We start from the raw sequence: 57,671 nt of genomic DNA on the forward strand, positions 1-57,671 counted from the left end.
GGTCATGAGCGGCTCCACGTCAGTCGGCCGAGTGCGGGGGCGAGAGCGTCGGGGCCGGCCGGGGTGGGCCGGGCTCTTGGGTCGATTGTCGCCATGCTTCGGGCGTTGTGGCTACGCGAGGAACGCGGTGTCCCGGTGAGGCGCCCCGGGATCACGCGGCGACACGACACCTTTGACCGTTTACCGGGGCAACCTTCCCCAGCCAAGGGCGCCGCTACGAAGAGGGCCGGTCAGTCAGCCCCACCAGCGAACCGGCCTGCGCCGCACCGGACTCCGCGACCACCTCGGCCACCGTCTGCGCCGGCCTGACCGGAGCGAACGTCACCACTCCCGCATCGGACACGGCGTATCCGTACACGGCAGGACGCGGCAGGCTGTTGTAGTGGAAATGGGTCGAGAAGTAGTAGGCCCCGGTGTCGTACAGCGCGACCAGATCACCGGGCGCCAGCTCGGGCAGCTCCCGCTCCCGCGCCACCAGGTCCCCGGCGAAGCAGCACGGCCCGGCGACGTCCTGTACCAGCGGCTCGGTCGCCCTGGGCCGGCCGTCGGCGTCGTACGCACCCACGCGCAGCGGCCACGACTCGGGCACGAACACGGTGCGGGTGGCCACCTGCGCGCCGGCGTGTGTGACGGCGATCCGCCGGCCGCCGGAGGTCTTGGTGTACTCGACGAGTGCCAAGATCAGCCCCTGCTTGGCCAGCAGCGAACGGCCGAACTCGGTGACGAGCGTGTAGCGCCCGTCGAACAGGCCGGGCACGGTCTCCCGCAGCAGCCGCGCGTACTGCGCGTAGGCAGGGCTCACCTCGTACGAGGTGAAGTTCACCGGCAGGCCGCCGCCGATGTCCAGGGTGTCGATCTGCTGCCGGCCGACGTGCGCGTTGATCTTCTCCGCCAGCTCGTACGCGGCCCGCACCCCTTCGGCCATCAGGTCCAGGGCGACACCCTGGGAGCCGGTGTGGGTGTGCAGCCGGGTCATCCACGGACGCAGCCGGTAGGCGTCGAGCACCCACTGTTCCGCGCCCTCGTCGCGCAGCGCCACGCCGAACTTGGACGTGGCCGTCGCCGTGCTCATCGCCCCGATCGAACCGCTTCCGACCTGCGGGTTGACCCGCAGCCCCACGGGCGCGCAGCCGATGCCGAGATCGGCGACGACGGCGTCGACACGGTCCAGCTCCTGCGGGTTGTCCGCGTTGACCGCGATGCCGTGGGCGAGCGCGTCGCGCAGCTCGGCCATCGTCTTGGCCGGGGAGTCGAAGACGATGCGCTCAGCGGGGACGCCCGCGGCGCGGGCCAGCTCCAGCTCACCCGCGCTGGCCACTTCCGCGCCCACGCCCGCCGAGTTCAGCAGCGCGAGGACCGGCACCAGCGAGGCGGCCTTCACCGCGAACGTGTGCTGCACCGGGACCCCGTCGAAGGTGAAGGCCTCGCGCAGCTCGCGCGCGGCGTCACGGATCCCGTCCACGTCGAGCAGCCCGACGACCGGTGCCTGCGCGCCGACCAGGCCCTGCTCTGCGGCCGCGCGCACGGCCGCCTCCCTGCGGAGGACGGAATCCGGGACCATGGTCATGGTGTTCCTGCCTTCTCACTGCACACTGCCGGCTACGTGCCCGGCGGATCGCCCGCCGGGCGGGCCGCCGACTGCGGCGGCCGCGGGCGGTGTCTACGCCACCGGTTCGTGACCCGTGCGCCCCGCCCCGGTTCACTGTGCGCCCCCGAGTCCCGCACTGTCTGCGTGCTGCGGCACGAAGTCCGCACCGTTCCCGTTGTGGCCGCGCACCAGCACCCGGCCCCGTCCACATCTCCATGGTGCGCCCGCACGAAGGAGAGGCGCTCGACGTGGTGCGCCCGCACCGCACCGGTTCAGGGCAGCGGGATCAGCCCCGCCCGCCGTAGCCCCAGCTCCACCAGCAGCCGTACGTCGGGATCCGTGAGGTCGATGCCGCACAGCTCCGCGGCGCGGCGCAGCCGGTACCGCAGCGTGTTGGTGTGGACCCCCACATAGCGGGCGGTGGCCGCCGCGTCGCCGAAGAACACCAGGTGCGCGGCGACGGTGCGCGGCAGGTCCGTGCCGTGCCGCTCGTCGTGCGCGAGCAGCGCCGCCACCGCGTCGGCGGCCGAAGGCACGTGCTCGGCGACCGCATCGGTCACCCGGAGCGCGTCCATGGCGAACCGGACGTCCTCGGCCCCGGCCGTCTCGGGCCCACCACGCTCGCGCAGCACCCGCAACACCTGGGCGGCCCCCGCCCGGGAGGCGGGCGCGTCGCCGAGCCCCCCGACGGCGGGCCCGACCGCGACGAGCGGCCGCACCCCGGCGCCGCGAAGGACGGCGGCCAGGTCGCGTGCCAGCCGGTCCGCGCCGGCCCCGGCCCCCGTACTGGCCAGCAGGACGTCGAGCCGGTCGCCGTCGCGGTGGGCGAAAGCCGGAGTGTGGTGCGCGGCGAGGCGCAGGGAGGCCAGATGGAAGGCCCGCTCCAGTACGTCCGCTGCGACCGGCTCCGCGGCCGCGGCGGTGAGTACGGTGCACGGTTGTCCGGCCTCGACCCCGAGTACGGCCGCCGCCGCGGGCACGTCCGGCGGGCGCTCCTCGAACAGGGCCCGCACCGCGTACCGGCGGCGGCCGGCGGCGGACCGCGACCGCAGCCGGTGGTGCAGCAGATGAGGTACGGCGACGGCGGCCGCGTGCCGCAGCGCGTCCCGGGCCGTGGGCGGCAGCGGTTCACCGTCGGCGGCAGCCCACAGAGACCCGAGGATCTCGTCGCCGGCCCGCACGGCGACGGCGAGGCGTTCGGGGAACCGCCCGTCCGCGGGCCGGTGCACCACGTCGCCGCTCGCCCACAGCATGGTGAGGAACCCGCTCTCGGCGAGTTCGGCCACTCGCCAGCTCGGTACCCGCCGGCCCAGGATCGTCAGTCTGCGCAGCGGGTCGGCGGTGTCGGCGGTCGGCGAGTACGCCAGCACGTTCGACTCGGGGTCCTCGACGGTGATCGCGCCGCCCACCAGCGCGGCCAGTGTCAGGGCGAGCCCCGGCAGATCACCGAGCGGAACATCGGCCGACGCCTCGGGCGCCGCCGTACCGGTACGGACGATGGCCGCCCGCAGCAGCCCCATCAGCTCGCCCCACTCGATCCACGGGGCCCGCGCGAGCAGGGCGGTCGACACCTCGTCGGCCGCCTCGGCGAGCGACGGCGCGGTCCCCTGGGCGCCGCGCCGCAGCACCACTGCCGCCGCCCCGGCGCGGTCCGCCGCGCGCAGCACGCCCGCGGCGCCCGGCGCGGACGTGTCGACGCCGGGCGCGATGAGAATCCGCCCCCGTGCCTGCAGCGTCTCGCCCTCGTCGAACACCCCGGCCCCGCTCACCGGCACGTCCGTGCCGCACGGCGCCCGAAGCACCTCGACCACGTCCGGCCCGACGACACCGACGGCCTGCCCCAGCGTGGGCGTACCACCTCCGTGCGCGGCGGCGGCATCGGGCGATGGCGGAGGGCCGGGCGGGGACAGCTGCATGCCCCAAGTGTCACCGATGCCGCCGGTCGGCAAATGCCACCGGTGCCGCCGGTCAGCGGCTGCCCGGCTGCTTTCCCTCGGCGCCCTGGCTGTCCCCCCCGGCCTCGTTCGGCCCTCTGGTGAGCCCGCACCTGAACGAGCGGGTCGAGGACGAGACCCTCATGCGGCCCGGCAAGATCGTCTGCAGCGTGGAGTTCTTGCGGGGTAGTGGTGACCGTCATGGCCCCGAAACCGGCCTGACTCGGTCGGCGGCGCACGGTGCCCGCCATCGCGGCGGGCCTGGCCTTCGCCCTCGGTAGACGCCACTACGACAAGGGCCTCGCCCCGGTCACGGCCGGGCCCCTCAGGAAGACGGTGTCCCGACACGACCCCACCCCGGCGCCCACCGCCGCGGAATTCGCGCACCGTGCCGGTCGCGGCCCCACGGAGGGGGTCATGCACCTGCGTCTCTCGGGTCTGCCGAAGGAGCCGTCCGGCGGGCGTAAGGGGTGAAGTGGGCCGGTGGGTGATCGATGGGCAGGTCGGGGCGCCAGGCGGCGAGAATCTGAGCGCTGCACTCGAACAGCTCGTCGGGCAGGGCGTCGAGCGGCCACCAGTTCCAGTCACCGACGCTCTCGTCCGGCTGAGTGGTGGGTGAGCCCTGCCAGGCAGTGACGACGGCGCCCACAGTGACGCGGACGACGTCGCCGACGTGATCGACGAGCGTGCCAAGGAGGGTGACGTCTTCGGGTCGGGCGGTCAGCCCGGTCTCCTCGGAGAGTTCGCGTACCACGGTCTCCTCCAGGGATTCGCCGGCCTCGACGGTTCCGCCGGGCAGCTCGACGGTGCCGCGGCGGTGGCGCCCCAGGAGCAGACCCTCGTCGCCGAGGACGATGGCGCCCACACCGATCGCCGCGTGCGGGACCGGAGGTTGTCGGCTGCGCGGCCGGCTGGAGATCCGGGTACGCCGCTCCGGCAGGCGTCGCGCACGGACGAGTTGTTGGACGGCCGGGGTGTCCGCCGCGGGCGCGGTCAGCAGGTTCACCGCTTCGACCTGGAAGCCGTATTCGGTGAGCAGGTCTTCCCACAGGCGCGGGGTGAGGACCCACATGTCCACGGGGATCGGCGGTTCCTTGCGCAGCAGGACCTGTTGCTCGCGCGGCACGACGCCGGTGGACGGGCCGCGGCCGTGCAGGTCGGTGTGGAGGACGGAGAAGACCAGCGGCGCGCCCCTCGTCAGACCGTCGCGGAGGGCGGGAAGCGAAACGTGCGGATCGAGGTACGCGAGACTGCCGATCGCGTACGCGGCCTCATACGGCTCGGCCGCGCGCAGGTGCTCGATGACGTCCCCGTGTACCCAGTCGACGCCGGGCTCGGTGCCGAAGTGGCCGGTGGCGCGGGCGTGCTGGGTGGCGGACAGCTCGATCGCGGTGACGCGCGCACCGTGGTCGCGCGCCAGGTGCACGGCATAGTGGCCGGGCCCGGAACCGATGTCCAGCACTCGCCTGCCGGTGAGGTCGCCGAGGATGTCGGTGCCGGGACCGACATCCTTCCACGGGCCCCACATGATCGTCTCGGGCATGGTCGGCATGAAGCCGTGGTCGAGCTGGCGCTGACCGTAGACGGTCCAGGCTTCCTTGTTGCGTGACTCCTCAACGGACATGAGAACTCCTGGGGTTGTCGGCGGCATTCATGCAGGACCGGTGACGAGATGCTGCGGGTCGTTCAGCTTGATTCGGCGGTGGCCGGCCGGGTGGGCCGGGGCACGGTGCGAGCGGGTTCGTGTTCGTACTGTTCGGCTTGGAGCCGGTACATCCGCGCGTACCGGCTGGGGGGCTCGGCGGCGAACAGCTCGGCGTGGCTGCCCTGTTCGACCAGTCGGCCCTCGTCCATGACGAAGATGCGGTCGACGTGCCGGACCGCGGCCATGCGGTGCGTGACGAGGACGATGATGCGGTCGGGCCCGGCGAGGCCGAGGATCTGGTCGAAGGCCCGCTGCTCGGCGTCCGGGTCGAGGGCGGACGTCGGTTCGTCCACGATGACCACGCAGGCGTCGCGGAAATGTGCGCGAGCCAGTCCGATCTTCTGCCACTGGCCACCACTGAGATCGCTGCCGCCTCTGAATTGCTTGCCCAGCAGCGTGTTCATGCCGCGGGGCAGCGCCGTGATGTCGTGGTCCGCGCCGGCGTACACGGCGGAGGCCTGCAACTCCTCGTCGGTAGCCTCGCGTTCGGGCTGACCGATTCGAATGTTCGCCGCCGCGGTGAAGGGCCAGCGCTCGAAGGTCTGCGTGAGAAGGCTGACGTGGCCGAAGAGCTCCTGACGGTCGGCCTGGGCGACATCGACGTCATCCCAGTGGATGTGACCGTCGCCGGGCAGATGCAGCCCGGACAGCAGTCGGACCAGCGTCGACTTGCCGGAGCCGTTGGGCCCCACCAAGGCGATCACGCTGCCGAGGCCGATGCTGAACGAGACGTCCTTCACTGCCGGTTCATCGCGCCCGGGGTAGCGGAAGCCGACCTTCTCCAGGCGGATGGACCGAGGCCGTTCGGGTAAGGGAAGGCCGTTTTCCGGGATGGCCCACTTCTTGGCCTTCGCGAGGAAGTCGGTGAGGTCGTGCACGTACAGGGATTGCTCGTGGAGCTGGCTCATCGTGCTCACGAGGGCGCCGATGCCGGCGGAGCCGGAGTTGATGGCCATGGTGGCGGTGCCGAAGACGGCGACGCTCATGTGCCCGGTGAGGCACAGACCGATCATCAACGTGAACGTCAGCAGATAGCCGACTCCCTGCAGAGCGGACGCGGCCAGTTCGGTGCGGGCCTTGTCCTTCGCCAGACGCTCCTGCTCGCTCTCGGAGGTATGCGACATGATCTTGAAGTGGTGCAGCAGGAACGTGCCCACGCCGTGGACCCGTACCTCCAGCGCTGCGGTGACCGAGGTGAGAAGGCTGGACAGCACCCGGCTGCCGCGCAGGTGCTCGATCCAGGTCATGGTCGAGAGATATCGCTGTTGGGCCACGCGCAGCACGCCCCAGCCGCGAGGTGCCACGATCAGGAGCAGCATCGGCAGCAGCACCGGATTCAGGACGAACAGCACACCACCGGAGGCGATCAGCGACAGCACGCTGTTGATCGCGGAGACCGTGGAGCCGATCATGTGCCGTGCCTCGGTGGCTCCGTACTGTGCCCGGTCGATCAGCTCACGGAACGCACCGTCCTCGATCGCCGCCATCTCGACGCGCTGGCAGGCGGCCAGATACTGCTCGGACGCGGCCCGTTCCACCTTCGGCTCCAGGCTGCCGGCTGCCGCGGTGGACAGGGACGCGAGGACTGCGTTGACGCACAGCACCACGGCCATCAGGAGCACTGCCGGCAGCGCATCACGCAGGCCGCGCACATCCGTGCCGGCGGCGACGACGGCATGTAGGGCGGCGTTGACCGCGAGCAGCTTCACGGCGGCGGCCACGCCCTGACCGACTTCCGTGACGCCGACCGTGATCAATGAACGCCGGTCGGTACGCCACGCCAGGGCCAGGGTCTGCCGGACCAGGCCGGGCAGGGACTTCACACCCTCCCAAAGCGTGAGCTCCAGTCGGGCATACTCGTGCTTGCTCCAGCCGGAGTCGTACCGTAAGGGCCCGCCGAACAGCTCCAGTTCGGAGACCGAGACCTTGGGCTCCGCAAGCCGCGGGCGGCGCAGCACCCTCATACGACATCACCCGCCGCTGTGGAGTTGCCGAGTTGGCCGTGATGACTCCGTACATCGTTTCTTCGACGAAGTGCCGCAGCACGCCCTGGGTGTACGGGCACAGGGCGTTCGAGCGCGGTGTGCGCGCCAGGTGCGATCTTGTGGCGGGGCATACGGCCTCCTCGGTGTGCGTGCTTCTCGGACGGGTGCTCGGAACAACGGACTGTGGGGCCAGCCGTTCGGGGCACGGAGGGGGTATTTCCTGGAACTTATGTCCTGTTCCGGTGATTTGACCAGGTGGCACCGAATCCGCCGGCACCGCTGGTTTCCCGTCCGCGCTCCTGGCGCACCGTGACGCGGCGCGCCTGATCGCGGGACTCTCGACGACAGAGGCCAACACCGACCGGTTCGCCGACGCGATGATCCAGGCGCTCCTCGACGCGGGCTTCCCGCCACGCACCGCGGCCTGGGCCAACTGGACCGTGTTCCATCTGATCCTGGGCATCACGCAGGAGCAGCAGGCGGAGTCGACGGAGACGGTCGGCCTCGCGGCGGCGTTCGACGACGCGGAGTTCCCGGCGTTGCGCGCAGCCTCCGCGTACATCACCGCCGGGACGTTCGATGAACGCTTCGAGTTCGCGCTGGGCATGCAAATGACGGTGTCGAAGGCGGAGTTGGTCCGAACTGTTCACGCCTCGGGCGACGGCGGCTGCGTGCTGGACGAGCTCAGGGTGAACGGCACGAACAGCTACGAATGGCTGTGAACGGCGCAGAGGCCCCGCACCTCTGCCGCGTACGGGGTCCCTCGTCGGCGCCGACACCGACTACGGAGCGCGCTGTAATCGGCGTCGGCGTCGGCGTCGGCGTCGGCGTCGAGCCGGTCCGTGCCCTTACCGCGTGCCCCTACCGCGTGGCGAGTTCGCGTACGGTCGCCATGTCGCTGAACGGGAGCAGTTCTTCGTTGACGATCTGGTAGGGCTCGCTGCCCTTGCCCGCGATCAGGACGATGTCGCCGCGCCCGGCGGAGGACAGGGCGAAGGAGATCGCGCGGCGGCGGTCGGCGAACCGCTCGAAGGTGGTGCCGCTCGCCATCAGGCCCGGGACGATCTGGTCCATGATCTTTCGGGGGTCTTCGTTCCTGGGGTTGTCCGAGGTCAGGACGCACAGATCGGAGTAGGTGCCGGCGATCTCGCCCATCGGGGCGCGCTTGGTGACGTCCCGGTCCCCGCCGCAGCCGAAGACGGTGATGACCCGGCCCGATGCGAAGCCGCGGATGGTGGTCAGCACCTTCTCCAGCGAGTCCGGGGAGTGCGCGTAGTCCACGATGACGGAGGTGCCGTCCGGGGTCTCGAAACGTTCGAACCTTCCCGGGATCGGGGGCATCTGCTCGAGTGCGTCGACCAGTCCGGCCAGATTGTGTCCGATGAGGTGGCAGGCGGCGACAGTGGCCAGCGCGTTGGAGACGGAGAACCGTCCGGGAACGGGGATCGCGGCCGGATACTTGTGGCCGGCGTGGTGCAGGGTGAAGCGGGTGCCGACGGCGTCCATGGTGAGGTCGGTCGCCCAGTAGTCCGCCTCCGTGTCGATGCCGTACGTGACGACCGCGCCGGGCATCATCGCCGCGATGTCCGCTCCGAGCGGATCGTCGGCGTTGACCACCGCACGCCGGCAAAGCCCCTGGAACAGACGCAGCTTGGCGTCCCGGTAGTTCTCCATGGTGCCGTGGTCGTCCAGGTGATCCTGCGTCAGGTTGGTGAACACCCCCACGTCGAGGAACGAGTGGTCCAGGCGGTGCGTCAGCAGACCCATCGACGTGGCTTCCAGCACGACGGTGGCGACACCGCGGTCGCGCATGCACCCGAGCAGATACTGGAAGTCCGGCGACTCCGGCGTGGTCAGTACCGACCTCGGCATCGGAATCAGCTCGTCGCCGATCCGGCTGCCCGCCGTCCCGATGACCCCCACCCTGGCGCGCTCGGCGATCCTCAGCACCGACTCGACCATGTACGAAACCGACGTCTTCCCGTTGGTTCCGGTGACGGCCACCATGTCCATCTGCCGTCCGGGCTCGCCGTGGTACCGGGAGGCGACGACCGCAGCCGCCTTGCGCGTATCCGGCACCGCCACGACGCACACGGCCGCGTCCGAGGCCCAGGCCGCGGCGGGAAGTCGCGGTGCTGCGGCGTCGACGAGGATCGCCACCGCGCCGCGTGCGACAGCCGGTCCGACGGACTCGAGGCCGCCCTCGCGGTGACCGGGCACCGCGATGAAGAGGGATCCCGGAGCGGCGCGGTGAGCGTCGAAGCACGCGCCCGCGGTGATCCTCGTCTCCGGATCGCCCGCAAGGACTTCATGGTCGTGCCCGGCGAGCAGCTCGCTCAACTTCACAGGGGTCCTCTCGGAGATGCACCGGCTGCCGGTCGTCCGGCGGTCGGCGCGCAGGTGGCGCCCAAGGCGCCAAGGAATGACAGAGCTGGAGATTGTGGCGAGGACAGCCACAGCGCGGTTGCGGAGGAGAACACGGCAACGGCACGAAAAGGGCCCCGCCGACAGAAAGGTCGGAAGATCAGGGCCGGGAACTGCCCGGAATCGCTAACCGTGACCGTGCAGCGCGCGGCAGCAGGCCGCCGGCATGTTCACCAGGTTGACGGCTGTCGCACGTGCGGCGGACGGACACAGGGCATGAGCGGCCTGGAACCGGCACTCCCTCACTGCACATGTGCGACCCATGTGTGGAGTGTACGTCCGGCCGCGGAAGCGATCTCCCGAAGTTCCGCCATGACCTTGGATGGTGAGTGTTCCGTCTCGGCGGAACCAGGAGTCGCGACCGGTGGCCGGTCGCGCGCATGACCTGCAAGCCTTCCGAGCCCGAGGGGGCACCGGCCCGCCCGAAGGGACACCGGCCCCGTATGCCGGACGGTGCGGGACTCCGGCTCGTAGCACTCAGGAAGCCCTGTCCTGGCCGTGCTGCGCGAGGGGCTCGTGGAGCGCATCGTCAAGCGCGCACGCACTCCTCGATGATCGTGGTCACCTGCTGCACGGCGGGTGAGTGGCCGTGGGTGCGGCGGCCCAGGACGAGATCGATGGTCTCCGGCTCGCTGAGCGGCACGTAGGTGACACCGTCGAGCCGCAGGCTCTGAACCGACTCCGGCACGAGGGCGACGCCGTGTCCGGCTGCCACGAGCACGACGAGGGTGGCGGTCTCACCGACTTCGACGAGGGACGTGGGCCGGAAACCCGCTCGGTCGCAGGCGGACAGGACGCGGTCGTACATGGCGGACCGTGACTGTGCGGGGTGGACGACGAAGGCTTCGCCCGCCAGCGAACCAAGCGAGATCCGCGGGTCGGCTGCCAGGGGATGGTGAGCCGGCAGCACGGCCACCAGGGGCTCTGTGCGCAGCGGTGAGCTGATCACTCCCTCGGTCTCGGGGCCGGAACGGAAGACGGCGAGGTCGTACGTGCCGTCGAGCAGGCCTTCCATGAGCTGCGGGGTGAGCAGCTCGCCGCGCAGCTCCAAGGTGATGTGGGGCAGCCGGGCGCGCACGGTGCGGGCGACGCGCGGCAGGACGTCGTAGGTGGCGGTGCCGATGAAGCCGACGGAGACCCGCCCCGCGTGGCCGGTGGCGAGCTCCGTCATGTGGGCGCGTGCGCGTTCGGCCTCGGCGAGCAGTGTGCGGGCGTATCCGATCAACTGCCGTCCCGCCTCGGTGGGTTCCACGTGCCGGGTGGAGCGGTGGAAGAGGGGAACCCCCAGTTCGCGTTCCAGTTGCTTGATCTGCTGTGACAGGGCGGGCTGGGCGATGTGCAGGCGGGCTGCCGCGCGCCCGAAGTGGCACTCTTCCGCGAGCGTGAGGAAATAGCGGACCTGGCGGAGCTCCATACCCGCCATTCTATAAAGATGGCTTATCAATGGAGAAGAACTGAGTCTTGGACGTGATGAAGCCCTCGCTCCTAGCGTGAATACGTGACCGAAAGCTATGTGTACGCAGCAGTCAGGACTCCCTTCGGGCGATTCTCCGGCGCCCTCGCCGGTATCCGGCCGGACGACCTCGCGGCGCTCGCCGTGCGGGGCGTCCTGGCCAAGGCGCCGGCGCTCGATCCGGGCGGCATCGGGGATGTCGTGTGGGGGAACGCCAACGGCGCCGGCGAGGACAACCGCAACGTCGGCCGCATGGCCGTGCTGCTGGCCGGACTGCCGACTTCCGTTCCGGCCACGACCGTGAACCGGCTGTGCGGGTCCTCCCTGGACGCGGCGATCATCGGCTCGCGAGCCATTGAGACCGGGGACGCGGACATCGTGCTGACCGGTGGTGTGGAGTCGATGAGCCGGGCTCCCTGGGTGCTGCCCAAGCCTGATCGCGCCTATCCCGCCCAGGACTTGACCGCCGTCTCCACCACGTTGGGGTGGCGGCTGGTCAACGCGCGGATGCCCCAGGAGTGGACGGTCGCTCTGGGCGAGGCCAATGAGCAGCTCGCCGAGCGGTTCTCCGTCCCGCGCGAGCGTCAGGACGAGTTCGCCGTCCGGTCCCACACCCTGGCGGACGCGGCCTGGACGGCCGGCTTCTACGACGGCCTGGTCGTGCCGGTCGAGGTGGACGGCACGGGGAACGCGCTCACGCGGGACGAGGGCATCAGGCCGGGGTCCACGGTGGACAAGCTCGCCGCGCTGAAGCCGTCGTTCCGCCCCGACGGTGTGATCACGGCAGGCAATGCCTCGCCGCTGAGCGATGGAGCCTCGGCCGTGCTGCTCGGCTCACAGGCCGCCGCCGCACGCATCGGCGCGGACCCGCTGGCCCGTGTCGCCGGGCGCGGGGTGTTCGCGCTGGATCCGCAGATGTTCGGCTTCGCGCCCGTGGAGGCGGCGAACCGGGCCCTGAAGAGCGCGGGCATCAGCTGGTCGGACGTCTCCGCGGTCGAACTGAACGAAGCCTTCGCCGTGCAGGCGCTGGCCTGTGTGGACGCCTGGAAGGCCGACCCTTCGATCGTCAACGCCAAGGGCGGCGCCATCGCTCTCGGCCACCCGCTCGGCGCCTCCGGCGGCAGGCTGCTCGGCACGCTGGCCCACCGCCTGAAGGAGTCCGGCGAACGCTGGGGCCTCGCCGCGATCTGTATCGGGGTCGGCCAGGCGCTCGCCGTGGTCCTGGAGAACGTGACGGGGAACGTCACGGAGACGGGGCGATGACCATGAAGGTGTGCTCCCATGCCGACGAGGCCGTCGCCGGAGTCCAGGACGGTTCCACCGTGCTCGTCGGCGGGTTCGGGATGGCCGGTATGCCCGTGGCCCTGATCGACGCGCTCATCCGCCAGGGCGCCACGGACCTGACCGTCGTGTCCAACAACGCCGGTAACGGCGACACCGGCCTTGCGGCGCTGCTGGCGAAGGGACGGGTCCGCAAGGTCGTCTGTTCCTTCCCCCGGCAGGCCGACTCCTACGTCTTCGACGAGCTGTACCGCGCCGGCAGGATCGAGCTGGAAGTCGTACCGCAGGGCAACCTCGCCGAACGGATGCGGGCGGCCGGGGCCGGAATCGGAGCGTTCTACTGCCCCACGGGAGCCGGGACCCTGCTGGCCGAGGGCAAGGAGACCCGCGTCATCGACGGCCGTACCTACGTCCTCGAGTACCCCATCAAGGGCGATGTCGCGCTGATCGGAGCCCACCGGGCCGACCGCATGGGCAACCTCGTCTACCGCAGGACCGCGCGCAACTTCGGACCGGTCATGGCCACCGCTGCGACCCTCGTCGTCGCACAGGTCCGCGAAGTCGTCGGCACCGGGGAGATCGACCCGGAATCCGTGGTGACACCGAGCATCTATGTCGACCGCGTGGTGCAGGAGGCAGCCGAATGAATCCCGACAGCCCTTCCGTGGACGCCGAGCGCAGCCCCCTGGGCCCCCTGGGCAAGCACGACATCGCCGCCCTCATAGCCCGGGACATCCCTCAGGGCGCCTTCGTCAACCTCGGCATCGGCCAGCCGACGCTGGTCGCCGACCATCTGCCGGCCGACTCCGGTGTGGTGCTCCACACCGAGAACGGCATGCTCAACATGGGACCCGCCGCCCAGGGCGACGCGATCGACCCCGATCTCACCAACGCCGGCAAGATCCCCGTGACCGAGCTGCCCGGAGCGGCGTACTTCCATCACGCCGACTCCTTCGCCATGATGCGCGGCGGGCACCTGGACGTCTGCGTCCTCGGAGCCTTCCAGGTGTCCGCGGCAGGTGACCTCGCCAACTGGCACACCGGCGCACCGGAGGCCATCCCCGCTGTCGGCGGAGCCATGGACCTGGCGATCGGTGCCAAGAAGGTCTTCGTCATGATGACGCTGTTCACCAGGACCGGCGTGCCCAAGCTCGTACCGCGGTGCAGCTGTCCGCTGACGGGAGCGGGCTGCGTCGACCGTGTCTACACCGACCACGCCGTTTTCGACATCACCCCGCGAGGAGTGGCGGTTCGAGAGACTTTCGGTTGCACTGCCGACGAGTTGGCGGGCCGTCTGGACCTGCCGCTCCTGCCCGCCCGGTCCTGACGTCAGAAGGCGCTCCATGACTCCAAGCAACAGCAACAACGCCAGCAACAGCAACGCCAGCAACGGCAACGCCACCAACGCCGCCGTTGCCGACGTCGAGTCGACGATCCGCGCCCTGGAAGACACCCGCTACGAAGCGGTGATCGCGGGTGACGTCGAGGCATTCGCCGCGCTCGCCCATCCCGAACTCGCCTACACCCATTCGAACGCGGCCGTGGACACCCTGGACTCGTACCTGGAGAAACTCCGGTCGGGCTTCTACGTGTACCACCGCATCGAACACCCGGTGGACCGGATCCTCGTGTCCGGGAACACCGCCGTGGTCGTCGGCGAGATGCATGCCGACCTCACCGCGCGAGGGGTGCGCAAGACGCTGGCGAACCGGTCCTTGGCCGTGTGGGTGCGAGAGGGTGACCATTGGCTGCTGCTGGCCTACCAGCCCACCGTCCTGCCCAAGGAGGCCTGATGCGTACGTTCACCTATGACGCGCTGCCCGTGCGCGTGGTGTTCGGGTCCGGCGCCGCGCGCCGCCAACTGCGGGACGAGGTCGACGCGTTCGGCGCGCGGCGGATCCTGCTCATCGCGCACGGTTCCGGGGCCGGTCCGGCACGTGACCTGTGCGCCCCGTTCGCGGACCGGGTCGCGGCCACGTTCACCGACGTCCGCCCGCACGTCCCGGTCGGGGTCGCCGAGCGCGCCCGTGAAGCAGCGGCCGGTGCCGACCTGGTGCTGTGCGTGGGCGGCGGGTCGACGACGGGCACCGCCAAAGCGGTCGCGCTGACCACCGGGCTGCCCATCGTGGCCGTGCCCACCACCTACGCGGGCTCGGAGGTCACCCCCGTGTGGGGCCTGACGGAGGGCACTCGCAAGACCACCGGCACGGATCCCCGGGTGCTCCCGCGAACCGTCGTCTACGACCCCGACCTGACCCTGACGCTTCCTGCCGCACTGTCGGTGGCCAGCGGCCTCAACGCCATGGCCCACTGCGTCGAGGCGTTCTGGGCGCCCCGGCGCAACCCGGTCTCCAGCGCCGTCGCCGAGGACGGTGTCCGGCGCCTCGCGGCCGGCCTGCCCGCCGTCGTCGCCGACCCCGCCGACGCCGAAGCCCGGACGGATCTGCTCCTCGGCGCCTATCTCGCGGGCTCGGCGTTCGCCGTCGCCGGATCCGGGCTCCATCACAAGATCTGCCACGTACTGGGCGGGGCGTTCGACCTGCCCCACGCCGAGACCCACGCGATCGTGCTGCCCCACGTGCTGGCCTTCAACGCACCGGACGCGCCCGAGGCCGCCGCCCGCATCGCGGCCGCGCTCGGCCGGCCCGACCCGGCCCGGGGGCTCCATGAAATCGGCACGAAGCTCGGCGTGCCGACCGGGCTGCGCGAACTCGGCCTGCGGGAAAGCGACATCGACACCGTCCTCGACGACATCCTCGCGCTCGCGCCCGCCGACAATCCGCGCGCCGTCACGCGTGACGGCCTGAGACAGCTGGTGCACGCGGCATGGGCAGGCGGCGAACCTGCAAGGGGGAACGCATGAATCCCGAGCATTCCGATGCCGCCGACCGCGAGCGGGCGGTCACCGACGAGGTACTCGCCAGCTTCGACCGAACCGCCGACCCGCGCCTTCGCGAGGTGATGCGGAGCCTGGTCGGGCACCTGCACGCCTTCGCCCGAGAGGTCCGGCTCACCGAGCGGGAGTGGGAGACGGCGATCGCGTTCCTCACCCGCGCCGGGCACATCACTGACGACCGCCGCCAGGAGTTCGTACTGCTGTCCGACGTCCTCGGACTGTCCATGCTCGCCGTCGCCATCAACGAGCCGAAGACGCCCGGGGCGACCCAGGCGACGGTGTTCGGACCGTTCTTCGTCGACGGCGCCCCTGAGATCGCGCTCGGCGGTGACATCGCGGACGGGGCGGCCGGCACGCCGTGCTACGTGTCAGGGCAGGTGAGATCCGCGGACGGACTCCCGATCGGCGGCGTGCGACTCGACATCTGGGGCGCGGACGAGGACGGCTTCTACGACGTCCAGTACCCGGACGACCGCACCGCCGGACGCGGCTGGCTGCGTACTGCTCCCGACGGCACCTACCGGTTCTGGACGGTCCTGCCGACGCCGTACCCGATCCCGCACGACGGCCCGGTGGGGGATCTGCTCACGGCCGCAGCCCGCGGCCCGATGCGGCCTGCGCACCTGCACTTCAAGGCCACCACGCCAGGCCACCGCACCCTGATCACCCACATCTTCGTGGCAGGCGACCCCTACCTCGGCTGCGACGCCGTGTTCGGCGTCAAGGACAGCCTTGTCGTCGAAGCCGACCACCACAGCGCCGGCCCGGCACCTGACGGATCACAGCCGCAGGGTGCCTGGACGAGCATGACCTTCGACCTCGTACTCGTTCCCGACAACGACAGCTGACGCCTCCGGCGTTTCCGTGAGCCCAAGCCGTGACGCGTGTAGCGGGCTTGGCAGATGAAGCAGTAGTACATTTCCCGTTCGCGCAGAAGCCGGGACTTCCGGGACTTGAGCAGGACCTCGGCTGCGGCCTGGAGATGCAGGACGGCGTACTTGCGCACGCGATATTCCCGGTGACGTGGACGGTCATCGGGGATATTGGTCGCCATGGATGAGGTCAAAGTCGTCGTCGCCCATTCCGAGCGGGCGACTCTTCGCGTCGGCGACGTGTTCCTGAAGGTGGACCCCGATCAGGCGCGCATGGACGTCGAGGTCGAGGCGATGGCCCTGGCACCCGTCCCGACCCCGGAGGTCCTGTGGCGCAAGCCGCCCGTGCTCGCGATCGCCGCGGTTTCGGGGACGGCGCTCGGCCGCCTCGGCGAGCCGTCGACCGCGTCACCGGCGGCGTGGGCCGCGGCGGGTGCCGCCCTCAGGAAGTTGCACGACGCACCGTTGCCGCCCCGGTCCGGACGGGCCGGCCGGAGCCTCGACGAGTTGGTGGCGGAACTCGACGGAGAGTGCGAATCGCTCGTGACGAACGGCCTTCTGCCCGCCGATCTGGTCACCCGCAACCGCCAGGTCGCGGAGGCCGCGCTGCGGCCGTGGACTCCGGCGTTCACGCACGGCGACCTGCAGATCGCTCACGTATTCGTCGACGGTGACGAGATCACGGGCATCATCGACTGGTCCGAGGCGGGCCAGGGCGATGCTCTGTACGACCTCGCCACCTTGACGCTCGGACACGAGGTGCACCTCGACGACGTCGTCGCCGGCTACGGCACCGACGTCGACCTCGACGTGATCCGCGCGTGGTGGTCGCTGCGCAGCCTGCTGGCGGTTCGCTGGCTGATCGAGCACGGCTTCGACCCGTCCGCGCCAGGCTGTGAGGTCGACGTGCTGAAGGCCCGGATGTGAGGAGCGGGGCCCAACTGCTATGAGCGCGCTGACCAGTTCAGTAGCGCGATGCCTCCCTCCACGGCCCAGCGGTACGAGACCGAGCGCGGGCTGTTCGCCCAGCATCACCCCTGAGGCCTCAGGGGCGATGTCCGTGGAAACCGACGATCTTTCTGAGGGAGCCGCGCCGGCAACGAATTAAGTTCGCCCAAAGACAACTTTGATCCCGAACTGGCGAACTAAGTTCGACGCTTCACTGAAAGTTCTGTTCGTCCCCTAGCATGACGCGCAAGCAGTCCGGCCATTTGGCCATTTTTGGCCAGCCAGCAATGCCTCGAACCACGTGAATCACTGGGGGGTGACACGTACTTGGCCAACCGGGATCCCAAGTTCGTTGCGGCCGTCGGTCGCTGATGAATTCTTCCCATCTCCTGAAAGGCGAGCGAAGTGAAGAAGGTCCTGCTCGTTGAGCTGTCCGTTTTTGAGCGCATGACACCGCTGGCCTCCGGTTACCTTCAGGCGTACGCCGTGACGGATTCGGTGGTAAGCAGCGAGTATCAGTTCGAGCGGTATACGACCGTCGCCAAAACACCTCGGGACGATATCGCCCGAGACCTGCTCAGGTCAGACGCTGATGTGTTCGGATTCAGCTGCTACGTATGGAACATGGGCCTGGTGCGGTCCCTGGTGGAAACCATCAGGCAAGCAAAACCGCGTGCACACATCATCCTTGGCGGCCCTCAGGTGATGTCGCAGGCCCTGCGATACCTGAACAGCGCCGATGAGCGGACCGTCATCTGTAACGGTGAAGGCGAAATAACCTTCACCCAGTACCTCCGTGCGCTGACCGAATCCAGTCCGCGGTTCGATGAAGTCGATGGGCTCAGCTTCTACCGTGAACGAGAATTGGTGACGACCGCGAAACAATCCAGGATCAGCAACCTGGATGACGTTCCCTCACCCTTTCTGACGGGAGTCTTCGACTCCGCCTACAGCATCGCTATCCTGGAGACGAATCGCGGTTGTCCCTATCACTGCGGGTTCTGCTTCTGGGGTGCAGCGACAAATGACAGGGTGCACCGCTTCGATGAGGATCGGGTCCGCGAAGAAATAAAGTGGATAGCCAAGAACGAGATACTTTTCCTCTTCATCGCCGACGCGAACTGGGGGATGCTGAGTCGGGATGTCGACTTCTCTCGCCACATCACGGACTGCGCACTCGAACACGGGGCGCCGAACGTCGTCTACTTCTCTGCGGCGAAGAACAAACCGCACGCGGTCACAAACATCACCAGCATCTTCCAGAACGCCAACCTCATCGCGTCACAGCCCGTTTCGCTGCAGACCCTTGAGCCGAAGAGCCTTGATCTGATCGCACGCTCCAACATCAAGCTGAGCGCCTTCGCCGAGATCCAGGAAGATCTGCGCAAAAAGCAGATCAGCTCCTACATCGAACTCATCTGGCCGTTGCCGGGTGAAACCCTCGAATCTTTCAAGCGCGGTATCGGAACACTGTGCGAGAACGAGGCGCAGACCGTGATCGCGTATCCTCACCTACTTCTCAACAACACCCCCATTTTTCACAGTGCAGAGAAAATGGGGATCGTGAGTCGGGCAGCCGGAGGGGGTGCCGCAGAGGCCGAGGTCGTCATCGGCACGAAAGAAGTTTCCGCACCGGAATTCGTCGAAGGTATGTATTACTTCTACGCCTTCCATGCTTTGCATAATACGCGCAGCCTCCGGGCGGTGAGCCGCTACCTGGTGAAGCAGTTGGGGATGCAGTATCAGGATATATTCGCCGCCTTCGCAGAATACCTGCGCAGGCAAGGAGAAGACGACCCCATCTTCGCGTACGCGGAACACTCGATTCGTGATGCGGATTACTATGACGTGAACAACTACGGCTTCTACATCCATTCCGTGCTGCACGATCACCGGGAGGTTTTCACCGAACACGTGCGGCGCTTCGCGCAGAGTCAGGAATGGTGGGCCGACCGCAAGGTGCGCGCCCTGTTTGAGATCGACATGCTGAACCGTCCGTACATGTACAGCAATACGCCCATGGACGTGCGCGCCGAAGACTTCCAGGAGCTCCGTTTTCTGGAGAGCGGCCCCCGTAGCCATACCGTGCAGGTCCCAACGGAGCACTTGGCGGATCTGGCCGATTCAGTCCAGATTCAGGGGATGCCGGAACATGGAATATTCAAGGTCGAGCACAAGCGGCTGCAGTATCCCTTCATGCCGACGCAGAGCCGTGACCACAGCGGATCCTACTGCCACGGGATGATCGAGAAGGTCGGGAACGTCATGCCGTTCTGGCTTCCGGCCGACGGTGACCAGTTGAGTGATGCATCATCTGGCGAGAAAGGAATCCACGCCCATGCCGAAATCTGACATAGGGACAGAGGAGATCGACGCGGCGCCTCTCGATCCGTCGCGGCACACCGATGTGCCCCGGAACAGTTCGCTGGGCGATCTCTTCGCAGAGTACGTCGTACGCAGCCCCGACGCGCCCGCCGTGACATACGGTCCTGTCACCCTGACCTACCAGCAGCTTGACCGGGTGACCAATTCTCTGGCCGCCCGACTTCGGGAACTCGGCGTGCAGACCGACCGACTGGTCGCTGTCCAAGCCGACCGGAGCGTGAGCGCCGTCGTAGGCATGCTGGCCACCGTCAAGGCAGGTGGCGCCTATCTGGCACTGGATCCGGATCATCCGGCCGCCCGGTTGCGTACGGTCCTTGAGGAGTCCAAGCCGGTGGCGCTGCTGGCAGAGGTCGGCGGGGACGATCCCAGCGGTCTCGGAATCCCGCTGATCACGGTGGCCGAGCACCTCGGTGAAGCGGTGCGGGACAGCGCCGCTCACGATGGCCGAGTAGACGGCGGCGCCGCGCCGGAAGACCTGGCCTACGTGGTGTACACGTCGGGATCGTCCGGTACGCCGAAGGGCATTTGTGTAACTCACCGCAACGTCGCCCAGCGCACGCGGGACGTCGATTACCTCAAGTTCAAGCCGGGCGACCGCGTAGCGCAGATCTCGAACGCAGCCTTTGACGCCGCCACGATCGAGGTGTGGGGGGCGTTGCTGAACGGGGGCGAACTCATCGGATTCGACCGCGACACCATTCTCTCGCCCGGTCGTCTGGCAACCGCTCTGCGTGATCGGCGCATCGACACCATGGTGGTGGCAACACCGCTCTTCAACCAGCTCGCGGCGGATGACCCTTCGACGTTTGCCACGGTCTCTCAAGTCCTCGTCGGCGGTGACGTCATGGCAGTCAGCCAGGCGAACTCCGTCGCGGCGCTGCCGGGTTGCACCCTGCTCAATGGTTACGGCCCCGCCGAATGCACAACGCTAGCCACCGCGCATCACGTCACGCCCATGCCCGCGGGGCAATTGCGCGTGCCGATCGGTCGCCCCATCTCGAACGCGACCTGTTACGTGCTCGACGACGCGCTGCAACCTCAGCCGGCCGGGGTGCCGGGCCAGCTCTACATCGGCGGTGACGGCGTCGCGCGCGGTTACCTCGGCCGGTCGGACCTGACGGCCGAGCGGTTTCTTCCCGACCCCTTCGCGGCAGAGCCAGGCATGCGGATGTACGCGACAGGAGATCAAGTCTGCCAACTGCCGGACGGCTCACTGGATTTCCTTGGCCGGAGCGACTTCCAAGTGAAGATCCGGGGCTTCCGGGTCGAAACGAATGAAGTCGATGCCACGCTGCTGCAGCATCCTGAGGTCGGGGAAGCGGTGACGGTCGCCGATGCTGACGCCCGAACCGGAGACAAAACACTTGTCAGTTACTACGTGGCGGCAGCCGGGGTGTCGCCGCAAACAGATGACCTGCTGGACTTCCTGCGGGGCCGGCTACCCGGCTACATGGTCCCGGCAAGGCTGATCTGCCTCCCCGAACTGCCGAAGAACGCCAACATGAAGATCGACCGAGCGCAGCTGCCGGCGCTGGAGAAGTCGTCGCCTTCGGTAGATGACGGCGTACGCCAGCTCGGTGCCGTCGAGGTCGTCGAGGTCGACGACGAGATCACCGCGCTCATCGGACGGCTCCTGAACGTGCCGAGCTTCGGCCGTGAGGAGAACTTCTTCGACGCCGGCGGACAGTCGATGCTTGCGATCCGGCTGCTCACCCAGGTGGGAAGGCGCTTCGACGTGAACATGACGCTGGCGGAGTTCTTCGAGGACCCGACGGCGCGCGGCATCGCCAACTACATACGGGAGCGGACGGGTTGAGCCGCCCAGATCAAGGAGGGGAGTCCATGACGGGGGTGACCGAGGAGGCGTGGTTTCCTCCGTGCAGGCCGGCATCCGCTCCTGCGCCGACACTTGACGCGAACCCGATCCAGTTGTTCTGCCTGCCTCACGCGGGTGCAGGTGCGTCGGCCTACCGGGACTGGCCGGAATCGCTGGCTCCGGGTATCGAGGCGATACCCGTGCAGTTGCCAGGACGGGAGAGTCGCCACAGGGAACCGGCACGCCTTTCGGCCGCAGAGCTCGTCACCGAGCTGACCGGTCCCTTGGCGAGGCGCGCGGGGCGAGACTTCGCGTTGTTCGGGCACAGCATGGGAGCCCTGCTCTGCTATGAACTGGCCCATGTGCTGTCCGAGCTCGGCAAGCCTCCGCGCCACGTGTTCGTCTCGGGCCTCGGTGGGCCACATCTGCCCTTTGCGGGGCCGTTGCTGCACGAAAAGACGGACGTCGACCTGCTCGCGGCTGTCGCGGAACTGGAAGGGACCTCCCCGGAGGTTCTCGCCCAGCCGGAGCTGGTGGAGCTGCTGCTTCCCTTGCTCCGCGCGGACCTGACGGTCTGGGAAACCTATGTCCCGCGCCAGAGTTCGTCACTGCGGGTGCCGGTCCCGGTCACAGCACTGGGCGGTCGCCGTGACCCCGGCGTCAGTCTGGAAAGGCTCAGTGCGTGGGAGAGCCTGACGTCGGCCGACTTCCAACTCGAGGTTTTCGACGGCGGGCACTTCTACCATCACGTCGCACCTGACGGTGTGGCCGCGGTCATCAGGAAGACGCTGCTGGAGTCCAGCCGGGTGCAGTAGTCGCGGAGAAACAGGATCACGGAGCGTTTTCAGCGTTGCCTCTCCAGAGTGAGGACGGCTTTGGTGATGACGGTCATGCGGTTGGGGCTGATGCGGGATCTGCAGAAGATCTGCCAGGACTTCAGCCGTGCCATGCCGCGTTCGACCGGTGCCCTCGCCGCGGCCAGGGCCCGGTTGACGGTGCGTTGGGTGGGGGTGAGTGCACCACCCGGTGGGCGTTTGAGTCCGGTGGTGACGCAGAGGCCGGCGCCCTGGTAGGCGCGGTCGGCGAGGATCGGGACGCCCTGGCGTTCGCAGATCCGGATGATGCGGTGGGTGCGGGCTGCGGTGAGGTCGTGGGTGCGGCCCGGCAGCGCGGGCGAGATCCACAGGACCTCACCGGTGGGGTCGGTGACGACCTGGACGTTCACGCCGTGTCGGCGGTGCTTGGCCGAGTAGTCGGCCAGACTGTCGCCGACGCGGTCGCACTCGGCGAGTGTCCCGTCCAGGAGGACGAACTCCGGGTCACTCTCGCGCAGAGTCTTGAGCAGGCCCGGGGCCCGTTCGGCGAGCAGGCTGGTCACGGCGGTGATGTACGGCGTGGGCGGTGCCGACGGATATCCCGAAACCGGACGCGATCCGGGTGAGGGTGTCGTGGCGGCGTAAGTACACGAGAGCGACGAGTGCCCGCTGGTGCGGCGGGAGCTTGCACCTGCGGTCACCCTCACGGTTGACGATGAGCATCGTGACCCACTCGACGAGGGCATGAGGGAGGTCGAGTGCGGCAGGATAGGGAACCAACTGGGCTCCTGTGCCGACGGATTGAGACTTCGAACACCTCTCCCAACGGCACGGGAGCCTTGTGCGTTGCGGCCCTCAACTCGGCCTCTCCGGCGTCACCCGATCGGTGGCCTCGTTGACAAAGCTCAGTTATTCATGTGATGACGGCGCCGGCAGGATGCGTCCGCGCTACCCTCGCGACAGGTGTGACGACAGCCGTCGGTGAGGGCCGACGGTGTGTGGGGGGACGGGGCAGAAGTCGATGACATGGGTGGCGCGAGCCGGGCGGGATACGTCCGGCGCAGATGAGTTGGCCCGTAGCGTGGTCCTGCGCATCGCCAAAGACGAGATACCGCAATTTTCTTCTGTGGCACGGTCGTTCCACGCCGCGTCAGGGCGCCAAGTGCGCCGGGCTGCACGACGGAACGAGCCGCTCGGCATCGGCACTGATGGTGTGACCACCATGCTCAGCTTGGCGGTGCTGTACGTCGTCTCCAAGCTGGCCGACTCCGTCCTCCAGCGCTGCGCCGACGCAGCTGCCACTACTCTGACCGGCCGCGTACGGGGATGGCTAGGCCGGCTATTCCGGCGAGGTCGCCCGTCCCCGGCAGAAGTAGCGGCGTGGGTGCCAAGTCCTGAAGAGTTGGCCACGGTCCGGACGATCGCGGGCCGTAGGGCCCGCCGGCTGGGGCTTACGGAGGAACAGTCGGACTTGATCGCCGACGGCATCGTCGCCGAACTCGTTACCCGCGCTGCCACGACACAGGCACCAGAGGCTGCGGACCGTACCGCTGGCGGAGCCGACGAGCGTGGCGTTGGGTAAAACTGACCAGCCGGTGGAATCACGGCGACGTTTCACTCTAGCGATGACCTCGGGCACGGGCCTTCGGTTCATCCTCCTCTGTGCCGCTGCCTCGATGATCGTGATGATCATCGCCAATAACGTGGGGCTAGCACTGGAACGCGTAGACCGAACGGCTATCGGGGCCTACATGGACTGCACAAGTCGGCGGATGCACGACCTGGTTGAGACGCGACGCGTAACCGGACAGTGGCCAGCTCACAGAAGACAGTGCGCGAGCCCGTACGGCTCCAAGAGTCTCGAGGCGTGGCCGCCCTGGATCGGGCTCTTGGTGTTCTGGAGCGCGGTGGTCACCATCACCTGGTGCCTACCCACCTGGCGTATCCGGCGTCGCCGATACGAGGAAATCGGGCTGGTTGCCCCCAGAAGCACACCAACAACAGATAGGGACCACCCGGAAAGTTCAGTATCTCTCTCACACGGAGCAGAATTACTTACGGCGCTGACAGAATGCCAGCACAGTACAGACCTCGACGCTCACGTGACCTATCTACTCGATCCGCTGGATGCACGCTGCTCGGCCCTCGCCTTCGGGCGGCCGGGGCGCCGGTACGTCGCGCTCTCCCAAGGCCTTGTGTTGCTGGCGAATCGCAATCCTGGAGACTTCCGTTCGGTGGTCACGCACGAACTGGCGCACATCCGCAATCGGGATCTTGACATCGGTTTTCTCACCATCGTTGCGTGGCGAATCACCTTGCCTCTGCTGGCGGTGATGGTCCCGAGCGCCGCCCTCCAACCGCTGAATTGGAGCGCGACAAGCCCCGCCGTCTATGCCCTCGGGCTTGTCTCTGCCGCTATGCTGCTTACCCTTGCTGTCAGCGTGCCACTACTTCGTAATTCTGTACTACGAAGCCGCGAACTGTTCGCGGACGCACGAGCCAAGCAATGGGCTGGGAATGCATCATCCATCGACGCCATGCTTGCCGCGTATTTTCCGAAAAGGCGCAGACGGTACCCGGAGGCACTACGCATCCATCCGTCACCGATCCGACGCCAAGCCGTACTGCTCAATGACCGACTGCTGGCAGTGACGAGCGCATGGGAGTGGATTGCAGTTGGCCTGATGGCCATGATGGTGCGCTACGAACTGCGCCAATTCGTCGGCAGTTCACCATTCATATCCGACCTAGTCGGGATCGCCGTGGCGGCGGTCCTTGTCACCCTTGCCCTAGGGTTGGCGGCATGGGCGAATATCGACGGCAGTGAAGATCCTTTGTCACGGGAGAGAGTCAGCAGGACGGCTGGCCTCTGCCTGGGGATGGGCCTGGCCCTGAGCGCAAGTTTGCTGCAACCCGACGTTGCCACAGCGGTCTTTTTTGTCGGCGTCTCGGCTTTGGGCTCATTCCTCCTCTGGATTCCTTTCATGTGCCTGGCGGCATGGGTGGCACGGCGCTGGCTCAGCACGGTCACCTCCTCATGGGCCGAGGTGATGGCCACGCAGGCCGGACGCTCGGCGAAGACAGTGTTCTGGGCAGTGCTGAGCGTAGCGACCATCCCGGTTTCCCTTGGCCTGTATACCCTCCTGAAGGCACTGCAGTTCTCGCTGTATGCGCCGGTTTCCAATAAGGGTGGATTACTGGGCGGCACGGAACTCTTCTTCAACCTACTGGCCTTTTTCCTGACCCCTTCTCCCGCGACCATTTCGCTGCTGTTGATCGCTGTCGCCCTGCCTCTCACAGGGCAGGTAATTAGACAGAAAAGGAGGGGTTGGAAGCAGGTCCCCCGCAGTCAAGTCGAGTTGTTCAGGCCGGTATCTTTCGGTATATTTTTCGGAATAGGGCTGGGGTGGCTTGCTGGCTTCCTGGTGATGCCCCTTGTTTTTATTGCCGCAGACGTCAATCCCATCGATGCCCCAGTGGGCTTCGGCATCCTGGTACTGGCCCAGATGGTCGCGGCAGTTGCTATGACGAACGAGACGCGCGACCCCTATAGTGACTACACTTGTTCGCGCTGGCATCAATCTCTGGCTGTTGCCACCTCAAGTTCCTTGAGCCTCGGCATCACCCCCCCTCATGGAGTTCAAGATTTGCGAATGGGGTTTTGGGTGGCCCGTCCAGGACGAGGCGAGGGCGGCTGTCTTCTATGGTGCCGTCATGCCCCTCGGAGTCGTACTTGGCGGCCTAGCCTCGGCCGTCACGCTCACCCTCCGCCACTTTCGGTCACGGTGACCAACAGGCGCGTGCTCGGATCTTGAGGGACACCGGCGTACGCCCCCGGCAGTGCCAGCGGCGCCCCGGGCCTGTCGTCTTTGCCGCCCGAACTGCCGTAGGCCGACCGAGAGACGGGCGGCCGACCTAGAGGCTTGTTGGTGGTTGTGAAGGCTCCTCGGACCAGGGCGCCGGCCTCTGCGTCACCACCGGACTCAAACGCCACCGGGTGGTGCACTCACCCCCACCCAACGCGCCGTCAACCGGGCCCTGGCCGCGGCGAGGGCACCGGTCGAACGCGGCATGGCACGGCTGAAGTCCTGGTAGATCTTCTGCAGATCCCGCATCAGCCCCAACCGCATGACCGTCATCACCAAAGCCGTCCTCACCCTGGAGAGGCAACGCTGAAAACGCTCACGGAACAAAGGCGCTTCGACGGCTGATACGCCGGATATCGGGAGCATCAGCCGTAGAAGCGCGGCACAAGATGCGGGGGCCGGCCTAACTCAGCCGGATGCGGAGGCCCTCCAGCCCATGGATGAGGCTGGAGGGCCTCCACCGCAGTGAGGTCTCGGGGGTCGCCAGCTTCAGCTCGGGGAATCGGGACAGCAGCGACCCGAACGCGATCTCGCCCTCCAGCCGCGCCAGTGGCGCACCGAGGCAGTAGTGGATCCCATGCCCGAACCCCATGTGACCCGATATGTCCCGCCCCAAGTCCAGCCGGTCGGCGTCGGGGAACCGGGACGGATCCCAGTTCGCCGACGCCGATGCGAGCATGACCCATTCTTTGGCGGGGATGGTGACGTCGCCGATGGTCACCGGCTCGAGCGTGAACCGCTCGGTCGCGTGGTTCAGCGGGTTCGCGTACCGCAGCAGTTCCTCTACTGCTGAAGGCAGCAGCGAGGGATCGTCGCGCAGCCGTTTCAGTTCGGCCGGATGGGTCAGCAGCGCCAGCACTCCGTTGGTGATCAGGTTCAGCATCGTCTCGTGCCCGGCGACGAGCAGCAGGAACATCATCGAGAGCAACTCGTGCTCCGACAGCGAGTCGCCCGAGTCGCGGGCCGCGATGAGAGCCGAGAGCAGGTCGTCCGCCGGTTCCCGGCGGCGCTCCGCGACCAGGCGCGTGAAGTATTCGTACATGGCGACGGCGGCCGCGCGAGATTCCTTGCGCGTCCCCTGGGAGGAAAGCAGCGTCTCCGACCATGTGCGGAACGACTCCCGGTCGCCGACCGGGATGCCGATCAGCTCGCAGATCACGGTCACCGAGAGCGGGAACGCGAACGCCTCGATCAGTTCCGTCTCGGTGGGGCCATCAGTCATCGCGTCCAGCAACTCGTCGGTGACGGCCGAGATCCGCGGCCGTAGGGCGGCCACCCGGCGCGGAGTGAACGCCTTCACCACCAGGCGGCGCAGCCGGGTGTGGTCCGGCGGATCGAGGTTGAGCATGTGCTGGTCGAGATATGCCTGAACGGGGTCCACGTTGATGTCGAAGTCTTCGGGAGTCATGTGTGTCACCCAGTCCTTGGCCACCCGTGGGTCGGCCAAGGCGGCGCGCACGTCCTCGTACCGGGTGACGAGCCATACCCGGACGCCCTCGGACGTGATGACCGGGGTCACCGGCGCGGAGGAGCGCAGCCGCGCAAACAAGCCCTGAGGATCCTGGAAAAAGGAATCGTCCAGCCGCTCGGTCGCGGTTGTCGTTTCCCCTCTTGCATTCATCATTGCGACGACCTCACTAGTAGCACCTCGGTCACAGTTGCCGACCCGTGTCCGGTTGATAACCGCCCTTGCCTCAATGGCAGTTCGGCGCTCGACCGATCCAAGCGGCGCCACACCGGTGATGATGGACACGCCGACGAAGACCTGCGGGAGCGATGATGGCGACCGCGACGCTCGACGTAATTCCACTCCTTGACTCCGCTCGGAGTACGCGGCAGGGGAAGCGAATCACCAGCGGATCAGCGGGTTTGCTGCGGTCAGGCTAGCAATATCGTCAGAGCTGGGGCGCTATTACCGAATATAATTTGGCAGTTGTGAGGTTTGAAGGAATATAGGCGAACATGATTCGGCGTTGCTGCGGCTTCTGCGGCAGGACGGTCGGTGTACGAATCGGTATCTGGCCCAGAAGTTGGGGATCGCACCCAGTGGTGCCGCCCGATCGGGCCCGTGGACCGCGGCATCTGGGACATACGCGAGCGCACTGACCGGCACAAGGCGTGCGGTTATGGTCCGGCGGACGGTCGGCGGTTCCGTAACCGGGCCTGATCTGAGTGGGTCGAGTAAAAGGCGCCTGACGGGTAAGAACCCAGTTCAGGCGCCTCTTCTCGGGCCTCTAGAAGAAGCCGAGCTTCTGCGCCGAGTAGCTCACCAGCAGGTTCTTCGTCTCCTTGCGGTACAGGGCCTCTTTGGCGCCTGACCTGCGGTAACGGGCGATATCGCTTGATGGGAAGTCTAGTTGGTCCACGCCCGGTCCGGATCTTGGCTGGATTGCCTGTCCGCCGAGGACCAGATGGGCTGACGGCTCCATGGGGAGCAGGCCGGCCCGGCAGGCCCGGCCGAGGACATCGCCCGGGATGACGAGAATGTCGCGGGAGGCGCAGGCGGTCATCTCCTCTAAGGTCCAGCTCATAGGGGACAGTGGCAGCGACTGGACCGCTCACCAGGGTTCGTCGGCCGATACGCTCCTGCGATGCGTCTGATACCCGACGACCCGTTCCCCGAGATCGGCCACCCTTTCACGACCGACGTGAGTGCGGACGGCCGCTGGATCGCCGTCAGTTGTTACGCGAGCGGACGCGGCGACGGTGGCCGGATCGCGGTCTACCGGACGAGCGATCTCGCTTTGTGGGACCAGATTGTGCTGGAGCAGGGCATCGAAGGGCTCGCCTTCCATCCGGCCTTGCCCGTGCTCGCCGTGGGGACGGAGGAGGGCGACGAGTTCGAACTGCGGGGCGGGTTGCTCCTGTACGAGCCGGAGACGCGGCGCCGCACTGACGTGGCCGTCGCCGGGGCAGGTGTCAGCGCCCTGCGCTGGCGGGATGCGTGCCGCCTGGAGGTGACGTTCGCTCGGCCGGTTGTCGACTACGAAGACCTGGGCCGGGTGACGTACACGCGATCTGTCGTCGAGCGCCCCGATTGGCAGGACGTTACCGCCGACGTGCTCGCCGCGCTGGTCTCCTCGCCGCAGGTGCCGGTGGAGGTCGACTGGAGCGGCATCAAAGGACCGGACATCGACCAACCTCAGCGGTACCTTGCCGGCATCGCCGCCGAGCGTGGCCGCGCCTGGGCCCGGCGGCCGGGGGTGGCCGTCGTGGAGGTGCTGCGGGACGGCCGGATTCTTGCTGCGGCGCAGAGCGGGGTCCTACTGGAGTGCTGGTCGCCGGACGGTACTCCGCAGTGGTCGGTGCCGGTGCCTGACAGCCAGCGGCAACGCAACGGCTGTCGGGTGTACGTCACCCCGGACGAGGAGAGCGCGTGGATCACCGTCCTGGTGGGCGACAGCAGCGACCGGCGCACACTGCTGTGCCGGTTCGCCCTCACCGACGGTGCCCAACTCGCCGAGAGCCGCCTCGACTTTCCGGTTGCCATCGCTGCGCGCACGGATGGTGCCTGGGTGGCCAGGGACTCACGGGAGCTGTTCCCCGGGCCGCGCTGGCCGCCGTACGACAGCGTCGTGCTCACGCCGTCCGGGCGACAGCTGGCCACCCTGGCATTGGGGGAGAGCGACAGTTCCTACGACTTCACCGTGCGACGTTCGCCCCATCTGCTTTTCCTCTACGGCGTCGGCGGCGGGGAGGTAAGGACGGAACTGTTGGAGAAGTGGGTCGTGCGGGCCGACCCCAACGGGGTCGAGAAGTTGTTCCCGCTCGCCTGGCACGAGGCACTCGGCCCTCACCTGCGCGGCGGTCCCGCCGCATACGTCGACGACGACGCCGGACAGGGGCTTGTCCACACGTGCACGGCGCGCGACGGCACCTACCTCGTACGTCGCGCTTACCCGGACGGTGCTGTGGCCTGGGTCCACCGTTTCGACGCGCGGGTGACCGGGGTCGACGTGCACGGCGGTCTCGTCCACGCCGTGACCGGAGCCGGGGCCTGCGAGCTGCTCACGCTGCGAGCAGAGGAAGGCACGGTGGTACGGCGGAGGGCGCTCACCCTCAGCGGGCACCTCTACACACCGACTTGCCTGAGCGCAGGTCCGGACGGGGACCTGGTGATCGGCACGGTGGAGGGGCGGCTGATCAGGACGCGTGCAGACGGGGGAGCTCTCCCTGCACCCGAAGTTCCGGTCGCGTGGGACGCCAGAACCTGTCCGTGAACTCTTGATCAGGAAGCCTTGGGGGTGGGCGGGCTGTTTCCCGGCTGCCCACGGTCCGGGAACCCGTCCTGTCCAGGGCAGAAGGCTCCGTGTGCGCTCACGCGGATGGCGGAGTTCTCCGCCGAGCGAGCTGCTCAAGCAGCGCAGAGCGGCAGGTGTCGTGGAGGCACGGCATCCGAGCCGGGAGGACCGCGAGGAGCGGTGGGACGTCGAGCGTCGGCAGGACGACCTCGGCGACGACGGGAAAGAGCCGTTCGTCGACGGCTGCGTGAGCGCGCCGGAGGGCATCACGCCGTAGTGACTGGGCCGAGCCCTAGGCGGTGACGCCGGCGATCACGAAGCTGAACAGCAGGGCTAGGGGCAAGAAGATCAAGCCCGCCGAGAACAGCCAGCCCATTCTGGCGGACACCTTCACCCCGATCAGAATGCAGAACGGCGTCATGAGTGCCAGGTACAACATGTACGCCGCCAAGACGACGTAGCCAGCGCCCGAGGCCACAGCTTCCCCCAACTGTCCCTGCCTCGACGCATGCAAGAGCTTCGAGGTCATCCGTGCGCAGATATTTGAACACCTTCAAATCACCTTGGCGAGAGATGTCGGTTCAAGCCCATGCTCTTGATCTGCGGCGCGGGGGCCCGTCCGCCCCCGGAGGCTGCTGGTGCGCATCCGCGACGTGCTGATCGACGCCTGGTCGTGGCTCAACTACTGGACGGAGAGGCGAATCCGCATCACCCAGGTGGCCCGCTCTCCGGGCTCGCCCAGTCGTGGGCGCCGGACGAGGATCTGCGCCGGCCGGCCGCGTACAAGACGGCCACGGCCTACTACAGGAATCATGCCGGGCACCTCGGTGCGGCAGCCACGGGCAACGAAGATGCCTGGGGGTGCCGCGAGTTGGGCGATCCCGTGAAGCTGATCGACGCGATGGTATCGGCTGCCTTCTCGGCGCCGAGCAGACCGTCATCGTGCCCGGTACCGAGCACGCCCAGGACGACGACGCCGCGTCGGAGGCGAAGGTCGCGGCCGAGGCGCGGCAGCGGCTGGAGGAGTGGGCGGACAAGGAACTGCTGGCGCTGCGCATGCAGCAGGCCGAGCGTGGCGCCGTCCGCTCCGGTGACGGGGTGTACACGCTGGCGTGGGAGCCGTCGAACCGCTGGGCCCTGCTGCGCACCCACGACCCGGGGTTCCACTTCCCGTTGTGGCCCGAGGACTGCGAGCTCGACGACGTCGGGTTGCCGACGTGCGTCCACTTCGCGTGGGAGCTGCCCGAGGACTGGAGAAGGACCTGAAGGCCCGCGTCCGGCGCATCACGTACGAGCTAGGCCCCGGATCGGCGCCGCCACGAAATCGGGCGTCGCCAAGGACGGGCCTCGGATTTGGTTGTTGATCGTCCGGGTCCGTCGTCACGAGTGGTGTGAGGCGCACTACCTTGTTCTCCCACGTGGGTCGGTAGGCGACATCGACCGTGAAGTCGTGGGCGCCTCGCCCGCTGGTCCGAACCCAAACGCACGGCCTTTTCAGGCTGGTGTGCGCGCTCACCGACAGGTTCGGTCCGCGGCTGGTCCGGGAGCGAGTCATTTCGAGGCCGGATGGTGACGTGAGGCACCTTGTTGATCGCGGAAGGTGGTTCCCCGTGTCGGGTTGCCTGGAGCGCAACGGGGCTCCAGGCAACCGACTTGAGGTTCTGGAAAAACCCGAGTTTCTGTGCCGAGTAGCTCACCAGAACTCCGAACATAACCATCCGGAGCCGCGACGAGGAAGAGGCTCATGAAGGCGATCATGGGTCGTGTGCGACACGCGCAACCGGCGCTTCCCGTCGCCGTACGGCGCGCACTGACGCGAACGGCTCTCGCCAGGCAGGCCGGCGAGAGCGCGAGGCGTGGCACGTGCCGGGGTCAGACCTGCGGCAAGGAGAAGGGGACGTGCCCGACGGCGCGGCCGGTGGTGTCGAGGAGGCGGCCCATGCGTTTGCGGGAGTGGAGGAAAACGGTGCGGTCGCTGACCTTCAGGTGCGGGAAGCGATCCGCGAGGTGCGCCTCGAAGGGGTCGATGGCGTGCAGGCCGCGCAGCCAGACCATGACGAGGAGGTTGTCGGAGCCGCTGACGGACACGGCCAGGCGGACCTCTTCCCGTCGGCCCAGCGCGTTGCCCGTGGCTTCGAGGTGGGTGTGCGGGACCGCGGTGCGGTAGAGCACGACGGTCGACAGCCCGGCGAGGGGGTGGGCGAGGTCGCAGCGGAAGGTGATGTCCCGGTCCCGGATCATCCGCTGGAGCCGGCGGCGGGCGGTGTGTTCGCTCATGCCGGTCGCGGTGCCCAGGTCGGTGTAGCCGAGGCGTCCGTCACGGCCGAGGGCTTCCAGGAGGGCCTGGTCCTCGGGCGGCGGCCGGTGGTGCATGTGGGCGCTGTACGCGACCGGGTGCGAGGTGCGCGGAGCGGAGAGTTCCGCGTCACCGGACGGTTCCATGGCCCGCATGCGCCAGTCGCCGCCTTCGCTGTACAGGGTGATGCCGAGGCGTGTGCGGGTGGACCGTACGCCTCTCAGGCCGCCGATCAGGCTGTGCACCGAGCGGCCGAGGGAGGGCAGGTCGGCGGCGACGACCGACGCGAGGAGATCGAATTCGCCGGCCGTCTCGTCGACGCTGAAGACCCAGGGCATGTCGGCCAGGGCGGCGCCGGCGGATTCCACGGCCCGGGGCCGGCACCTGACCTCGACGTAGGCGACGGTCGTCGCCTTCGCGGAGTCGTACGCGCTGACCCAGGCCAGACCGCCCGCGCGCAGCCGTTCCCAGCGGCGGGCCGCCGTGGTCGCGTCCACGCCGAGGGCCCGGCCGATTCGGGACCACGGTGCCCGGGGAGCGGCCTGGAGCGCGTCGACGAGGGCCAGGTCCAACTCGGAGAACGGAGCAGCCCCGCCGGTCCCGCGGGAATCAGGGACTGTGGCTCCTCCCGAGATGTTTTCCTGCAATTCTCCAGGGATTCCTGTCACGGACCGGATCGTAGGGGCACTTCCGGCCAATGCCCAACCCCGGCTTCGGCCGCCCGGAGTCGAAGGAGTGCCGCGTGTCTGCTCCGCCCCCTCAGCCCGTCCGCAGAACCGTCCGGATCACGATCGTGCTGCTGTTCACCGCCTGGCTGGTCGACTACGCCGACCGGCTCGTCATCAACCTGGCCCTGCCCTCCATCGGCGACGAGTTCGACGTGGGCCGCGGGGAACAGGGCCTGATCGTCTCGGCGTTCTTCCTCGCCTACGCCCTGTGCCAAATCCCCGGCGGCCTGCTCGCCGACCGGTACGGTGCCCAGCGGATCATGCTCTGGGCCCTGCTGTCCTGGTCGGTGTTCACCGCGCTGACCGGCTTCGCCTGGTCGTTCGCCGTCCTGCTGCTCATGCGGTTCGCGTTCGGCGCGGCCGAGGGCGTCTTCCCGCCCGCCTCGATGAAGGTCCTCGTCGAGCGGACCACACCGGCCCAGCGCATGGGCGCCAACGGCGTGATCATGAGCTCGAACGCCCTCGCCGGGGTCCTCACCCCGCTCCTCGTCGCGCCTCTGATCGCCGCTTTCGGGTGGCGCTCGGCGTTCTACTCGACGGCGGCCCTCGGCGTGTTCGTCCTGGTGGCGATACGGGTATGGCTCCCCGCGCCGCTGCCGCCGACGGAGCCGGAGACCCGCGTCGCCCGGCGGCGCGCGGGCGGCGTCCTGCGTCAAGGCGTGATCTGGCGGTTCAGCGCCATGATGTTCGGCTACAGCGTGATCGTCTGGGGTCTCAGCACCTGGATCCCGTCCTACGTCAGCGAGGAGTACGGCGTCTCGCTCGCCTCGACCGGCGCCCTCGTGGCGATTCCCGGTCTCGCCGCGACCGGCGCGATCGTCGTCGGCGGGCGGCTCGCGGACCGTCTCGGCGGCCACCACCGCAGGGTGATCGTGCCCAGCATGACGGTGGCCGCCGTCACGCTGCTGTTCATGGTCTTCTCGCCGTCGCTCATCGGTTTCATCGTCTTCGGCACGCTCGCCACGACCGCCGTCTCCCTCTGCTACATGCCGATCCTTGCCGTGCCGCTGGGCGGCCTCGCGCCCGAGGACGTCGGCGTGGGCAGTGGCGCGATCGTCTTCGGCGGCCAGGTGGCCGGGATGGTCGCCCCGCCCGTCATCGGCGTGCTCGCCGACGCCTTCTCCTTCAAGGTGGCCTTCGCCTCCCTGGTGCTCGGCGCGGCCATCGCCGCCGTGATGACACTCCTCACCCCGCAGGACGCCGCCACCTTCCGGACCGTCACCGGCGCGCCGGAACTCCCCACGCCCGCAAAGGAGCACTCATGACCGCCGCCCCCATCGCGCGCCTGCTGTCCGGCTTCCCGGAGCGGCTGCCCGGCCTGATGGCCCTCTACGAAGACCTGCACGCCCACCCGGAGTTGTCCTTCCAGGAGTTCCGTACGGCCGGAGTCGTCGCGGAACGGCTGCGCGAGCAGGGCTGGGAGGTCACCGAGGGCGTCGGCGGCACCGGTGTCGTCGGGGTCCTGGCAAACGGAGAGGGTCCGGTGGTCCTGCTCCGCGCCGACATGGACGGGCTCCCGGTGCGGGAGCGGACGCAACTGCCGTACGCCTCCCAGGAGATGGGCGTCGACAGTGAGGGCAACAAGGTTCCCGTCATGCACGCTTGCGGCCATGACATGCACGTCACCTGCCTGCTCGGCGTGACCGCCCAACTCGCCGCCGCCCGTGGGGAATGGCATGGCACGGTCGTCGCGGTGTTCCAGCCGGCGGAGGAGGTCGGCGGGGCACCGGCCATGATCGAGGACGGCTTCCTGGATCGCTTTCCACGCGCGGATGTCTGCCTCGGCCAGCATGTGTCCCCGGCCCCCGTCGGTCTCGTCGGCACCCGCCCGGGCACGGTGATGGCCGCCTCCGACAGCCTGCGGGTCCGCCTTCACGGCCGCGGCGGACACGGCTCCACGCCTGAGACGACCGTCGATCCGATCGTCATGGCCGCCGCGGTCGTCATGCGGCTGCAGACGGTCGTCTCCCGGGAGGTGGGGGCGGCGCAGACCGCCGTGGTGACCGTCGGTTCGCTGCACGCGGGCACCAAGGAGAACATCATTCCCGACACGGCGGACCTGCGGATCAACATTCGCTCCACGACGCCCGTCGTACGGGAGCGGGTCCTGGCGGCTGTCGAACGGATCGTCCGTGCCGAGGCGGCCGCGTCCGGCGCGCCCAAGGAGCCCGAAATCACCGCTCTCAACGCCTTCTCCGTCACGGTCAACGACACCGCGGCCACCGGCACCGTACTGACCGCGATCGCCGAAGTCCTGGGCGGTGAGCGGGTGTTCACCCTTCCCGAACCCCTCACCGGCAGCGAGGACTTCGGCACCTTCGGCACGGCGCTCGGTGTTCCCTCGGTCTTCTGGCACTTCGGGGGCGGCGACCCGGCCCACTTCGAGCACATCGACCCCGACACCTTGCTGACGGACGGCCTGCCAGACACGGTCCCGGCCAACCACTCTCCGTACTTCGCCCCCGTACCCGAACCCACGATCCACACCGGCGTGACGGCGCTGCTCGCGGCGGCCGCCCACTGGCTGTGTGCCGGCGACCGACAGGAGAAGTGACGTGCCTCTGGACCCGGACATTGCCGCGTTCTTGCGAAGGCTCCAGCAACTCGGCGCCCCAGAACCAGGGGAGAACGCTGTTGCACGGGCCAGAGCCCGGCTGCGGGCGCTGACCGCCGACCACCTCGACCAGGCCGCAAAGCCCGAGGTCGCGACGGTGACCTCGACGGTGCTGGCGGATTCCGCCCCGGCCCGTGTCTACCGGCCGCATGCCACGACGCCCGTGCCAACGGTGGTGTACCTGCACGGCGGCGGCTGGGTGGCCGGCGACCTCGACACACACGACGTGCACGCCCGGAACCTGTGCCGCGACCTCGACGCCGTCGTGGTGAGCGTCGACTACCGGCTCGCGCCCGAGCATCGTTTCCCCGCCGCGGTCGAGGACGCTTACGCCGCCCTGACCTGGGTCGCGCGGCACGCGGACGCGTTCGGCGGCGACCCTGCCCGGCTGGTCGTCGGCGGCGACAGCGCCGGAGCGACGCTTTCCGCCGTGTGCGCACAGCAGGCCCACGCCGACGGACTGTCGCTCGCCGCCCAACTCCTGGTCTACCCCAGCACGGACATGTCCGGCGCTTACCCGTCGCGGGCCGAGAACGGCGAAGGCTACTTCCTCACCACCACAGAACTGCACTGGTTCTTCGAGCAGTACCTCGGCGTCAGCCCCTCCGATCCTGCCTCCGCCGCGTTCGGCGCCGACCCGCGGGTCGCACCCCTGCGGGCGAAGGACCTGTCCGGGCTCGCTCCGGCCGTCGTGGCCACCGCGGAGTACGACCCGCTGCGTGATGAGGGAGACGCGTACGCCGAAGCGCTGCGGGGCGCCGGCGTAGGCGTCGCGCACCGGCGGTTCGACGGCCTCGTCCACGGCTTCTACGGCATGGACCACCTCAGCCCTGCCGCAGGGGAGGCGACGGCCTGGATCAACGCCGCGCTCAAACGACTGCTCGGCTGACAGCCCCTACCCACCCTCGTCCGTGAAGTCCCTTTAGCCGTAAGGAAGTCCGTATGAACCCGAACGACGCCGGTGCCGATCTCGCCTACCTCAGCGCCACCGAGGCGCGACGGCTCTTCGACGCCGGCCAGCTCTCCCCGGTGGAGCTGATGCACGCGGTCATCGCCCGCGCGGAACAGACCGAACCGGTCGTCAACGCCTTCACCGAGCAGCTCTTCGACGAGGCACTCCAACAGGCCCGGCACGCCGAGGACCGCTTCCTCGGCAAGGGCGGCCTGACGCCGCGCCCGCTGGAAGGCATCCCGGTCGCCACCAAGGAGAAGCACGCCATCGCCGGGCGTTCCCTCACCGAGGGCTCCCTCGTCAACGTCGGCAACACCGCGACCGAGAACGCCCCGGTCATCGACCGGATCCTCGACGCGGGCGGCATCGTCCACGCCCGCACCGCCACCCCCGAGTTCTCCATCGCCACCTTCACCCACGGCCGCCTGTGGGGCGTCACCCGCAATCCGTGGAACCTCGACTTCACCCCCGGCGGCTCGTCCGGCGGCGCGGGCGCCTGCCTCGCCGCCGGTACCGCGCTGCTCGCCTCCGCCTCCGACATCGGCGGCTCGACCCGCATCCCCGCCGCCTTCACCGGCACCGTCGGGTACAAGGCCCCGTACGGCCGGATCCCCGGCGTCGCACCGCTGTCCGCCGACCACTACCGCGGCGACGGCCCCATGGCACGCACCGTCGACGACTGCATCACCTTCGCCAACGTCCTGGCAGGCCCCGACCCGCGCGACCACGTGTCGCTGCGCCCGAAACTCGTCCTGCCGACCGAGTACGACGCGGTCGCCGGGATGCGCATCGCCCTGTGCCTGCGCCTGGGTGCCTACGACGTCCACCCGGAGATCGAGGCCAACACCCGCGCCGTCGCCAGCGCCCTCACCGACGCGGGCGCGATCGTCGAGGAGATCGAACTCCCGTGGACCAAGGACGACCTCCTCATCAGTGCCGCCGCACACTTCTCCACGATCTTCGGCGCCCTCGTCCGCGAGATCGAAGCCGAGCACCGCGACCGGATGTCGCCGTACGCGGCAGCCTTCGCCGATACCATGGCCGTCGCCCGTGAGCAGGTCACCTACCTCGACGGCCTGCGCGTCGAGACCCGGCTGCAGCGCGAACTGGCTGAGGCGATTGCCCCCTTCGACGCCCTGATCTGCCCGACCACGGCCGTTCCGGGACTGCCCGCCGGAGACGATCTCCTGGGGCGTCTGGTGGTGAACGGCGAGGACCACGGCGAGCCGCTGTGGGCGGCCATGACGCTGCCCTTCAACATCAGCAACCGCTGCCCCGTCCTCAACGTGCCAAGCGGCCACTCCAGTTGGGGCCTTCCGACCGGCGTCCAGATCGTCGGCCACACCTATGACGACCCGACCGTCTTCCGCATCGGCAAGGCCGTAGAGCAACTCCGCACCTGGGCATACACCCCGAACCACCGACCGAGCGTCCAGCCGACGCCTCTCGTACTGTCGGCCACTGATTGATCGTGGGTCCGTCCTGACCAGGCACTGAGCCTTTCCAGCCTGCTTTCCGAGCTTGCTCGTTGGGCTGACAATGTGGAGAAGCCAGTCCTCGCGGTGCTCAACGACCTCGAGACCACCCGAGAGCCCACTGCCGTGTGATCACGCCCGTCACCCGACGTCGTCTCGCACTTCTTCGCATGCCTCGCCTCACCGAGGGCGACGCAACCTAGCGGCCCAGCTGGTCCGTGGCTGGTCCGGGACGCGCGCAGATTTGCGGCGAATGAGTCCGGAAGGTTGCTGAATGGTCACGGATAGTGGCTGCGGGGCTGTGGGTGCCTGGAAGGGTAAAGCTCCCTCCAGGCACCCAGCTTGAGGCTCTAGAAGAATCCAAGTTTCTTAGGGCTGTATGAAACCAAAACGTTCTTCGTCTGCTGGTAGTGCTCCAGCATCATCTTGTGGTTCTCGCGGCCGATGCCCGACTGCTTGTATCCGCCGAACGCCGCATGCGCCGGGTACGCGTGGTAGCAGTTCGTCCAGACGCGGCCCGCCTGGATCGAACGGCCCGCGCGGTACGCCGTGTTGATGTCCCGGGTCCACACGCCCGCCCCGAGGCCGTACAGCGTGTCGTTGGCGATCTTGATGGCGTCGTCGTAGTCGGCGAACGAGGCGACCGAGACGACCGGGCCGAAGATCTCCTCCTGGAAGATCCGCATGCGGTTGTTGCCCTCGAAGATCGTGGGCTGGACGTAGTAGCCGCCCGCCAACTCGCCGTCGTACTCGATGCGCTGACCACCCGTCAGGACTTTCGCGCCCTCCTGCTGGCCGATGTCCAGGTAGGAGAGGATCTTCTGGAGCTGGTCGTTGGACGCCTGGGCGCCGATCATCGTGTCGGTGTCGAGCGGGTTGCCCGGCTTGATGGCCTCCGTGCGCGCGATCGCCGCGTCGAGGAACTCGCTGTAGTGGCCCTGCTGGATCAGCGCCCGCGAAGGGCACGTGCAGACCTCGCCCTGGTTGAGGGCGAACATCGTGAAGCCCTCCAGGGCCTTGTCGCGGAAGTCGTCGTCCTTCGCCCACACGTCGTCGAAGAAGATGTTCGGCGACTTGCCACCGAGTTCGAGGGTCACCGGCTTGATGTTCTCGGACGCGTACTGCATGATCAGCCGGCCCGTCGTCGTCTCGCCGGTGAACGCGACCTTCGCCACGCGCGCGCTGGACGCGAGGGGCTTGCCCGCCTCCACGCCGAAGCCGTTGACGACGTTCACGACGCCCGGCGGCAGCAGGTCGGCGACCAGGCTCAGCCAGTAGTGGATGGACGCCGGGGTCTGCTCGGCGGGCTTGAGGACCACCGCGTTGCCCGCCGCGAGGGCCGGTGCCAGCTTCCAAGTGGCCATCAGGATCGGGAAGTTCCACGGAATGATCTGCGCCACGACACCGAGCGGCTCGTGGAAGTGGTACGCGATCGTGTCGTCGTCGATCTCGCTGAGCGAGCCCTCCTGGGCGCGCAGGGCGCCCGCGAAGTAGCGGAAGTGGTCGATGGCGAGCGGGATGTCGGCGGCGAGGGTCTCGCGGACCGGCTTGCCGTTCTCCCAGGTCTCGGCGACCGCCAGCTTCTCGAGGTTCGCCTCCATCCTGTCGGCGATCTTGAGGAGGATGTCGGCGCGCGCGGTGGGTGAGGTGCGGCCCCAGGCGGGCGCGGCGGCGTGCGCCGCGTCGAGGGCGCGCTCCACGTCCGCCTCGGTGCCCCGGGCGATCTCGGTGAACGGCTTCCCGTTGACCGGGCTCGGGTTCTCGAAATACTGGCCAAGGGCCGGCGGCACGTACTCGCCGCCGATGAAGTGGTCGTAGCGGGCCTGGTAGGAGACGACTGAGCCGTTGGTACCGGGCGCTGCGTAAAGGGTCATCTTGGCTGGCCTCCCGTGCGAGCCGCCCGCCGTTGGGCAGCTTTCGCACGGAGGCTAGGCGCGCGGACGTTGCAGATACGTTGCGTACGTCGCCGGGGTCCCGGGCGCGGCCTGCTCCGCGTCGAGTTCCCTGAGGCGGGCCAGCACGGGCGGCGCGGGGCGCACCGAGGCCAGCGCCAGCCACACGTCGAGGTCCTCCTCGCCCCACGGAGCGTGCGCCCAGTCCGCCAGCAGATCGGGGTCGCCCCGCGCGATGAGCGCGGCACGCATCTCGTCGGTGAGCCTGCGCCGTATGCGCACGACGGCCGGGGCCTGCGATCCGGGCAGCAGTGGTCCGCCGAACACGGCGGCCGCCGCCGTCACCGCGCCCGTCCCCAGGCGCCGCTCGACCGTCCCGAAGTCCGAGTCGACGGGGGAGGCCAGGCGGTAGGGGCGGGAGCGGAGGATGTCGGGGCCGAGTGTCCGGCGCAGGCGCGCCAGTTCGGCCCGCAGGGTCACGGGTGTCACCGACTCGTCCTCGTAGAGCGCGCAGAGCAGTTCGTCGCCGGTCAGGCCCTCCGGGTGGCGGGCCAGCAGGACGAGGATCTCGCTGTGCCGGCGGCTGAGGCGGATCTTGCGTCCGGCGCCCGTGATGAGGAGCGCCTCGTCGCGGCCGAGCGCGCTGAGCCGGAGGCCGGCCTCGTCCGAAGACGGTGGCGTGAGCAGCGCCAGCTGGGACTCCGCCGCACGCGCCACCGCCTGCACGAACGCCAGGCTGTGCGGATGGGCGAGCCCGTCCCCGCCCGTGATGTCGACGGCGCCGAGCAGTCGCCCCGAACGCGGATCGTGCACGGGGGCCGCCGCGCAGGTCCACGGTTGGACGCGCCGGATGAAGTGCTCGGCGGCGAACACCTGGACGGGCCGGTCGACCGCAACCGCCGTGCCCGGCGCGTTCGTCCCCATCGCCGTCTCCGACCAGCGCGCGCCCGGCACGAAGTTCATCTTCCCCGCGCGCTGCCGCGTCGTCCTGTCGCCCTCGACCCACAGCAGCCTGCCGTGCGCGTCGCAGACGGCGAGCAGATGCTCGCCGTCCCGGGCGAACGTGCCCATGAGTTCACGGAACAGCGGCATGACCCGCGCCAGCGGATGCTCGGCGCGGAACGCCCCGAGGTCGCCGTCGCTCAGCTCCACGCAAGCCGACGCGTCCGGGCTGACGTGCGCCCCGGCGGAGCGCCGCCAGGAGTCGGCCACCACGGAGCGCACCGGCCGGGCCACGGTCCCCGCGGCGGTGAACGTCTCGTGCGCGCGGCGCAGGACCCGTACCCGCTCGGACGGGTCGGTGCCCGGCTCCAGAGCCACCCATGGATCGGTCAAGTCGGCCTCCCCGGCGAGCGATGCGGCGGTGCATCGCTGTGAGGACATCGTCGCGCCGGGGACGCATACGGACAAGCGTCCCGACACGGATCCGCACGGATGCGTCACAGTGCGTGCGCGCCTTGGGAGAGACCGGCTCTGCTGCGCTCCTGGTGGCGCCTCCCTTCTCCTGCTTGCCTTCTCCTCCCGGCTTCTCAGGCGAAGTTGACCATTCTGATGTAGCGGGACCAGTCCCAGTACGGGCCCGGGTCGGTGTGATCCGTGCCGGGGACCTCGTAGTGTCCGAGGATGTGCTGGCGGTCTCTAGGGATGCTGTACTTGGCGCAGATCGCGGCGGTGAGATTGGCGGACGACTGGTAGAGGGCGTCGGTGAAGAACTCCGGCTGGTCGACCCAGCCCTCGTGCTCGATGCCGATACTGCGGGTGTTGTAGTCCCAATTCCCGGCGTGCCAGGCGATGTTGCGCTCGCGGACGCACTGCGCGACGTGGCCGTCGGACGAGCGGACCACGTAGTGCGCGGAGACCTGCTTGGACGGGTTCTGGAAGATGGCCAGGGCGTCGGCGTACGTCTCCTGGGTGACGTGGATGATCACGTAGTTCAGGGGATAGCTGGTGGGGCGGCTGGACGCCGTGTAGTTGGAGGTACTGGCCGGGACGGACTCGGCGCCCGGATAGTCGACGGCCTCGGCCCGGGCGGAGGCGCGGGCGGCGGGGAGCAGCGTTGCGGGCACGGCGGCGAGGGCGCCGGCCTGGAGTAACCGGCGCCGGCTCGGAAGTGGCCTTCGGTCCATGACTGGTCTGCCTCTCTGGTGGGGGCGGTGGGGCAGGGCTTTGTCTGCGAACAGAGAACGGGTGGGGGGCGTCAGAAGGTGCGGTGGTTCGGGCGGGGGAGCGTCGCGGCGACCTCCCTCAAGTGCGCGTGCAGCCCGCGATGCGTCTCCCGTACCGGCAGCCACTCCTTGCGGAGCTTCGCCACGCAGGTGTAGTTCGTGTCGCAGACGTTGGCGAGCGGCGACTCGACGGTCTGCGAGGCGAACTGGTACGCGTCGAGCTCACTGAAGCCGTAGTCGCGCTCCAGCCAGCGCACCAGGTCGAGTTGGGATATCCGGAACGCGTCCTCCAGGGGCCGCGCCGACCCTGTCGAGATGATGTGCGTGTCGGACTCGATGCGCGGCCACGCAGTGGCGACGCCCTTGAGGAGCTCGACGATCACGACGGTCCGCATGGCGCACTCGACGGCGACTCCGCACGTCTCGCCCTCGCCCTGCCGCGCGTGCCCGTCGCCGAGGCTGAGCAGTGCGCCCTCGACATTCACCCCGAGATAGCAGGTGACGCCCGCGCGCATCTCCGGTGAGTCCATGTTGCCGCCGTGCGCGTCCGGGACGAGGGCCGAGCGGACCTCGAGGTTCGCCGGCGCCACGCCGACCGTTCCGTGCATGGGGTCCATCGGCAGCTCGACCTGGAGGTCGCTGTCGTGCGCCGTGAACCGGGCGGTGCGCCGCTCCCGGTCCAGGTGCCACATCCACACGACCTCGGGCAGTGGTGGCTGGAGCGTGGCCGTGGTGTGGGTGGACGTGAGCGCGCCGAAGAGCGGGACCGTCGTGGACGCCGCCCAGTCGCGGGCAGGCTCGACGGACACGAAGTGCACCGCGACCGTGTCACCCGGCTCGGCGCCCTCGATGTGGAAGGGCCCGGTCTGCGGGTTGAGGAACGGGAACTCGCACACCTGCGACACCAGGTCCTTCTCGGACCGTACCCGCCCGCCGAAACAGTCCTCCGTGTACAGGTCGAGGACGGTGCCCGGGGCGATTCTGGCTACGGGCGGCGCGCCGCCGAACGTGTAGGCGTACTCGCCCGGTTCGGGCCGCACGGTCAGGATCCGGGGGTCGTTCATCGCTGTGCTGCTCCGCTCTGCGAGGTGGGCGCGTCAGGGTCCGAACCGGGCTCAGGGTCCGAACCGGGGTCTGGGTCTGATCCCGGGTCCGCTTCGAGATCCGTTGCGTCGTCGTCGAGATGGACGCGTCCGGTCTCCGCCATACGCTCCGGATGGCGCCGCAGGAGCACCGCGAGCACCACGACCCCCGCGAGCATCCACACGGCGACGACCGGGCCCGCGTAGGACACCGGTGCGGTCAGCTTCGACACGAAGTCGAAGACCGGCAGGCCCGCGGCCGTCAGCAGTGCGGGTATGAACGCGACGATCCCGAGGAACGGGAGGACGAGGTGGCGCACAGGGCGCAGCTCGGGGCGGCCGCGGCGCAGGAAGTACCCGGCGCAGGCGAGGTTCGCCACGATGTACACGCCGATGATGACCGTGACGATGACCGTCGCCAGGAGCAGGAACGCCGTCACCGGGTCGTAGGCGAAACCGAGTCCGAGCATCGCCGCGACCGCGACGACGAACTGGACGGCGACGCCGGTGACGGGGGAGCGGCGCACCGGGTGCAGCCGCGCGAAGCCGCTCGGGAAGACGCCGATGCGGCCGAGAGCGAAGGCCGTGCGCGTGGAGACGGTGGCGCACGCGTTGGCGTTCGCGATCGTCGAGTTCACCACCGCCAGGAACACCAGGACCCAGAACAGGCCGAACGAGGCACGGGCCACGCCCTCCCACGAGGCGGCGCCCTCCGCCCCGAACGTGGCGAACTTGCCGGGCCCGAAGTACACCGACATCGCGTACGTCGTCAGCACGTAGAAGAGCCCGATCGCCAGGGCCGCCCCGAGGACCGCCCGGTGCATGGTGCGCCGCGGGTCGCGGGTCTCCTCGGCGAGGGGTGCCGCCGCCTCGAACCCGGCGAACGCCAGCACCGTGTACACGGAACCCGCAAAGACGCCGTTCCAGCCCTCGTGCCCCGGTGCCGTGTGCGAAGTGCCGAACACCGAAAGGGTGTTGTCGCTGCCCGCCTTCGAGATCAGCAGGATGGCGAAGGCGAGGAAGACGACGACTTCGAAGGCGCCGAGCACCGTCCCGAAGCGGGCCGACGCGCGCACTCCGAAGTAGCCCGCCACGGCGATGATCACGGCTCCGGCGAGCGACCACGGCCACCACAGGTCCGCGGGGTACGACGACCACTCCTGGTGCAGCGTCCCGGCGGTGGTGAAGCCCAGTTGCAGAAGGAGCAGAGGAGGCACAAGGGCCTCCACGAACACATAGCCCCAGCCGACGAGGAAACCCACGCTCGGATGGAGGCCGCGCGCGGCGTACGTCGATACGGAGCCGGCCGCGGGCAGTTCGCGGGCCAGCTCCGCCACGCACGACGCCGTGAACAGGCAGGCCACCAGCGCGATCAGCACGGACAGCGGCAGACTGCCGCCCGCGAACGCCGTACCCGCCGGGATCGACGCGGCGACCGCGGCCGCCGGCGCCATGGCCGTAATGCTCTGGAACAGGACCTCACGCAGCCCGATCGCCCCGCGCCGCAGCCCCGGACCGCTGTGATCGCTCACCCCCGACACCTGAATCCCCCGATCCACGTGAGTGCGCCACCGCGCCGAGGCGGTGGCGTCCCGCGTGAATTACGTTAAGGGCCTTGGCGGTTGGGGCGGAAGAGGGCGCGGCGCGCCTGTGGATAACTCGCCGGTTGTGAACAACCGCACGTCAGAGGTCCGAACCTCTGGCGCTTCCCGCGCCCGAGCCGGGGTTCCCACGGCCACCGGCGTCCTACGCGGCGGCCGCCACCGGATCGTCGAGCACCGCCCGCACCACCGAGTGCGCCGCACCCAGCAAGGGGCCGTCCGACCCCAGGCGCGACACCGTCACCCCGTCGGCCGGGGTCGCCATCCGGCGGGTCAACTCCCGCTCCAGTGTGGGCAGTAGCCACGGCGCCAGCCGCGAGAGCGCCCCGCCGAGCACGACGGCCCGAGGATCGAGGAGGTTCACCGCTCCGGTCAGTGCGATGCCCAGTGCGGTCCCGGCTCCGCGCAGGGCCCGCCGCGCATCCGTGTCCCCTGCCGCGGCGCGCTCGGCGAGCAGGCCCACCCGGTCCTCGCCGGGACCCAGGCCCGCCGCGCGCAGCACGGCCTCCTCGCCCGCGTACTGCTCCAGGCAGCCGCGCCCTCCGCAGGGACACGCCGGGCCCTCCGGGCGAACCGGAACGTGGCCCAACTCGCCGGCGAATCCACGGGTTCCGCGCAGCAGTTTGCCGTCGACGACAAGCGCCGCGCCGATGCCGATCTCGGCCGAGACGTGCAGGAAGTCGGCGGGGGTGTCCTCGCCGAGCCAGAACTCGGCGAGGGCCCCGAAGTTCGCCTCGTTGTCGACGCTCAGCGGCAGAACCGTCCGCGGCCCGGCCGGCGTCGGCAGCAGCGCGGACACCTCCGTGTCGTGCCAGTCCAGATTGGGCGCCCGGACCACCGTGTGAGTGCCGCGCGCGACCAGACCGGGCACGGCGACCGCGAGGCCCGCCGGGCGCAGCCCCTCCCGCTCGGCACGATCCGTCACCTCCCGGACCAGCACGGACAGTTCCTTCAGGACGGGCCCCGGCGCGCGCCCGCGGTTGGCGACGCGGCGCACGGCACGCGCGCGTACCTCGCCGCTCAGGTCGACCGCGCACGCCGCGAGATGGTCGACACCGACCTCGGCTCCGATTCCGGCCGGACCGCGACGGCTGACCACGAGCGCCGATCCGGGCCGCCCGACCCGGCCGGGCCGCTGCGGGCCGAGCTCCTCGATCAGACCCGACCGGATCAGCTCGTCGACGAGCGTCGAGACCGCGGCCCTGGTCAGCCCGATGCGCTGCGCGACCGTCGCCCGCGACAGCGGGCCGTCGGTGGCGACGGCGTGCATGACCCGCGAGAGGTTGCGCCGGCGCATGCCCTGCTGGGTGTCGGGCGTACCGGGCCGGGTCTCGTGCAGTGGTGCGGTCATGCCTCCGGACGCTCCCATGGGGTCGGGCCGGCGCACGGGGCCGCCGGCCTTCCTGGATCCTCGGCCGGCCGGGTGGTCAGCGCGGGCCCCTGTCCAGGAGCGGGGCCGCGTCGGAGAGTACCCCGGAGATCCGCGCCAGAGCCGCCGCGTCCTGTTCCACGGGATCGAGAACCGGGCCCTGCGCCGTGCCCCAGCGCCGCGCCACCGCCGCCGGATCCTCCCCGGTCAGCAGCGCTGCGGCCTGTGCCGCGGCGCCGAGCGCGACCAGCTCGCGCGCCTCGGGCACCTGCACGGCGCGGCCCGAGAGCCGTCGTACGGTCTGCTGCCAGGCCGTTCCCCGGGCGCCGCCCCCGATGAGCACCAGCGGCACCGACAGGTCGGCGTCGGCGTCGAGGACGAGGTCGAGCGCGCCCAGGAGCGCGTGGACCGCACCGTCGTATGCGGCCTGCAGGAGCTGGCCTCCCGTGGTGTCGTGCCGCAGTCCGTGCAACAGGCCTGAGGCGTTCGGCAGATCGGGTGTGCGCTCGCCGTCTAGATAGGGCAGCAGCGTGATGTCGCCGCCGGGTTCCACGGCCTCGCGGTCCAGGCCGAGCAGCGCGGCGACCCGGTCGACGGCCAGCGTGCAGTTCAGGGTGCACGCGAGCGGCAGCCAGTCGCCGCGTGCGTCGGCGAAGCCGGCGACGGTGCCGGTCGGGTCCGTGGGGCGGCGCCGCGACACCGCGTACACCGTGCCGGACGTGCCGAGGCTGAGGACCGGCGTGCCGGGCCGGAGCCCGAGGCCGAGCGCGGCCGCCGCGTTGTCGCCCGTGCCCGCGGCCACCAACGTTCCCTTGGAGAAGGGGAGTTCACCCGAGCCGTGGACCGTACCGGCCACCTCTCCGGGGCGCACGACCCGGGGGAGCAGCGCCGGATCGAGGCCCACGCGCGCGAGGATGTCGTCGTCGTACGACTCCGTGGCCGATGCCCACCAGCCGGTGCCCGAGGCGTCGCCCCGGTCCGTCGTGCCGTCGCCGGTCAGCCGCTGTGTGAGGTAGTCGTGCGGCAGCCGCACCGCGGCCGTGGCGCGTACGGCGTCCGGCTCGTGCTCGGCCAGCCATGCCCACTTGGTGACGGTGAACGAGGCTCCCGGCACGCTGCCCACCCGCTCGGCCCAGGCCTTGGGGCCGCCCGTCTCGTCGACGAGACGGCGGGCCTGGGGCGCGGAGCGCACGTCGTTCCAGAGCAGCGCGGGACGTACCGGCCGGCCCGCGGCGTCCAGCGTGACCAGGCCGTGCTGCTGGCCGCCGACCGACACCGCGGAGGCCCGGCGAGCCGCGTCACCGCACTGGCGCAGCGCCTCGCACAAGGCGGTCCACCACTGCTCGGGATCGCTCTCGCGGCCCGGCCCCGAGCTGACCGTGTGGGGCGCCTGGCCGCTCGCCACGACCGCGCCCGTGGCGGCGTCGACGACCAGGACCTTCGTGGACTGCGTGGAGCTGTCCACCCCGACGACGAGTGGTCCATCGGCTGATGACATCCGGCTCTCCCGTTCCCGACAAGACGATTCCGTGGCTGTCCGAGGTACATGTGCGAGAGAGCGTTCACGCAATGCTCTCCCGATATGCCTCTTCCCAGCGACGTGTCCGCATACTAATTTGTAAAGCGCCATGACGAAATAGGCGTGACTGACGAGGAGCCGCGACATGACGTACCGACCCACCCCCGACGACAAGTTCAGCTTCGGCCTGTGGACGGTCGGCTGGCAGGGGCGCGACCCCTTCGGCGACGCCACCCGCGCCGCCCTCGACCCGGCCGAGTCCGTGCGGCGCCTGGCCGACCTCGGCGCCTACGGAGTGACGTTCCACGACGACGACCTGATCCCCTTCGGGGCCTCGGACACCGAGCGCGAGTCACACGTCAAGCGCTTCCGGCAGGCCCTCGACGCCACCGGCCTGATCGTCCCGATGGCCACCACGAACCTCTTCACGCACCCCGTTTTCAAGGACGGCGCGTTCACCGCGAACGACCGCGACGTACGCCGGTACGCCCTGCGCAAGACCATCCGCAACATCGATCTCGCCGTCGAGCTCGGCGCGAAGACGTACGTCGCCTGGGGCGGCCGCGAGGGCGCCGAGTCGGGCGCCGCCAAGGACGTACGGGCCGCCCTCGACCGGATGAAGGAGGCCTTCGACCTGCTCGGCGAGTACGTCGTTCAGCAGGGCTACGACCTGAAGTTCGCGATCGAGCCGAAGCCGAACGAGCCGCGCGGCGACATCCTCCTGCCCACCGTCGGCCACGCCCTCGCGTTCATCGAGCGCCTGGAGCGGCCCGAGATGTACGGCGTGAACCCGGAGGTCGGCCACGAGCAGATGGCCGGGCTCAACTTCCCGCACGGCATCGCCCAGGCACTGTGGGCGGGCAAGCTCTTCCACATCGACCTCAACGGCCAGACCGGCATCAAGTACGACCAGGACCTCCGCTTCGGCGCGGGTGACCTACGGTCGGCGTTCTGGCTGGTGGACCTGCTGGAGACCGCCGGGTACGAGGGACCGCGTCACTTCGACTTCAAGCCGCCGCGCACCGAGGACTACGACGGGGTGTGGGCGTCGGCCGAGGGCTGCATGCGCAACTACCTGATCCTGCGCGAGCGTGCCGCCGCGTTCCGGGCCGACCCGGAGGTCCAGGAGGCACTGCGGGCCTCGCGGCTCGACGAGCTGGTGCAGCCCACGGCCGCCGACGGCCTGTCGGGGCTGCTCGCCGACGAGGCCGCCTTCGAGGGCTTCGACGTGGAGGCGGCCGCCGCGCGCGGGATGGCCTTCGAGCGCCTCGACCAGCTGGCGATGGACCACCTGCTGGCCGCACGCGGCTGAGTCGTCACGCGCGCGTGGAGCCCGATCGGCCACCCACGCGCGCGTGGTTCGCCCCGATCCCCGTGGCACCTATCCGCTCACGCCCCCACCCACACCGTGGTGACATTGCAGAACTCGCGGATTCCGTGGGCGGAGAGCTCTCGGCCGTACCCGGAGCGCTTGACGCCGCCGAAGGGGAAGGCCGGGTGTGAGGCTGTCATTCCGTTCACGTAGACGCCGCCCGCCTCGATGTCGCGGGCGAAGCGGTCGATCTCCGCTGCGTCGTGTGTCCACAGGTTGGAACTCAGCCCGAACGGTGTGTCGTTGGCCAGGGCCACGGCCTCGTCCAGGTCGACGACGCGGTACAGCGTGGCGACCGGCCCGAAGGTCTCCTCGCGGTGGATGCGCATCTCGTGCGTGATGTCGGTGATGACCGTCGGCTCGTAGTACCAGCCGCTCTTGGCGTACGCCTCGGGGCGCTGCCCGCCGCACAGCACCGTCGCGCCGCACTCCACGGCGTCGTCCACGAGCTCCTCCAGGTCGGCGCGGCCCTGCTCGCTGGCGAGCGGCCCGACGTCGGTGTTCTCGTCCATCGGGTCGCCGACCCGCAGGGCCCGCATCCCGGAGACGAACAGCTCGGCGAACTCGTCGTAGACGTCCGTATGCACGATGAACCGCTTCGCGGCGATGCAGGACTGCCCGTTGTTCTGTGCCCGCGCCGTCACCGCGACCTTCGCCGCCTTCACCACGTCGGCCGACGGCAGCACGACGAACGGGTCGCTGCCGCCGAGCTCAAGGACCGTCTTCTTGACCTCGTCGCCCGCGATCGAGGCGACGGAACGCCCCGCCGGCTCGCTTCCCGTCAGTGTCGCCGCCACGACCCGCTCGTCGCGGAGCACGCCCTCGACCGCGCGGGAGCCGATGAGCAGCGTCTGGAAGCACCCCTCCGGGAACCCGGCCCTGCGGAACAGGTCCTGGAGATACAGCGCCGTCTGAGGCACGTTCGACGCGTGTTTGAGCAGTCCTACGTTGCCTGCCATCAGGGCGGGCGCCGCGAACCGTACGACCTGCCACAGCGGGAAGTTCCACGGCATCACGGCGAGGACGACGCCCAGCGGCCGGTAGCGCACATGGGCGCTGACCGCGCCGGAGTCCTCCACGTCCTGGGCCGAGGGATGCTCGTCGGCGAGGAGCTCCTGGGCGTGCTCCGCGTACCAGCGCATCGCCTTCGCGCACTTCGCGGCCTCGGCGCGGGCCGCCACGACGGGCTTGCCCATCTCGGTGGTCATGACGCGCGCGATGTCGTCGCGGTCCGCGTCGAGCAGGTCCGCGGCGGCCAGGAGCAGCCGGGCCCGTTCGAAGAACGTGGTGGTGCGATAGGTGCGGAAGGTGCCGGCCGCGAGGAGGAGCCTGTGCTCGATCTCCTCGTCGGTCAGGGCGTCGTACGTCTTGAGCGTCTCGCCGTTCGCGGGGTTGACCGTCGCGATGGGCATGGGGGTGACCTCCTCTGCGCGGTGACTCGACCTTCCCGCGCCACGTCGTGCCGCGCAACGCGGACGGGCCGTGTACCCGGTGGCGCGGGCGTCAGACGTGCTCGGCGAGCCGGTCGAGGAAGACGGTCTGCGCCTGCACCACGAGGGCGCGCGCCGCGTCGAGACCGACCCAGGCCGCGCGGTCCAGCTCGGGGAACTCCGCCAGGCGCCCCGAGCCCTTCGGCCACTCCATCGTGAACGTGCCGGGAACGAAGCCGTCCAGATCGAGGTCACCCTCCACGGCCCACACGATGACGTGCTTGCCGCCGGACTGCACGGTGTCGCCGAGCGGCACCGGCGTGCCGTCCGGCGGCGCAAGACCCAGTTCCTCCTGGAACTCCCTGAGCGCCGCCGCCCACGGCTCCTCTTCGGAATCGTCGTATTCGCCCTTCGGCACGGTCCACGCCCCGGCGTCGCGCCGCGCCCAGAACGGGCCGCCCATGTGTCCGAGCAGCACCTCGACACCGGCGGCCGTGCGCCGGAACAGGAGCAGCCCCGCACTCTGCCTCTTGTACGCCATGGGACCAGTGTCGGCGCGCTACGGGTGATCGGCGCCCTGCGATGAGGGGGCGGGGTACCTCGCCCCCGACCGGGCGGCGACCGGGATGGCCGACGCCCGGGCGGGTGAGCGGATCAGGACGAGGAGTCGGGGGCCCGCCCGGACGTGCCGAGCGGGGATCAGGACGAGGAGTTCGAGGCCCGCCCGGACGTGCCCTGCGCCTCTGCCTCGGGGCCGGCCGGATCCCGCGCGTCCCGCGGTGCGGGCACGATCCCCGAGCCCGTGGTGACCGCCGCGGCCGGCGCGTCACCGCGATGCCGCCACTGCGAGACGCGCAGCGCGACCGGCTCGGTGAAGCGCGCCGTCAGCGGACCGACGATGACGAGGATCAGGACGTACGCGGTCGCCAGCGGGCCGAGCCGGGGTTCGATACCGGCCGTGACCGCCAGGCCCGCGATGACGATGGAGAACTCGCCCCGGGCCACGAGCGCGCCGCCCGCGCGCCAGCGGCCCTTGACGGAGATCTTCGCCCGCCGCGCCGCCCAGTAGCCCGTCGCTATCTTCGTGCAGGCCGTGACGACCGCGAGAGCGAGCGCGGGAAGCAGGACCGGCGGAATGCTCGCCGGGTCGGTGTGTAGGCCGAAGAAGACGAAGAACACGGCGGCGAACAGGTCGCGCAGCGGCAGCAGCAGCGAGTGGGCGCCCTCGGCGACCTCACCGGACAGGGCGATGCCGACGAGGAACGCGCCGACCGCCGCCGACACCTGGAGCTGCTGCGCGATCCCGGCGACCAGGATCGTCAGGCCGAGCACCACGAGGAGCAGCTTCTCCGGGTCGTCGCTGGAGACGAACCGGGAGATGAGCCGGCCGTAGCGCACGGCGAGGAACAGGACGAGGCCCGCCGCCCCGAGCGCGATGGCCAGGGTGACACCGCCCGCCGCCCAGCCGACACCGGCGAGCAGTGCCGTGATGATCGGCAGATAGACCGCCATCGCCAGGTCCTCGAGGACCAGGATGCTGAGGATCACCGGGGTCTCCCGGTTGCCGACCCGGCCGAGGTCGCCGAGCACCTTGGCGATCACGCCCGACGACGAGATCCAGGTGACACCGGCGAGGACGACGGCCGCCACCGGGCCCCAGCCCATGAGCAGCGCGGCCGCGGCGCCGGGCAGCGCGTTGAACGCGCAGTCGACGAGGCCCGCCGGGTACTGCGTCTTGAGGTTGCTGACGAGATCGCTGGCCGTGTACTCCAGGCCCAGCATCAGCAGGAGCAGGATGACGCCGATCTCGGCGCCGATCGCCACGAACTCCTCGCTCGCACCCAGCGGGAGCAGCCCGCCTTCGCCGAACGCGAGCCCCGCGAGGAGGTAGAGGGGGATGGGTGAGAACCGGAACCGCCCGGCGAATCTGCCCAGGAGGCCGAGCGCGAGGATGATCGCCCCGAACTCGATGAGGAACACCGCGGAATGCATCCGATCACTCCCTTCCGAGTATCGTCGCCGCCGCTTCCACGCCCTCGCGGGTGCCGATGACGATCACGGTGTCCCCGCCGGCGAGCCGGAAGTCGGGGGTGGGCGACGGGATCGCCTCGGCGCGCCGCAGCACGGCCACGATCGAGGCGCCGGTCTCGGTGCGCAGCTGCGTCTCGCCGAGCAGGCGCCCGTTCCAGTGCGAGGTCGTGCCGATCTCGATGCGCTCCGCGACCAGGCCGAGATCGGTGGTGTGCAGCAGGTTCGGGCTGTGGTGGGACGGCATCAGCGCGTCGATCAGCGCGGCCGCCTCACCGGACGTCAGCTTCAGCGACAGGTCGCAGGCGTCCGGGTCGTCGGTCCGGTAGGCGCTCAGGGTGCGCCCGCCGTCCCGGTGCGCGACCACCGACACCTGGCGTTGGTCGCGGGTGGTCAGGTCGTACCGGAAGCCGATCCCCGGCAGTGGTGTGCGGCTCAGACGTGAAGCGGGCACAGCTCTCCCCTTGTCCGTGCGTGTCCTGGGTGATGCATGGCGCCTGCATCTTCCGGGCGCCGGGTGTCACCCTATCGGCCCCAACATTTGGCAAAGAATCGGTCTTGATCACGGCGCCGGCCGCGTGGAGAGCACTGTTTCGACCGTGTCCGCCTCCGCCGCCGTCTTGTCCTCGCGGTACCGCACCACGCGCGCGAAGCGCAGTGTGACGCCGGCCGGGTAGCGGGTGGACTTCTGAAGGCCGTCGTAGGCGATCTCCACGACCAACTCGGGACGCACGGTGACGACATGGCCGTCGTCGCTCAGGGCCAGCTCCCGCAGTCGCTCCGTCTGCCAGGCGAGCAGCGCGTCGGTGAGCCCCTTGAACGTCTTGCCCAGCATCGCGAAGGAGCCGTCCGGCCTGCGGGCGCCGAGGTGGAGGTTCGACAGTTTGCCCGTGCGCCGGCCGTGCCCCCACTCGGCCGCGAGCACCACCAGGTCCAGGGTGTGTACGGGCTTCACCTTCAGCCAGGACGCGCCGCGCCGCCCCGCGCTGTACGGAGCGTCGAGCGCTTTGACGACGACGCCCTCGTGACCGCGGCGCAGGGTGTCGGCGAAGAACGCGTCGGCGGCCTCGCGGGCCGCTGCGTCCTCCCCGTCCGGTACGACGACACGGCGCACCCGCATCGTCTGAGGCACCAACCGCACGAGGCGCGCGTGGCGCTCGGCGAACGGCAGATCGAGCAGCTCGTCCCCGCCCGCGTACAAGACGTCGAAGAACACCGGCACCACGGGAACGGAACCCGCGGCCGTCGCCACGTCGACCCGCGAACCCACACGGCTCGCGATCTCCTGGAACGGGCGCGGCCGGCCGTCCCCGTCCAGCGCGATGACCTCCCCGTCGAGGATGAATCGGTCCCCGTCGAGCCTGGCAGCCGCGGCGGTGACCTCGGGCAGCCGGTCGGTGATGTCGTCGAGCGTGCGCGTGCAGACGCGCACGACGTCGCCGTCGCGGTGCACCTGTACGCGAATGCCGTCCAGCTTCTCCTCCACCGCGCACGCCCCGAGCTTGTCGACGGCCTCCCCGACCGAGGACGCGCTGTGCGCCAGCATCGGGAACACCGGGCGCCCGACGGTCAATTGGAACCGGCTCAGCGCGTCCGGGCCCCCGGCCAGCAGCGCCTGCGCCACCACCTGGAGCGAACCGCTCAGCATCACCGCGCGCCGCACCTCCTCCGGCGGCGCGCCGGTCGCCTGCGCCAGCCCCTCCAGGGCCACCGCGTCGAGCGCCCCCTGCCGCACCTCACCGGTGAGCAGCCCGAACAGGAACCGCTGTTCGTCCTCGGTCGCGGCACCCATCAACTCCCTGACGAGGCGGGTCCGTTCGGCCTGCGACCCCGCGCCGGCGACATCGCCCAGCGCGGTCAGCGCGGCGTCGACATCCTGCACCGTCAGCCGGGGCTGCGTGGCCGGCGCGACGGGATCGCGCAGCACCCGCCACCCGACGCCGAGCCGCCCCTGGGGGAGGCGTCCCGCCAGGTAAGGAATCACGATCGGTACGTCGTCAGGCTCCGCCGCCCGGAAGAGCTCGGCGAGCAGCGCGGTCTTTCGCGACCGCGCCTTGGTGGCCGCGACCTCCTGGGACACCTGTGCGAGCCGGGAGAACAGCATGCAGCCATCGTGCACCGGGTCGCGGTGCGCCGCACGAGGATACGGATGCTCGCCTATATCCCGCACTCCTCGAGGGATTCCTTCAGAGAACTCACCCTTCACGGTCTATCTCTGCCCCTGGGGAAGTCTGTTCCGCGATGCGAGACCGGCGCGGAGAATTCTTGACTGGCCCGACTCGCCCCTGGTTGGATCGGTGGCATGAACACGAGACTGGACCTCACGCGGCGACGCCATGTCGACCTCGCGCGCGTCTCCAGCTCCTTCTGTTGCCGCGCCCTCTGACGAGCCACCCGCGCCCCGGCGGCCAGGCCGCCTCCGCGACGACCGCCGCCGTCGAACCTCCACCGTGCCGATCGACTTCCGCACGGCTTCACCACATCGCACTGAACCGCACCGCGTATTCGGCATGCGCGAATTCCTGAATTTCGGCACTCCTGCGTTTCCTGCGTTCGCGCCTTTCGCAGTGCCTGTATTCCGCGTGCCGAATTCCAGCCCGAAGGGTCCCGTCATGGCCACCGTCCTCTCCATTTCCGGCAGTCCCTCCGCCACCTCCCGCACGGCACGACTCCTGCGCCATCTCGACACGCGGCTCGAAGCGCAGGGCCACGAGGTCCTGGCCCTCGACGTCCGCACCCTGCCCGCCGAGGCGCTCCTCGGAGCGGACTTCGCCCACCCGGCCATCGTCGAGGCGACCGAGCTGCTCGCCCGCGCCGACGGCGTCGTCGTCGCGACGCCCGTCTACAAAGCCGCGTACTCCGGACTCCTCAAGGCGCTGCTCGACCTGCTGCCGCAGTACGGACTCGCCGGCAAGACCGTGCTGCCGCTCGCCACCGGCGGCACCACCGCCCATGTCCTCGCCCTCGACTACGCGCTGCGGCCCGTCCTCAACTCCATGGGCGCCGACCACATCGTCCAGGGGTGGTTCACCCTCGACAAGGACATCACCGTCGCCCCGGACGGCGCGGTCAGTGTCGCGCCGGGGTCGGCAGAAGCGCTCGGCCGAGTCGTCGACCAGTTCTCCGGCGCACTCACGCACACCGCGCGGCCCCTGCTCGCCGCGGCGAGCTGACCGGCCAACCCCCGGCCTGTCACGGCCTGTTGTCACCAGTCCCACCCCTGCGCGATCGGAGTCCGCCCGTGTCCCTCACCTTCCACTGGTTCCTGCCGACCAACGGCGACAGCCGCCACGTCGTCGGCGGTGGCCATGGCACACCCGTGACCGCGGCGGGCGGCGACCGGCCCCCGTCCATCGGCTATCTCACGCAGATCGCCCGCGCTGCCGAGGACCTCGGCTTCGTCGGCGCGCTGACCCCCACCGGCGCCTGGTGCGAGGACGCGTGGCTGACCACCGCCATGCTCAGCCAGCAGACCGAGCGTCTGAAGTTCCTCGTCGCGTTCCGGCCCGGCTTCGTCTCGCCCACGCTCGCCGCACAGATGGCGTCCACGTACCAGCGCCAGACCGGCGGCAGGCTTCTCCTGAACGTCGTGACGGGCGGCGAGAGCCGCGAGCAGCGGGCCTACGGCGACTTCCTCGACAAGGACGCCCGGTACGCGCGCACCGGTGAATTCCTGGAGATCGTCAGGGGGTTGTGGGCCGGCGACACCGTCGACCTGTCGGGCGAACACCTCCAGGTGCAGGACGCCCGGCTTGCCCGGCTGCCCGACCCGGTCCCCGAGGTCTACTTCGGCGGCTCCTCGCCCGTCGCGGGGGAGATCGCGGCGCGGCACAGCGACGTCTACCTCACGTGGGGCGAGCCGCCCGCCCAGGTCGCCGAGAAGATCGCCTGGATCCGCGGGCTCGCCGAGAAGGAAGGCCGCACCGTCCGGTTCGGGATCCGGCTGCACGTCATCACGCGCGACACCTCGGAGCAGGCCTGGGCGGAGGCCGACCGCCTCCTTCAGGGCTTCGACCCGGCCACCGTCAGGTCCGTTCAGGAGGGGCTGGCGCGCAGCGAGTCCGAGGGCCAGCGGCGCATGCTCGCCCTGCACGGCGGAAGCTCCGACAGGCTGGAGATCCACCCCAACGTGTGGGCCGGCATCGGCCTCGTGCGCGGCGGCGCAGGCACCGCGCTGGTCGGCAGCCATGATGAGGTCGCCGACCGCGTCGAGGAGTACCACCGCCTCGGCATCGACGAGTTCGTGCTCTCCGGATACCCGCATCTGGAGGAGGCGTACTGGTTCGGAGAGGGCGTCCTGCCGCGGCTGCAGGCCCGTGGCCTGTGGGCACATCCGCACAAGGAACCGGCAGCGCCGACGGCACCCCAGGTCCCGTTCGGGAGCTGAGCCGGAGCCGGGCCGCAAGCCCTGCCGCGCGGCCGGGAGCTACGGGACCTTCCCCTGGTCCTGCTCATGCGGACCGGGCTCCAACGCCGGTGCCGCCACACCCAGATGCGAGCGGCACTGAGGCTTGGGCGCCTCCTCCAGCCGCGGCCGGACCGCCGCCGGACGGATGAACACGACGGCCGTCGCCGACCCCAGCGCGAACAGCAGGGCGCACCCCATGGCCGCCCGGTGGAACGACGTGTTGACGGAGTCCGGCTGCGTGTACGCGTCCCCGGACAGCCCGACCGCCAGCGGCAGCGCCGCCACCACGAGGAGCTGCGCGACGCGGGCCGCCGTGTTGTTGACGCCGCTCGCGAGCCCGGCGTGGGCCGGCTCGACCGACGCCAGGACCGTCGCCGTCAGCGGCGCGACGAACACACTCATACCCAGGCCGAGGACGGCCACCGCGGGCAGCACATCGGCCACGTACGACGAACCGGGCTCGATCCGCAGCATCAGGAGCAGGCCCACCGCCGAGATCAGCGGCCCGGCGACCAGGGGCGGCGTCGGCCC

48 protein-coding genes and 2 pseudogenes (2 of these 50 only partly in view) are annotated in these 57,671 nt (G+C 69.5%); 25 read left to right on the forward strand and 25 right to left on the reverse strand.

The features are described 5' to 3' along the window. From AC07EJ_RS00755 to AC07EJ_RS00775, 5 genes are all read right to left on the reverse strand, one after another. A protein-coding gene (locus tag AC07EJ_RS00755) for a GPP34 family phosphoprotein (RefSeq protein ID WP_393581396.1) crosses the window boundary here: on the reverse strand, positions 1-6 show its 5' end (the start). Its footprint begins 636 nt before the window's first position; the window shows 6 of its 642 coding nt (coding positions 1-6); its start codon is at positions 4-6; the stop codon falls past the left edge of the window. 208 nt (positions 7-214) lie between these two features. Further along, on the reverse strand, positions 215-1,561 hold the full coding sequence (locus AC07EJ_RS00760) for a type III PLP-dependent enzyme domain-containing protein (protein WP_478883658.1): 1,347 nt from the start codon (positions 1,559-1,561) through the stop codon (positions 215-217). A 299-nt stretch (positions 1,562-1,860) separates the two neighbouring features. Next, positions 1,861-3,504: a PucR family transcriptional regulator gene (locus tag AC07EJ_RS00765; RefSeq protein ID WP_478883442.1), complete on the reverse strand. Its 1,644-nt coding sequence runs from the start codon at positions 3,502-3,504 to the stop codon at positions 1,861-1,863. A 433-nt stretch (positions 3,505-3,937) separates the two neighbouring features. Next, positions 3,938-5,146 (reverse strand): bifunctional class I SAM-dependent methyltransferase/NUDIX hydrolase, encoded by a 1,209-nt coding sequence (locus AC07EJ_RS00770; RefSeq protein ID WP_478883443.1) that lies wholly within the window; start codon positions 5,144-5,146, stop codon positions 3,938-3,940. A gap of 62 nt (positions 5,147-5,208) precedes the next feature. Then, positions 5,209-7,191 (reverse strand): ABC transporter ATP-binding protein, encoded by a 1,983-nt coding sequence (locus AC07EJ_RS00775; RefSeq protein ID WP_393581393.1) that lies wholly within the window; start codon positions 7,189-7,191, stop codon positions 5,209-5,211. A 320-nt stretch (positions 7,192-7,511) separates the two neighbouring features. On the opposite strand from AC07EJ_RS00775, the gene AC07EJ_RS00780 reads away from it, so the two are divergent. Next, a complete protein-coding gene (locus AC07EJ_RS00780) occupies positions 7,512-7,934 on the forward strand; it encodes a TetR/AcrR family transcriptional regulator C-terminal domain-containing protein (RefSeq protein ID WP_478883659.1) in 423 nt (140 codons plus the stop codon). Positions 7,935-8,073: 139 nt separating this feature from the next. On the opposite strand, the gene AC07EJ_RS00785 is transcribed toward AC07EJ_RS00780, so the two are convergent. Next, positions 8,074-9,558: a UDP-N-acetylmuramoyl-L-alanyl-D-glutamate--2,6-diaminopimelate ligase gene (locus AC07EJ_RS00785; protein WP_478883444.1), complete on the reverse strand. Its 1,485-nt coding sequence runs from the start codon at positions 9,556-9,558 to the stop codon at positions 8,074-8,076. A 607-nt stretch (positions 9,559-10,165) separates the two neighbouring features. Then, positions 10,166-11,050 (reverse strand): LysR family transcriptional regulator, encoded by an 885-nt coding sequence (locus AC07EJ_RS00790; protein ID WP_389478716.1) that lies wholly within the window; start codon positions 11,048-11,050, stop codon positions 10,166-10,168. An 84-nt stretch (positions 11,051-11,134) separates the two neighbouring features. Here AC07EJ_RS00790 and AC07EJ_RS00795 point away from each other — a divergent pair, with 84 nt between their 5' ends. The 10 genes from AC07EJ_RS00795 to AC07EJ_RS00840 all read left to right on the forward strand — a co-directional run bounded on the left by AC07EJ_RS00795 (position 11,135) and on the right by AC07EJ_RS00840 (position 22,102). Beyond that, the gene (locus AC07EJ_RS00795; RefSeq protein WP_389478717.1) at positions 11,135-12,352 is read left to right on the forward strand and encodes a thiolase family protein; all 1,218 of its coding nucleotides are present in this window, start codon (positions 11,135-11,137) and stop codon (positions 12,350-12,352) included. After that, positions 12,349-13,017, forward strand: coding sequence for a 3-oxoacid CoA-transferase subunit A (locus tag AC07EJ_RS00800; protein WP_389478718.1), 669 nt, complete (start codon positions 12,349-12,351; stop codon positions 13,015-13,017). Before AC07EJ_RS00795 ends, AC07EJ_RS00800 begins: the two co-directional genes overlap by 4 nt. Continuing rightward, the gene (locus tag AC07EJ_RS00805) at positions 13,014-13,697 is read left to right on the forward strand and encodes a 3-oxoacid CoA-transferase subunit B (RefSeq protein ID WP_389478719.1); all 684 of its coding nucleotides are present in this window, start codon (positions 13,014-13,016) and stop codon (positions 13,695-13,697) included. The genes AC07EJ_RS00800 and AC07EJ_RS00805 overlap by 4 nt, the downstream gene beginning before the upstream one ends. A gap of 16 nt (positions 13,698-13,713) precedes the next feature. Further along, on the forward strand, positions 13,714-14,163 hold the full coding sequence (locus tag AC07EJ_RS00810) for a nuclear transport factor 2 family protein (protein ID WP_389478721.1): 450 nt from the start codon (positions 13,714-13,716) through the stop codon (positions 14,161-14,163). Then, complete coding sequence (locus AC07EJ_RS00815) at positions 14,163-15,233, forward strand: maleylacetate reductase (protein ID WP_478883445.1); 1,071 nt, start codon at positions 14,163-14,165, stop codon at positions 15,231-15,233. Before AC07EJ_RS00810 ends, AC07EJ_RS00815 begins: the two co-directional genes overlap by 1 nt. Further along, entirely contained in the window at positions 15,230-16,114 is an 885-nt protein-coding gene (locus AC07EJ_RS00820; protein ID WP_389478723.1) for a dioxygenase family protein, read from the forward strand. Before AC07EJ_RS00815 ends, AC07EJ_RS00820 begins: the two co-directional genes overlap by 4 nt. Before the next feature lie 204 nt (positions 16,115-16,318). Then, positions 16,319-17,065, forward strand: coding sequence for a phosphotransferase family protein (locus tag AC07EJ_RS00825; protein WP_478883446.1), 747 nt, complete (start codon positions 16,319-16,321; stop codon positions 17,063-17,065). 426 nt (positions 17,066-17,491) lie between these two features. Then, positions 17,492-19,438: a cobalamin-dependent protein gene (locus tag AC07EJ_RS00830; RefSeq protein WP_478883447.1), complete on the forward strand. Its 1,947-nt coding sequence runs from the start codon at positions 17,492-17,494 to the stop codon at positions 19,436-19,438. Then, on the forward strand, positions 19,425-21,287 hold the full coding sequence (locus AC07EJ_RS00835) for a non-ribosomal peptide synthetase (RefSeq protein WP_478883448.1): 1,863 nt from the start codon (positions 19,425-19,427) through the stop codon (positions 21,285-21,287). Before AC07EJ_RS00830 ends, AC07EJ_RS00835 begins: the two co-directional genes overlap by 14 nt. Before the next feature lie 26 nt (positions 21,288-21,313). Then, a complete protein-coding gene (locus AC07EJ_RS00840) occupies positions 21,314-22,102 on the forward strand; it encodes a thioesterase II family protein (protein WP_478883449.1) in 789 nt (262 codons plus the stop codon). A gap of 29 nt (positions 22,103-22,131) precedes the next feature. Here AC07EJ_RS00840 and AC07EJ_RS00845 read toward each other — a convergent pair. After that, a pseudogene (locus AC07EJ_RS00845) lies at positions 22,132-22,882 on the reverse strand (transposase). Positions 22,883-24,204: 1,322 nt separating this feature from the next. Here AC07EJ_RS00845 and AC07EJ_RS00850 point away from each other — a divergent pair. Together AC07EJ_RS00850 and AC07EJ_RS00855 are read left to right on the forward strand one after the other, a co-directional pair. Next, on the forward strand, positions 24,205-25,917 hold the full coding sequence (locus tag AC07EJ_RS00850) for a M48 family metalloprotease (protein ID WP_478883450.1): 1,713 nt from the start codon (positions 24,205-24,207) through the stop codon (positions 25,915-25,917). Positions 25,918-26,054: 137 nt separating this feature from the next. After that, a pseudogene (locus AC07EJ_RS00855) lies at positions 26,055-26,278 on the forward strand (transposase family protein); the annotation flags it as partial. A gap of 93 nt (positions 26,279-26,371) precedes the next feature. Here AC07EJ_RS00855 and AC07EJ_RS00860 read toward each other — a convergent pair. Beyond that, positions 26,372-27,721: a cytochrome P450 family protein gene (locus tag AC07EJ_RS00860; protein ID WP_478883451.1), complete on the reverse strand. Its 1,350-nt coding sequence runs from the start codon at positions 27,719-27,721 to the stop codon at positions 26,372-26,374. Positions 27,722-27,941: 220 nt separating this feature from the next. On the opposite strand from AC07EJ_RS00860, the gene AC07EJ_RS00865 reads away from it, so the two are divergent. Continuing rightward, on the forward strand, positions 27,942-28,286 hold the full coding sequence (locus tag AC07EJ_RS00865) for a winged helix-turn-helix domain-containing protein (RefSeq protein ID WP_478883452.1): 345 nt from the start codon (positions 27,942-27,944) through the stop codon (positions 28,284-28,286). On the opposite strand, the gene AC07EJ_RS00870 is transcribed toward AC07EJ_RS00865, so the two are convergent. Next, positions 28,203-28,499, reverse strand: coding sequence for a hypothetical protein (locus AC07EJ_RS00870; protein WP_478883669.1), 297 nt, complete (start codon positions 28,497-28,499; stop codon positions 28,203-28,205). The two genes, AC07EJ_RS00865 and AC07EJ_RS00870, sit on opposite strands and share 84 nt — an antisense overlap. A 60-nt stretch (positions 28,500-28,559) precedes the next feature. Here AC07EJ_RS00870 and AC07EJ_RS00875 point away from each other — a divergent pair, with 60 nt between their 5' ends. Beyond that, positions 28,560-30,188 carry a hypothetical protein gene (locus tag AC07EJ_RS00875; RefSeq protein WP_330278831.1) on the forward strand — a complete coding sequence of 543 codons (1,629 nt, stop codon included), beginning with the start codon at positions 28,560-28,562 and terminating at the stop codon, positions 30,186-30,188. 91 nt (positions 30,189-30,279) lie between these two features. After that, complete coding sequence (locus tag AC07EJ_RS00880; RefSeq protein ID WP_330278830.1) at positions 30,280-30,486, forward strand: hypothetical protein; 207 nt, start codon at positions 30,280-30,282, stop codon at positions 30,484-30,486. A 15-nt stretch (positions 30,487-30,501) separates the two neighbouring features. Here AC07EJ_RS00880 and AC07EJ_RS00885 read toward each other — a convergent pair whose 3' ends face one another. Beyond that, on the reverse strand, positions 30,502-30,738 hold the full coding sequence (locus AC07EJ_RS00885) for a hypothetical protein (protein WP_326772227.1): 237 nt from the start codon (positions 30,736-30,738) through the stop codon (positions 30,502-30,504). Positions 30,739-31,151: 413 nt separating this feature from the next. Between AC07EJ_RS00885 and AC07EJ_RS00890 the strand changes: the two genes are divergently transcribed. Continuing rightward, a complete protein-coding gene (locus tag AC07EJ_RS00890; protein WP_478883453.1) occupies positions 31,152-31,475 on the forward strand; it encodes a hypothetical protein in 324 nt (107 codons plus the stop codon). 606 nt (positions 31,476-32,081) lie between these two features. On the opposite strand, the gene AC07EJ_RS00895 is transcribed toward AC07EJ_RS00890, so the two are convergent. Beyond that, positions 32,082-33,173, reverse strand: a complete 1,092-nt coding sequence (locus AC07EJ_RS00895) for an Lrp/AsnC family transcriptional regulator (RefSeq protein ID WP_330278826.1) — start codon at positions 33,171-33,173, stop codon at positions 32,082-32,084. A 74-nt stretch (positions 33,174-33,247) separates the two neighbouring features. Here AC07EJ_RS00895 and AC07EJ_RS00900 point away from each other — a divergent pair, with 74 nt between their 5' ends. The 4 genes from AC07EJ_RS00900 to AC07EJ_RS00915 are packed head-to-tail and all read left to right on the forward strand — an operon-like array spanning position 33,248 to position 38,268. Next, positions 33,248-34,498: an MFS transporter gene (locus tag AC07EJ_RS00900; RefSeq protein ID WP_330278825.1), complete on the forward strand. Its 1,251-nt coding sequence runs from the start codon at positions 33,248-33,250 to the stop codon at positions 34,496-34,498. After that, complete coding sequence (locus AC07EJ_RS00905) at positions 34,495-35,787, forward strand: amidohydrolase (protein WP_478883454.1); 1,293 nt, start codon at positions 34,495-34,497, stop codon at positions 35,785-35,787. Before AC07EJ_RS00900 ends, AC07EJ_RS00905 begins: the two co-directional genes overlap by 4 nt. Position 35,788: 1 nt before the next feature. Continuing rightward, positions 35,789-36,736: an alpha/beta hydrolase gene (locus AC07EJ_RS00910; protein ID WP_478883455.1), complete on the forward strand. Its 948-nt coding sequence runs from the start codon at positions 35,789-35,791 to the stop codon at positions 36,734-36,736. 53 nt (positions 36,737-36,789) lie between these two features. Continuing rightward, on the forward strand, positions 36,790-38,268 hold the full coding sequence (locus tag AC07EJ_RS00915) for an amidase (protein ID WP_478883456.1): 1,479 nt from the start codon (positions 36,790-36,792) through the stop codon (positions 38,266-38,268). A gap of 356 nt (positions 38,269-38,624) precedes the next feature. Here the strand turns inward: AC07EJ_RS00915 and exaC are convergent, their stop codons facing one another. From exaC to xylB, 7 genes are all read right to left on the reverse strand, one after another. Then, positions 38,625-40,148 carry an acetaldehyde dehydrogenase ExaC gene (exaC, locus tag AC07EJ_RS00920; protein ID WP_389541881.1) on the reverse strand — a complete coding sequence of 508 codons (1,524 nt, stop codon included), beginning with the start codon at positions 40,146-40,148 and terminating at the stop codon, positions 38,625-38,627. Positions 40,149-40,202: 54 nt separating this feature from the next. After that, positions 40,203-41,501: a GAF domain-containing protein gene (locus AC07EJ_RS00925; protein ID WP_478883457.1), complete on the reverse strand. Its 1,299-nt coding sequence runs from the start codon at positions 41,499-41,501 to the stop codon at positions 40,203-40,205. A gap of 194 nt (positions 41,502-41,695) precedes the next feature. Next, entirely contained in the window at positions 41,696-42,292 is a 597-nt protein-coding gene (locus AC07EJ_RS00930; protein WP_389478755.1) for an N-acetylmuramoyl-L-alanine amidase, read from the reverse strand. Between the two features lie 71 nt (positions 42,293-42,363). After that, positions 42,364-43,395 (reverse strand): acetamidase/formamidase family protein, encoded by a 1,032-nt coding sequence (locus tag AC07EJ_RS00935; RefSeq protein ID WP_478883458.1) that lies wholly within the window; start codon positions 43,393-43,395, stop codon positions 42,364-42,366. Then, a complete protein-coding gene (locus AC07EJ_RS00940; protein ID WP_389478757.1) occupies positions 43,392-44,945 on the reverse strand; it encodes an APC family permease in 1,554 nt (517 codons plus the stop codon). Before AC07EJ_RS00940 ends, AC07EJ_RS00935 begins: the two co-directional genes overlap by 4 nt. A gap of 214 nt (positions 44,946-45,159) precedes the next feature. Next, complete coding sequence (locus AC07EJ_RS00945) at positions 45,160-46,365, reverse strand: ROK family protein (protein WP_478883459.1); 1,206 nt, start codon at positions 46,363-46,365, stop codon at positions 45,160-45,162. A 76-nt stretch (positions 46,366-46,441) separates the two neighbouring features. Further along, positions 46,442-47,881 carry a xylulokinase gene (gene xylB / locus AC07EJ_RS00950; RefSeq protein WP_478883460.1) on the reverse strand — a complete coding sequence of 480 codons (1,440 nt, stop codon included), beginning with the start codon at positions 47,879-47,881 and terminating at the stop codon, positions 46,442-46,444. 166 nt (positions 47,882-48,047) lie between these two features. Here xylB and xylA point away from each other — a divergent pair, with 166 nt between their 5' ends. Continuing rightward, positions 48,048-49,214, forward strand: a complete 1,167-nt coding sequence (xylA, locus tag AC07EJ_RS00955) for a xylose isomerase (protein ID WP_393581303.1) — start codon at positions 48,048-48,050, stop codon at positions 49,212-49,214. Between the two features lie 77 nt (positions 49,215-49,291). On the opposite strand, the gene AC07EJ_RS00960 is transcribed toward xylA, so the two are convergent. From AC07EJ_RS00960 to AC07EJ_RS00980, 5 genes are all read right to left on the reverse strand, one after another. Continuing rightward, positions 49,292-50,686 carry an NADP-dependent succinic semialdehyde dehydrogenase gene (locus AC07EJ_RS00960; RefSeq protein ID WP_389478761.1) on the reverse strand — a complete coding sequence of 465 codons (1,395 nt, stop codon included), beginning with the start codon at positions 50,684-50,686 and terminating at the stop codon, positions 49,292-49,294. A gap of 91 nt (positions 50,687-50,777) precedes the next feature. Next, complete coding sequence (locus AC07EJ_RS00965) at positions 50,778-51,245, reverse strand: NUDIX hydrolase (protein WP_393581299.1); 468 nt, start codon at positions 51,243-51,245, stop codon at positions 50,778-50,780. Between the two features lie 158 nt (positions 51,246-51,403). Next, a complete protein-coding gene (locus AC07EJ_RS00970; protein WP_478883461.1) occupies positions 51,404-52,696 on the reverse strand; it encodes a cation:proton antiporter in 1,293 nt (430 codons plus the stop codon). 4 nt (positions 52,697-52,700) lie between these two features. Continuing rightward, complete coding sequence (locus AC07EJ_RS00975; RefSeq protein WP_389478764.1) at positions 52,701-53,186, reverse strand: cation:proton antiporter regulatory subunit; 486 nt, start codon at positions 53,184-53,186, stop codon at positions 52,701-52,703. A 108-nt stretch (positions 53,187-53,294) separates the two neighbouring features. Further along, positions 53,295-54,836, reverse strand: coding sequence for an ATP-dependent DNA ligase (locus AC07EJ_RS00980; protein WP_389478765.1), 1,542 nt, complete (start codon positions 54,834-54,836; stop codon positions 53,295-53,297). 198 nt (positions 54,837-55,034) lie between these two features. On the opposite strand from AC07EJ_RS00980, the gene AC07EJ_RS00985 reads away from it, so the two are divergent. The 3 genes from AC07EJ_RS00985 to AC07EJ_RS00995 all read left to right on the forward strand — a co-directional run bounded on the left by AC07EJ_RS00985 (position 55,035) and on the right by AC07EJ_RS00995 (position 57,119). Continuing rightward, a complete protein-coding gene (locus AC07EJ_RS00985; protein ID WP_351255852.1) occupies positions 55,035-55,118 on the forward strand; it encodes a putative leader peptide in 84 nt (27 codons plus the stop codon). A gap of 226 nt (positions 55,119-55,344) precedes the next feature. Further along, complete coding sequence (gene ssuE, locus AC07EJ_RS00990; protein WP_389478766.1) at positions 55,345-55,905, forward strand: NADPH-dependent FMN reductase; 561 nt, start codon at positions 55,345-55,347, stop codon at positions 55,903-55,905. Positions 55,906-55,973: 68 nt separating this feature from the next. Beyond that, complete coding sequence (locus AC07EJ_RS00995) at positions 55,974-57,119, forward strand: LLM class flavin-dependent oxidoreductase (protein WP_478883462.1); 1,146 nt, start codon at positions 55,974-55,976, stop codon at positions 57,117-57,119. Between the two features lie 39 nt (positions 57,120-57,158). On the opposite strand, the gene AC07EJ_RS01000 is transcribed toward AC07EJ_RS00995, so the two are convergent. Beyond that, positions 57,159-57,671 carry the final stretch of an MFS transporter gene (locus tag AC07EJ_RS01000; RefSeq protein WP_389478768.1) on the reverse strand. It continues 1,011 nt past the right edge of the window, so 513 of the gene's 1,524 nt are visible here — the last part of the coding sequence; its start codon lies beyond the right edge, outside the window — the gene reads right to left on this strand; it ends in the stop codon at positions 57,159-57,161.

Source organism: Streptomyces sp. NPDC045026 (assembly GCF_056432625.1).

Excerpts from the sequence above, each read along its gene's own strand:
- AC07EJ_RS00760 (WP_478883658.1), bottom strand. The coding sequence starts at position 1,561 with ATGGTCCCGGATTCCGTCCTCCGCAGGGAGGCGGCCGTGCGCGCGGCC.
- AC07EJ_RS00875 (WP_330278831.1), top strand. The coding sequence starts at position 28,560 with ATGCGTCTGATACCCGACGACCCGTTCCCCGAGATCGGCCACCCTTTC.
- AC07EJ_RS00800 (WP_389478718.1), top strand. The coding sequence starts at position 12,349 with ATGACCATGAAGGTGTGCTCCCATGCCGACGAGGCCGTCGCCGGAGTC.
- ssuE (WP_389478766.1), top strand. The coding sequence starts at position 55,345 with ATGGCCACCGTCCTCTCCATTTCCGGCAGTCCCTCCGCCACCTCCCGC.
- AC07EJ_RS00945 (WP_478883459.1), bottom strand. The coding sequence starts at position 46,365 with ATGACCGCACCACTGCACGAGACCCGGCCCGGTACGCCCGACACCCAG.
- AC07EJ_RS00835 (WP_478883448.1), top strand. The coding sequence starts at position 19,425 with ATGCCGAAATCTGACATAGGGACAGAGGAGATCGACGCGGCGCCTCTC.
- AC07EJ_RS00915 (WP_478883456.1), top strand. The coding sequence starts at position 36,790 with ATGAACCCGAACGACGCCGGTGCCGATCTCGCCTACCTCAGCGCCACC.
- AC07EJ_RS00970 (WP_478883461.1), bottom strand. The coding sequence starts at position 52,696 with ATGCATTCCGCGGTGTTCCTCATCGAGTTCGGGGCGATCATCCTCGCG.
- AC07EJ_RS00870 (WP_478883669.1), bottom strand. The coding sequence starts at position 28,499 with ATGAGCTGGACCTTAGAGGAGATGACCGCCTGCGCCTCCCGCGACATT.
- AC07EJ_RS00930 (WP_389478755.1), bottom strand. The coding sequence starts at position 42,292 with ATGGACCGAAGGCCACTTCCGAGCCGGCGCCGGTTACTCCAGGCCGGC.
- AC07EJ_RS00935 (WP_478883458.1), bottom strand. The coding sequence starts at position 43,395 with ATGAACGACCCCCGGATCCTGACCGTGCGGCCCGAACCGGGCGAGTAC.
- exaC (WP_389541881.1), bottom strand. The coding sequence starts at position 40,148 with ATGACCCTTTACGCAGCGCCCGGTACCAACGGCTCAGTCGTCTCCTAC.
- AC07EJ_RS00965 (WP_393581299.1), bottom strand. The coding sequence starts at position 51,245 with ATGGCGTACAAGAGGCAGAGTGCGGGGCTGCTCCTGTTCCGGCGCACG.
- AC07EJ_RS00790 (WP_389478716.1), bottom strand. The coding sequence starts at position 11,050 with ATGGAGCTCCGCCAGGTCCGCTATTTCCTCACGCTCGCGGAAGAGTGC.
- AC07EJ_RS00840 (WP_478883449.1), top strand. The coding sequence starts at position 21,314 with ATGACGGGGGTGACCGAGGAGGCGTGGTTTCCTCCGTGCAGGCCGGCA.
- AC07EJ_RS00825 (WP_478883446.1), top strand. The coding sequence starts at position 16,319 with ATGGATGAGGTCAAAGTCGTCGTCGCCCATTCCGAGCGGGCGACTCTT.
- AC07EJ_RS00770 (WP_478883443.1), bottom strand. The coding sequence starts at position 5,146 with ATGTCCGTTGAGGAGTCACGCAACAAGGAAGCCTGGACCGTCTACGGT.
- AC07EJ_RS00820 (WP_389478723.1), top strand. The coding sequence starts at position 15,230 with ATGAATCCCGAGCATTCCGATGCCGCCGACCGCGAGCGGGCGGTCACC.
- AC07EJ_RS00815 (WP_478883445.1), top strand. The coding sequence starts at position 14,163 with ATGCGTACGTTCACCTATGACGCGCTGCCCGTGCGCGTGGTGTTCGGG.
- AC07EJ_RS00885 (WP_326772227.1), bottom strand. The coding sequence starts at position 30,738 with ATGACCTCGAAGCTCTTGCATGCGTCGAGGCAGGGACAGTTGGGGGAA.
- AC07EJ_RS00980 (WP_389478765.1), bottom strand. The coding sequence starts at position 54,836 with ATGCTGTTCTCCCGGCTCGCACAGGTGTCCCAGGAGGTCGCGGCCACC.
- AC07EJ_RS00905 (WP_478883454.1), top strand. The coding sequence starts at position 34,495 with ATGACCGCCGCCCCCATCGCGCGCCTGCTGTCCGGCTTCCCGGAGCGG.
- AC07EJ_RS00775 (WP_393581393.1), bottom strand. The coding sequence starts at position 7,191 with ATGAGGGTGCTGCGCCGCCCGCGGCTTGCGGAGCCCAAGGTCTCGGTC.
- AC07EJ_RS00765 (WP_478883442.1), bottom strand. The coding sequence starts at position 3,504 with ATGCAGCTGTCCCCGCCCGGCCCTCCGCCATCGCCCGATGCCGCCGCC.
- AC07EJ_RS00960 (WP_389478761.1), bottom strand. The coding sequence starts at position 50,686 with ATGCCCATCGCGACGGTCAACCCCGCGAACGGCGAGACGCTCAAGACG.
- xylB (WP_478883460.1), bottom strand. The coding sequence starts at position 47,881 with ATGTCATCAGCCGATGGACCACTCGTCGTCGGGGTGGACAGCTCCACG.
- AC07EJ_RS00810 (WP_389478721.1), top strand. The coding sequence starts at position 13,714 with ATGACTCCAAGCAACAGCAACAACGCCAGCAACAGCAACGCCAGCAAC.
- AC07EJ_RS00985 (WP_351255852.1), top strand. The coding sequence starts at position 55,035 with ATGAACACGAGACTGGACCTCACGCGGCGACGCCATGTCGACCTCGCG.
- AC07EJ_RS00805 (WP_389478719.1), top strand. The coding sequence starts at position 13,014 with ATGAATCCCGACAGCCCTTCCGTGGACGCCGAGCGCAGCCCCCTGGGC.
- xylA (WP_393581303.1), top strand. The coding sequence starts at position 48,048 with ATGACGTACCGACCCACCCCCGACGACAAGTTCAGCTTCGGCCTGTGG.